The organism is Brevundimonas sp., assembly GCF_036676055.1.
GTDB lineage: Bacteria > Pseudomonadota > Alphaproteobacteria > Caulobacterales > Caulobacteraceae > Brevundimonas.
Genome location: NZ_JAKFDS010000004.1, coordinates 1 through 55,639 on the forward strand (window position 1 = coordinate 1; position 55,639 = coordinate 55,639).

Sequence of the window (55,639 nt, forward strand, 5' to 3'; positions counted from 1 at the left end):
AGAGCGACGTCATGGTGTCTTTTCAAAAAGACCGCAGTTGTCAGTGTCGAGACAGTTCCGAAGAACCGTCGCTAGGACACCGCCGCCTGCGTTTCTCTTTCCAGATCAACGATTTCAAAGACCCAGGAACCGGAGGACCGGCCCCACCGTTTAGCGCCCGGTTACGGCGGAGGCGGCGATGTAGTCGCCTCGGTTTTCCGTGTCAAGCAGTTCTTTCGAAGAAGAACCTCTTTTCAGCGGCCCCGCCCGGAGGCGAGGGAGGCGCTGTTTAGCGCCTCATTTTTCTGCGTCAAGTGGTTCTTTTTAAAGAAGAACCTCTCTCTGCAATCCCGCCCCGGAGGGCGGCGGAGGCGGCTTCCTAAAGAGGCCGCCGATCCGTGTCAACCGGGCTTTTTGAGCCATTTTGCGGAGACTGAAATCCGAGGACTTCGGGCCGCAAAAAACCGTCTGGAAAGCCGAGAGGCTTGCCTCTGTTTCGTCCGACGATTCGATTGGAGCGCGGAACCTAACCGAAACACCTTAAGGAAGCAACCCGCTTTCGCGACTTTCTTCCCGGGGAACCGTGGGAGACTTTCGTCTCCGCGGCCCCGGCGGCCGGCCCGTTTCCGAGCGAGGCGGCGATATACGCAGCGGCCTTTTGGACCGCAACCCGATTCCTTCAGATTCTCGAACTTTCTCGCAGAGTCCCGGTCGGCGGGCGGTGTTTGGTCCTGCCCGGGCCGGCCCTCAGCCCGCCGCGATATAGGTCCGGAGCGATTCCGCTTCCTGGGTCGCTTCAGCGATCTGGCACTTCACGACATCGCCGATCGAGATCACCCCGGCCAGGCGACCCTCCCGCAGCACGGGCAGGTGCCGAATCCGCCGGTCCGTCATCCGCTCCATCAGAATCCCGACGGTCTCTGCGGGACCCGCGAAGACGATGTCGGCCGTCATGAAGTCCGAAACGGGTCTCTCGAGCGCCGCCCCGCCGTCCCGGGCGATCGCCCTGACCACGTCGCGTTCCGACAGAACGCCGACGGCGCGGTCTGCGTCGCAGACGATCAGCGCGCCGACCTTGAGTCGGTCCAGTTCGCCACAAGCCTCGCCCAACCGCACATCCGGGCGGATGCTGTATACGGCGTCGCCCTTGTCCTTGAGAATTTCGGCGACCAGCATCGCGGCTCCTCCCTCTCTATATAGAGCGCGGCCGCGGATGGACCGCTTCAGGACGGAGGGTCGCCCAGATCGGGCGGGGAAGCAAATGACGTCCGGCGTGAGCGGAACAGGCGTACCCAGGGGCCGATCAGCAAGGCGCCCGCAATAAATCCGAACGCGTGAGCTTCCCACGCCACCCGCGCCCCTGCGGAGCCGGGAACCAGTCCGATGAGGCCCACGGCCAGATTGACCGCCATCATGACCGCAGCCATCAACAGGAAGCGGCGGTCGGTCAGCGGGCGCAGGGTCCCATCCCTCCGTCCGAGCAGGCGGAAGGCCGCCCCCATCAGTCCGAACACGGCGCCCGAGGCGCCGACCAGAGCGTCATAGCTGTCGGGATGGACGAGCCCGTACCCAACCGCTCCCGCCAGTCCTGTCACTATATAGAAGGCGAGAAACCCGAGGACGCCCCGCGCACGCGGCATCAGGCGGGCGACCGGCGGGCCGAAGGCGAAGACGCCGGTCGCGTTCATGGCCACGTGCGCCCATCCGGCGTGGACGAACATCGAGGTGAACAGTCCAGGCCACGCCTCCCCGCGCCACAGCGAGGCCGGCTGAAACGCCAGCGACAGCCCCCCGTCCGGCGCCCGCGTCTGCAACCAGAACAGGATCGGCAGAGAGGCGGCCAGAATCACCGCGACCGCAGGGGCCTTGAAGATCGGTTCGGAGGACGGCTGGTCGGTCAGGGCAGGCTCCGGGGAGGGCGGCGACGAATATCCAAGGATGGCAAGTGGTTCTTAATAACCATGATCCAGATTGGCACGTGGGTTGATTAACGTCCCGTAGACTATGTTCGCGTGTGGAGGTTCGCCGTGACTATCCGGCTCAAGACCATTCCCGCCCTTTTGGGCCTCCTGGCCCTGGCCGGGCCAACGGCGGCGGCGGCCCAGTCGGCCGGATCCTCCGGCATGGGGACCTATCAGGCCGGCTATGGCGGCTCGCGCTATACCACCGCCCGCCCCCAGACCGGCTCGACCCGCGACCAGAACGGCAACCGCCTGATCGTCGACGGCATCATCCAGGCCGGCGCAAGCAGCTATTCCAGCGCCTCCGGCGGCGTCTCGTCGAGCTTCTCCGGAGTCGGCGGCGGCGCGAACGGCGGCACGGCCATCGGAGGCTCCACGGCGATCGGCAACAGCCTCAACGTGGTGGTCCAGGGCAACCACAACACGGTCATCGTCAACTCCACCCAGACAAACAACGGCAACGTCACCGCCGGAACCAGCCTGAACGGCGCCCTGAGGCTTCCATGATCCACGGTCAGACCGCCCGGCGCCTCAAGACCGCCGTCGCCGCCAGCGCCATCGCCGCGCTCCTGGGGGGCTGCATCTCCGCGTCGGCGGGCCCCGACGGGACCTACGCCACGCCGATCGGCAACGCGCCGGTGACGGCCAACCCGACCCCCTATTCCGCCGCCCTCTACTGCATGGCCGACTACGCCCGGCGATATGACCTCCCCTCCCCGCGCATGGCGGTGGGCCGGATCGCCGACTACACCGGCACGGTCTCGGCCGACGGCGGCCGGCAGGTGACCGGCGGGGCCTCGCTGATGGCCATGACCGCCCTCGCCAAGTCGGGCGCGCGGATCGTCGAACGCTACGACACCTCCGTTTCCGAAATGGAGCTGCGCTACGCCAACAACCGGCTTATCGGCGACGCCGGTCCCGGCGGCGAGGACGACGTCCAGTACCGCCGCATCCTCGCGGGATCGGTGCCCGGCACGGACTTCTACATCATCGGCGGCATCACCGAGGTGAACTACAACATCCGCTCGGGCGGCTTCGACATGGCCGCCGGCCAGGCCAGCACCCAGACGCCGCTCTCGACCGCCTTCGCCGGCAAGGCCTTCGTGATGAACATCGCCATCGACCTGCGGCTGGTGCAGACCACCACGCTCGAGGTCGTCGACGTGGTCTCCTACCAGAAGCAGATCATCGGCCGGGAAATCTCGGCCGGCGTGTTCGACTTCCTGAACGGCAACGTCTTCGACATCTCGGCCGGCGAAGGCGGGCTGGAGCCTGTCCAGCTGGCGGTGCGGGCCCTGATCGAGCGGGCGACCGTCGAGTTCATGGCCAATCTGTACGGTGCCCCCGGCCCGGAAATCTGCCTGTCGGCGGGACCGGACCCCCTCGGAGGCACGACCGGTCCGACCGGCGGCTACTATCCGGCTTATCCCAATACGGAAACGAACAATGGCGAAACCCGCGCGGATCCGTCTCGCTGGCACGATCGCCGCGACGGCGATTTGCGCCGCAGCCGCTACTGAGGTTGCCGCGCAGACCCCGCCTCCGGCCGGGACGGTCGTCCTGAACGAACAGCTGCAGCTGGGCGACGTCTTCTCGCACCAGACGCTGAACGTCGTCGACGCTCAGGAGCAGGTCACCGTCAGCACCTCGGCCCAGGGCAACAGCGCCTCGGGCGCGATCGAGAACGGCTCCATCACGGTGCAATCTGACCAGGACATGCGGGGCGACGCGGTGGCCAGCACCGACATGACCCTTGGCGGCGACACCTATGGCGTGGTGAACGCCACCACCCAAGCCCAGGGCAACTATCTGGCGGTCAGCGCCTATGATTCGGACCTGACGGTTGATGCGACCCAGTCCAACACCGGCGGTCTGGTCAGCGCCACGTCGCAACTGGGCGACGACGACGCCCGCCTGCTGGGCGGCGCCTATATCAACGCCTCGGCCATCTCGAATACGGTGGCCATGTATGGCGAGGGCTCGACTGTCGGCGGCGCGATCGACCAGTCGTCATCCGCCACGGTGCGGGCCTACAACCGCATCGAAACCCAGTACATTCCCGCCGAGGCGGTCGTGGACAGCCAGGCCATCGTGAATGCCATCCAGCTGACCAGCGGCCAGACCTCCGGCCAGAACCTCGCCATCGTCCAGACGTCGACGGGCGACTTTGTCGAAGCCGAATCGAGCGCCAACGCCGGCAACGCCTGGGACCTGGCGGGTCGCGCCCGCGCCGCCGCCAACCAGGCGGTGCTCTATAATGAGGGAGGATCGGTGGTCGTGGACTCGCGCCAGGACAACACCGCCTTCGTCCGCGCCGCGGCCACTACCACCGCCTACGACTACGGCCGCGCCGAGGCCCATGCGCGCGGCGCCGCCAACGAGCTGTCGGTCGGCAACAATGACATCTACGTCGAGATCGACAACAGCCAGTTCAACTCGGGCGGCGTCGACGTGACCGCCACCTTCTCGGGCACGAACGGCTATGATGTCTACGTCGGAGCCGATGCGGTCGGAAACAGCGTCACCGGCTACGCCTGTTCGGACTGCGAGGGTTATCTCGAGGCGCGTAACAGCCAGACCAACAGCGGCGACGTCTCGGCCGCCGCGAACACGACGGTCGCCGGCTCGACCCGGGCCGTGATCACCGGCGCCAACGCCGTCGGCAACTCCGCCAGCTTCTATGTCTCGCGGCCTTCACATTAATCTTCCGTAACTTGAGCGGCCGTTCCGTGTCGCTGAAAGGTTGTCAGGGGCGTCGGCGGTCCAGGATCGCGCCCCTGAAACTTGTCCGGCGCGGCCCCGAGCGGGAGCTTTCGCGCCCATCGGAAAGAAGCCCGTACATGCGTTCCCCCCGTCGTCTGCTCCTCCTCGCCGCCGCGTCCGTGGCGGTGCTGACCGCAGCCTCGCCGGCCCTCGCCCAGGCGCAGCCGAACGAACCGTGGGCCCAGAGCGCCAGCGACGTGCCCGCCGACGCGGACGTGCGCTTCGGCCAGATGGCCAACGGAATGCGCTACGCCATCATGCGCAACGCCACCCCGCCGGGCCAGGCCTCGCTGCGCCTGCGCATCGACGCCGGCTCCCTGATGGAGAATGAAGACCAGCTCGGCCTGGCCCACTTCATGGAACACATGGCCTTCAACGGGACGACCAACATCCCGGAGAACGACCTTCTGCGCATTCTGGAGCGGCTGGGTCTGGCCTTCGGGGCCGACACCAACGCTTCCACCGGATTCGACCAGACCGTCTATATGCTGGAGCTTCCGCGGACCAACGATGAGACTGTCGAGACCAGCCTGCGGATTATGCGCGAACAGGTCTCGGAGGCGCTGATGGCGCCCGAGGCCGTCGACGCCGAGCGCGGCGTCATCGTCGGCGAGGAACGGCTTCGCAACACGCCCGGGCTCCGCTCCGTAAAGGCCCAGTTGGCCCTGCTCGCCCCCGGCCAACGGATTTCGCAGCGCCTTCCGATCGGCGATCTGGAGATCATCCGCACCGCCCCGCGCGAGCGCTTCGTCGAATTCTATGAGGCGTACTACCGTCCGTCCCGCGCGACGATGGTCGCCGTCGGCGACTTCGACGTTGCGGAGATGGAAGCGAAAATCCGCACCGCCTTCGAGAGCTGGGAGCCCAAGGGCGCGGAAGGGCCGGAGCCCGACCTGGGCACGGTCGCGCCCCGCGATCCCGAGACCCGCATTCTGATCGAGCCCGGCATCCAGTCGTCGATCCAGCTGAACTGGATCAAGGCGCCCGATACCGATCCGGACACCGTAGTCGAGCGGCGGGACAACCTGCTGCGCAATCTCGGGGTCGCCGTGCTGAACCGTCGTCTGGGCGAGATCGCCCGCGCGGATAACCCGCCCTTCATCTCCGCCGGCGGGGGACAGTCGACCCTCGCCGAGAGCCTGGACATCGCCACGGTGACCGCCCAGTTCAATCCCGGGGAATGGAAGCGCGCGCTTGAGACCATCGAGCAGGAGCAGCGTCGCCTGGTGCAGTTCGGCGTATCCGACGCCGAGCTGCAGCGCGAGATCACCGAGACCCGGACGGCGCTGGAGAACGCCGTGGCCAGCGCCGCCACCCGCCGCACGCCTGCCCTGGCCAACGGCCTCGTCGGCGCCGTCAATGACGAGCGCGTCTTCTCGTCGCCCCAGACCAACCTCGATTTGTTCAACGCCTCGGTCGAAGGCCTCACCGCAGCCCGGGTGAACCAGGCCCTGCAGCCAGTGTTCGAAGGCGGCGGCCCTCTGGCCCTCGTCGTCACGCCGGTTGAAATCGAGGGCGGCGAAGCCGCCGTCACGGCGGCGCTCGAAGCCTCGCGTCAGGTTCAGGTGACCGCCCCCGCGGCGCAGGCCGCGCTCGACTGGCCCTATGCCAGCTTCGGCCCGGCCGGCGCTGTCGAGGATCGCCGCGAAATCCCGGAACTGGGCGCGACTGTCATCACCTTCGGCAACGGCGTCCGCCTGACCGTCAAGCCGACCGACTTCCGCGACGAGCAGATCCTCGTCAGCGTCCGTACCGGCATCGGCGAACTTGGCCTGCCCGTTGACCGGTCGGACCCGCAGTCGCTGGCGCCGCTGGTCTTCACCCAAGGCGGTCTCGGCAAGCTGACGGCGGACGAAGTCAGCCGCGTGCTGAACGGCCGCATCTATTCGGCGGACTTTGGGGTCGATAGCGACACCTACAGCCTGTCCGGCGCGACCCGGCCGCAGGACTTCGGGCTCGAGATGCAGGTTCTGACCGCCTACCTGACCGATCCTGGTCTGCGGCCCGCGCCGTTCCAACAGATCAAGGCCTTCTTCCCGCAGATCATCGCCCAGCAGATGGCCACGCCGGGCGGCGCCTTCCAGCTGCAGGCGTCTGGTCTGCTGGCCCGCGGCGACAAGCGCCAGTCCTTCCCCGGCGCCGAGGATGTCGCGGCCTGGACCATCGAGGACATGCGCGCCGGCGTGACCCGGGGCCTCGCCTCGGGTCCGATCGATGTCATTGTCGTCGGTGACGTCACCGTAGAAGACGCCATCGCCGCCGTCGCCCCGACCTTCGGCGCGCTGCCCCCCCGGGGGCCGGACGCCCCGCCGGCGCCCGGCGCAACCGAATTGCGATTCCCCGCCGGCGTGGCGGAGCCCGTTCGCCTGACCCACACCGGCCCAGCCGAACAGGCCCTTGCCTATATCGCCTGGCCGACCACCGACGCCGTCGACGACCGGACCGAAGCGCGTCAGGTCTCGATCCTGTCCGAGGTGCTCAAGCTCCGCGTGCTTGAGGAAATCCGCGAGAAACAGGCCCTAGCCTACTCGCCCGGCGTCGGCGCCAGCGCCTCGGACGTGTTCGAGGGCTACGGCTCAATCTCGATCACGGCCCAGACCGCTGCGGACACGCTGCCGGCTTTCTACGCGGCGGTCGATTCGATCGTGACCGGTCTGAGGGACGCGCCGGTCGAGGAGGATGAGCTGAACCGCGCCCGCCTTCCGGTGATCGAATCGCTTCGCCGCAACCAGGCGGGCAACGAATACTGGCTGGGCCAACTCGCCGACGTCGCGACGAGGCCGGAAGACGTCGAACAAACGTTGACCCACATCTCCGACCTTGAGGCGATCACTCCGGCCGACATCCAGCGTCTGGCGCGCCAGTACCTGCGTGCAGATACAGCCTGGCGCGCAACGGTCATGTCCTCGCAGTCGACCGACGCCGCCGCAGCGGCCCAATAAGAGGACGAAAAAAGGCCCCGGTCCTTGCGGATCGGGGCCAGTCGCTTCTCAGGATCGTCGACAGAGCCGACGAAGACACCCTACCGATGGCGGGATGACGCCGGGCTGAATGCCGGTGTCGGGTTCCGCGTCAGAATACCCGTCCGCCGACGCCGCCATCCAGGGTCATGGACGCGCCCGACACGGCGACGCCGGCCTCTTCGACCACTTCCTCGCGGTACTCGGTGTAGATCTCCTCCCGGACCATGGTCAGGATCTTCACGCCGGCGCCGTAGCGGCGCAGCAGCGAACGCTCGTTGCATTCGCGCTCGGCCCTCTGGGCGCGGCATTCAACCTGGCCTCCACGGCCGTGCCACAGGGCCTCGCCCTTGCGACAGTCCATGGTCTCGCCATGCCCGAATTCCGCATCGCCGGTGTACTCGGCCCAGGAATACTGAAGCCGGGTTCCGGCAAGGCACCGGTACAGTTCGCCCTCATAGTCGCCATGGACGTCCCGGTCCGGCCTTACCTGCGAGGCCGGGTGCGGTACGTTACGATCATCAATGCAGAAGGCGCGGATAACCACCCGCTTCTCCCAGCGTCGACGCGCCTCATAGGGCACCCGGATGATCTGGCGGACACGGGCGCCCTCGACCGTCAGGCCGTTGATCGTGGTGGGATAGGGTTGGTCGACCGTCACATAGGCGGAGCCGCCGCCGGAAACCCAAACGCTGCCTCCGGCACGGGCGTTAAGGCCGGCCCGGCTGCGGGCGCCGGCCTCGGCGCTGGCGTTGACGTTCACATTGACATTGAAGTCGCCGCCGCCGCCGCAGCACGGCGGCGCCGGCGGTTGCTCGCAGCACGGCGGCGGAGGCGGGGGCGGCGGAGGCGGGGGCGGAGGCTCGCAGCAGGGCGGCGGCGGCGGCGGGCACACCGGCCCGCATTGCGCCGCGGCGGTTCCGGCGATCGCCGTCACGACGACGAAGGTCGCCACGCCCGGCGTCCAGTTCATGATCCGCACCCGCATGGGCCGACCTCCAGGTCAATTCGCTCGCGCCCGCGCAATTCGCAGGCCGCTCCAGCCCGCATCTCACCGCAAAAGCCTTTCGTTTCCGTTGCTTTTCGCCCGGCCCGCTCCTTGCGGGCAGAGCGGCCAGAGGCCCAGGCGATGTTTCACCCTGATACGCAATTCCTGATCGACCACTGGACGTCCCTGGCGGGGCGCCCCGAGTCGCGTGGAGGAATCCCAAATCGCGCGGATGTGGAACCTGACGCCCTGGGCCTGCGCCTGCCGCGCGCTTTCGTCGCCCGTCGGACGGGTGAAGACGCCATCATCCGGTTGGCAGGAAGCTGGATCGAAGGTTTTCACGGCGAGGCCCTGAAGGGTCACTCCCTGCTGTCGCTCTGGCGCGCCGCGTCCCGGCCTCTGGTGTCCACTGCCCTGACCCAGACGGTCCGCGAGGGGCGGCCGGTCGTGGTCGTGGCCCTCGCCGGCGCCATCGCCACCCAGATCGAGGTCACCCTGCTGCCGCTGCGCGGCCCCTCCGGCGAACCGGACAGGCTGCTGGGGCTCTATGCCCCCGCCGCGACCCTGACCCTGGCGACGGATGAGCCACGACTTCTGACCGCCCGGGTGTCGATCGGCGTGGGCGAGGCCGCGCGGGCGCCGCTTAGCCTCGCCGCGCTGCATGGCCGTCGGATCGCCTGACCAGCCCTGTTACATGATGTCAGCCCCGACAGAGGGCTGATCCCTTCCCTCCCCTCACCGGCCATGCATAGCCTCATCCTCAGCCTTTGGCCGGGGGGGACGCCAATGCACATGACCATCACTGAGGTCTTCCTGATCGCCATGCTGATCATATTCAGCGTGCCGTATCTCGTCTGGCGGGTGTTCAGAACCGACTATTGGGCTCCGCTGGTCGTGGTGCAGATCATCGGCGGCATCCTGCTGGGGCCCGGCGTTCTCGGTGCGGCCTTCCCCGACTATTACGGCTTCGTCTTCACCAAGGAGGTCGTCACGGCTCTGAACGGGATCGCGTGGTGGGCGGTGATGATCTTCGTCTGGATCGCCGGAATCGAGCTGGACCTCAAACAGGCGTGGAAGCACAGGGGCGAGACCGGCGTCACCGCGGGTCTGGCGCTGGCCGTACCCCTCGGTTTCGGCGCCATGGCCGCCATGACCATGCTGGCCACGAGCCCGGGCTGGGCCGGGCCGGCGGGTCAGACCTGGCAGGTAGTGCTGGGCATCGGCATGGCCTGCGCCGTCACCGCGCTGCCGATCCTCGTCCTCCTGATGGAAAAGCTCGACATCCTGCGGCAGCCGCTGGGCCAGCGGATCCTCCGCTACGCCAGCCTGGACGACGTCGCCATCTGGGGCGTGCTGGCGCTCATCCTCCTCGACTGGGAGCGCATCGGCCGGCAGGGAGCCTTCCTCGTCGGCTTCGCCGCCGCGACCATCGCCATCCGCATGATCATGCGGCGGATCCCACGGCCGGACCGGTGGTACGTATCGCTGATCTGGCTGGCCGCCTGCGGCTTCGCCGCCGACTGGGCGGGCCTGCATTACATGGTCGGCGCCTTCCTGTCCGGCGCCGTGCTGGATTCGGACTGGTTCGACCAGAAGCAGATGGACCAGTTCCGCCACAACATCCTGCTGGCCGTAATGCCGGTGTTCTTCCTGTCCACCGGCTTGCGCACCCAGTGGGACGTGGGCGGCCTGATGGTCTTCGGCGCGGCCGCGCTGCTGCTGGTCGCCTCGGTGGCCGGCAAGCTGCTGGGCATCCGGATCGCCGGCAGGATTCTCAAATGGGAGAAGGGCGAGGCCTCGATCATCGGCTGGTTGTTGCAGACCAAAGCCCTGATCATGATCATCTTCGTCAACATCCTGCTCGACAAGCAGATCATCACCAATGAGACCTTCACCGCCCTGCTGCTGATGGCGCTGGCCTCGACGATGCTGACCATTCCGGTGGTTGCGCCCAAGCTCCGGCGCCTGTCCGGGCTGCTGACGAAAACCAGTTAGCCAGCCGGCGTCAGATCGCTGACATAGCGCTTCCAGTTCTGCACATAGTGGGCGGCCGAGGCCCTGAGCGCCTCGATCTGTCCCGACTCCAGCGTCCGCACCACCTTGCCCGGCTGACCCATGACCAGCGAACCGTCGGGGATGACCTTACCCTCGGTGATCAGGGTGTTCGCGCCGATCAGGCAGTTCTTGCCGATCCTGGCGCGACCCAGCACCACTGATCCGATGCCGATCAGGGTGTTGTCGCCGATCTCGCAGCTGTGGAGCATGACCATATGCCCCACGGTCACGCCGTCGCCGATGGTCAGCGGTTCGCCGGGATCCGAATGCAGTACGCTTCCGTCCTGGATATTGGTGTCTCGCCCGATCGTGATCGGATCGTTGTCGCCCCGAACCGTCGCGCCGAACCAGACGCTGGCGCCCGGCTTGAGAATCACGTCTCCTATGACGGTCGCAGTCGGCGCGATCCAGTATTCGCCCTGAGGCGGTAGCTGCGGTTGCTTGTCACCGAGACCGTAAACATTCATCACAACACCGTCATTTCTAAAGAAAACAAGGGCTTTAAGCTCTCGTAAACCACGCTAGCATCAGAGTGTAGATGCGATTCGGGGTCGCCATTTCGGTCCCGAGTCCGAAGCCGGATCAAGCCCGGTCCGGCCAGACCCAGGAGAGCGCGCGTGACGCGTTCTGGTCGGCGGGTATTCCCGCTGGAAGTTGGACCTTCCTCCGACCCGGGCGGGTGCGTTGCATCCTCTGTCTCCCTCCTCCCCACCTTCGTTCGAGGCGATGCTTTTACGGCGTCGCCTTTTTTCATGCCCTGGAGGCGTCCATGACCAAGCGTGCGGCAATCAAGCGTCAGACCCGTGAAATGTCCCGTGAACACGGCGTTCTGGATTCGCGACAATTCATCGAGGACGCCAAGGTGCGGCGCCTTCCGACCCACGCCGGCTGGTCGCCCTATCCCTCCAATGACGATCGGGACCAGGCCTATCTGAAAACACTCAAGCCGAAGTCCGACGGCCAGGCCGAGCTGATGACCGCCATCGACCATCACAACATGGTCCTGGCCCTCGGGCCCGCAGGCACGGGCAAGACCTATCTGGCCGTCGCCAAGGCCGTCGAGGCGCTCGAGGCGGGCAAGGTCGGGCGAATCGTCCTGTCCCGCCCGGCGGTTGAGGCCGGCGAATCGATCGGGTTCCTGCCGGGCGACATGGAAGACAAGCTCGCGCCCTATCTGCGCCCCCTCTACGACGCGCTGTCGGACCGGTTGTCGATGAAGCGGGTCAAGGCGCTGATGGCCGAGGGCCTGATCGAAATCGCGCCGATCGGCTATATGCGCGGCCGCACTCTGAACAACGCCTTCATCGTCGTCGACGAGGCCCAGAACTGCACCTACGTCCAGCTGAAGATGCTGCTGACGCGGCTGGGCTGGCACTCGACCATGGTGGTGACCGGCGATCCGCAACAGTCGGACCTGCTGCCCGGCATCTCCGGCCTCTCGGACATCGCAGAACGGCTCGGGCCGGTGCCGGACATCGCGGTGGTGCGCCTGGCCGAACAGGACATCGTTCGCCACCCGCTGGTGGCCAGCATGATCGGCGTGCTCTGACGGATCAGGAGATCAGGCCGTCGCGGGATTCGGCGCGGCGGCCTCTTCCTTCGCCAGGGCGATCCCCTCCGGAGACCCGCTCGCCGGCGGCCGGGGCCGGGCCCCGATCCGGTCGATGAAGGCGAATACAAAGGGATTGAGCGAGATCGACAGCAGGGCCGCGGCGAGTATCAGGTCGCGCGTTTCCGAACTGATGCCGCCGAGACTGACCCCCAGAGCCGCGAGAATGAAGGAGAACTCCCCGATTTGGGCGAGGGCGGCGGCGACGGTGAGGCTGGTCGCGCGGTCCAGCTTGAAGATGGCCGTGATGGCCAGGGCGGCAAGGGACTTGCCCACGATGACGATCCCGAGCACGCCAAGCACCGCCAGCGGCTCGCGCACGAGGATGGTGGGGTCGAACAGCATGCCCACCGAGACGAAGAACAGCACCGCGAAGGCGTCGCGCAGGGGCAAGGACCGCTCGGCCGCATTGTGCCCCAGCGGCGAACTGTTCAGCACAAGCCCGGCGAGGAACGCCCCCAGCGCAAACGAGTGGAACAACTGATAGGCGGCCCAGGCGATGCCGAGGGCGATGGCCAGTACGCCCAGGGTGAACAGTTCGCGCGACCGCGTGTGGGCGATCCGGATCAACAGCCACGGCAGGACCCGGGTCCCAACGACCAGCATGAAGGTCACAAAGCCGGCCACCTTCAGCAAGGTCCATCCGATCGACTGCGCCAGCGCAAGGGCGCTCACGGTCTCGCCCGTACCCGCGACCAGCAAAGGCAGGATGACGAGAGCGAGGACGATCACGAGATCCTCGACGATCAGCCAGCCCATGGCGATACGGCCGACCTCGGCCTTGACCTGTTTTCGCTCCTCGAGTGCGCGCAACAGCACAACCGTGGAGGCCACCGACAGGGCGAACCCCATCAGCACGGCTTCCAGATCGCCCATGCCCATCAACCGGCCCATGCCCCAGCCGAGGCCCGTGGCCGCGCCGATCTGAACGAGAGCGCCCGGGATAGCGATCTTGCGGACCTTCATGAGGTCGACCAACGAGAAATGCAGCCCGACGCCGAACATCAGCAGGATGACGCCGACTTCCGCCAGTTGCGGCGCCAATTCCGTGTCCGCGACAAACCCCGCCGTGTACGGCCCGACGACGACGCCCGCGACCAGATAGCCGACGAGCGGTGAAAGCTTCAGCCGGTTGGCCAGCATCCCGAACACGAAGGCCAGCACAAAGCCGCCGACCAGGGTGAGAATCAGGCTGTCGGCATGCGGCATCGGCGCTCCTTGCAGCGGCGGGGGGTCTCGGCGGGGAGACCGGACATTTGAGGGCTGCCGCGCTCCGGCGCAAGCATCGTCGCCTGATGCAACCGCGCGACACGATTGCCCCTTCGCGCCCGCCGCCTAGGCTGCTAACCGGACGGTCTCACCTTTCAGCGACCCGAATGAAAATCCCACGCATCGCCCTGGCCGCCTACGGCTTCGCCATCCTGATCGTCGTCGTCGACCAACTGACCAAGGCCTGGGTGCTCTCCGGCCTCGACCTGCGCGAGATGGGCCGCGTGGCGGTCTGGCCGCCCCTCTTCAACTTCACCTGGGTCGAGAACCGGGGCGTCAGCTTCGGCCTGTTCGGCGACGGTTCGGCGCGGTGGATGCTCAGCGCCTTCTCCATCGTCGTGGCGGGGATTCTGGGCTGGTGGGCGCTAAAGGCCGACCGCCGCCTGCTGGTGACCGCCATTGGCCTGATCATGGGCGGCGCGGTCGGCAATGTGATCGACCGCATCCGCTTCGGTTTCGTGGTCGACTTCCTCGACTTCTCGGGGACCGGCTTCTTTCCGTGGGTCTTCAACGTCGCCGACAGCGCCATCACCATCGGCGTCGTCCTGCTCATCCTTGACAGCGTCCTTTCCGAAAGGGCCGCCAAGGTTGGCGTGGCCGCTGAAAAGTCGTAATCAGCCGCTTCCTCTAGGGTTTACGCGCGCGCCTTCTGGCGCGCCCAGCCGAGATTGACCATGCGCCTTACCCGCACCGCCGTCCTGACCCTCGCCGCATCGGCCCTCGTGCTGGGCGGGTGCAACTCGGTGCGCAACAGCATCGGCCTGACCAAGGTCACTCCGGATGAATTCCTGACGGTCTCCACCGCCCCCCTGACCGTGCCGCCGGAATACGGCCTGCGCCCGCCGGCGCCGGGTCAACCGCGTCCGCAGGAACTGGCGCCGGAGTCGGCCGCCCGTCAAATCCTCCTCGGTCAGCGGCAGGCCGTGACCCGTTCGCCCGGCGAGCAGATCCTGGTCGCCCAGGCCGGCGGCGACCGCGCCGATCCCCTCGCCCGCTATGTGGTCGACGACGAGTTCGGCGATCTGGCTCACAAGGAAGAAGGCTGGGCCAACCGCATTCTGTTCTGGCGCCGCGACGACGCCGCCTCCCAGGCGCCGACCACCAGCCAGACCGCCAACGGCGCGGTGACCATCGACGCCGCCAGCGAGTACGCCCGGCTTCAGGCCCTGACCGGCGGCCGGGCCGGCATCGTCATCGCGCCGCGCCGCGACACCGGCTTCAAGCTGCCTGGTCTGTAGGATCTCAGGCCTTTGCGGCCCCGGCCCTGAGGCCCCGCTCCGCAAGGGCCACGACGGCGACTCCGCCGATGGTGAGGGTCGCCCCGGCGAGGATCTGGGCCGTGAGCACATCGCCCATGAACAGCCAGCCGATCAGGATTGAGACTACCGGCGTGGCCAGCAGATAGGGCGTGACTCGCCCGGCTTCGCGCTTCTGGACCAGCCAGAAGACCAGTGTGGTGGCCAGCACCGACGACACCAGACCCGCCCAGATGACGCAGGCCCAGACGAGGGCGTCGGCGTCGCGGATCGCCTGCATCTGCCCCTCTTCGAAGACAGCCGAACCGAAGGCCAGACCAGGCAGGGCCACGAGCGCCAGCAGGCCCTGCATCTTCAGCGGAGGAATCGAGGTCGTCCGTCGGGCAATCACCGTCGTCATCGCCCAAGCGGCGCTGGCCGCGATCCCGACGAGGATGGCCTTCCAGTCCGCGATGGCGTGAGGATCCAGCGTCATCCAGGCCACGCCGAGGAAGGCGACACCCATGCCGATCAGAGCGAAGCGCGATAGCCGCTCCCCGAGGAGCAGAAAGGCGAACAGGGCGGTGAACGGCACCCACAATTGCGCTGCAACCGAGACCGGGCTCACGTCCTGCGCCAGCCAGAAGGCCAGGTAGATCAGGCCATAGTGGATCGGTCCGCCGAGCCCGACGATGATCAGCAGGCTCTTCCAGTTCGGAAACGGCGGCCGCACAAACGGAATCAGGCAGGCGGCGGCGATGCCAAAGCGGAGCGCGCCGGTCAGCAGCGGCGGCAGGGTCTCGGTCGCCTGTTTGGCCGCCGCATTATTGACCCCCCAGATCACGACCACCGCAATAATGGCGGCGATCTCGACGAGGGAGAGCGGACTGTGCGGCTTGTCGGGCGTGATCACCCGGATCGATTAGCCCGCGGCGCGGCTTGAGGCGATGACGCGAGGCCACACTTTGCATTTCCGAATGTGGCTCAACCAACAAATCGACTGGCGCGTCCGGGCGGGGCGCGGAGGCCTGACCATCCACGCCCTTCCATCGGGACGCCCTGCCTCCTTGTCGTCAGAACGGGATGTCGTCGTTCAGGTCGTAGCTTTCCTTCGGGCCGCTCGGCTTGTTGGCGCCGCCGGTCGAGAAGCCGGACGAATAGTCGTCGTCGCCGCCCCGCGAGGCGCCGCCGCCGTCGCCACGACCGCCCAGCATGGTCAGTTCGCCCCGGAACTTCTGCAGCACGATCTCGGTGGTGTATTTCTCGACGCCGTTCTGCTCGTATTTACGGGTCTGCAGTGAGCCCTCGACGTACACGGTCGAGCCCTTCTTCAGATAGTTCTCGGCCACCTTGACGATGTTCTCGTTGAAGATGACCACGCGGTGCCACTCGGTCTTCTCCTTGCGCTCGCCAGTGGCCTTGTCGCGCCACTGCTCGGACGTCGCGAGCGACAGGTTCGCGACGCGTTCGCCCGAGTTGAGCGTGCGGATCTCCGGGTCCTTCCCCAGGTTGCCGACCAGAATGACCTTGTTGACGCTGCCCGCCATCATCGAATTCCTTTTCTGGGCCTGACGTGCATCGCCCTAGGCCGGTTGATTTTCCTGTCCGCAACCTAGCCGATTGCGGACGAATGTTCCAGTTTTGTTCGCTATTGGCCCGTGGCCGGCGCGGGCGCCGGTTCGACCGGGGCCGCCACGCCGATCGGCCGACCGGACTCATCCCTGACGATCGCCCCGGGCACCGCCAGCCGTCCGTCGCCGGTCCGGGCCATCAGGATGAAGCGCGACCCGTCCAGGGACTTGCCGATCCACACCCCTTCCTGGTCGAGGAAGATGAATTGGCCCTGGTAGGCGCCCGTGATCTCTTGCCGGCTGCCGCCTTGGCGCAGGAAGTGCAACCGCATCTCCTCCAGCCGCGCCGCGCAGTGTTCGATCTGCGGTTGGTCCTCGGCCAGCTTGTTGAACGCCGGGGCCTCACCTTCGGCGCCGCGCTCCACGGCGAAGCAGACGCCGGGTTCGAACGGAGCCTCTACCGCCCCGCTGCAGGCCGCGAGGGCCAGCACGCCAGCGCCGATTGATAGAACAAGGGGTGCGCGGGTCATCAACGGAGGTCCGGAAATTGGCAGCTGCGGTCCTGTTCGACCAAGGTGCGGAAACGGCTGTTGTCGGACGATTGCTCGACGCGGCGGGGCACCAGCCGCAGGGTCGTGTTGCCCCAACGACCGTACTGGGCGTCCCCGGGGCGAACGCAGGTGCCCGAATACAGGGCCTGGACGCAGGCGTTCAGGCTCATGTTCGAGGAAAGAGCGCGCCAGTCGGAACCGGTATGACGCAGGCATTGGGCGCCTGCTGCGGACTCGACCGCCGGCTGCTCCGCCTGGCTGGGCTCCGGGAGTCCCGGATCCGTCTGGGGCTCGGCCACGGCCATCTCGACAGGTGGTTCAATCACCGGTGCGGCCGGAAGGGCGACCAGCGCCCCCGTCTCATCGACGCCCACGTCCAGCGCATCCGTGGCCAGGCCATTGCGTCGCGCACAGTCCGCGAGGGTGGCCATGCCGGCGAACTGGCCGTCGACATAGCAGCGCAACTCGCGGGTCGTGTTCAACTCCGGGGCGTCGGAGACGTCGACCGTCAGCCCGCCCTGGGCCGCCGGCGGCGGTGCAGGGTCGCGCTCGCGCCCGGCGGAAAACAGCAACGCGATCACCACGGCGGCGACAACCGCCACGCCGGCGCCTATGGCGATAAGGATGCGATTGTCCTGGGGCATGAAGGGCTCGCGCGGCTGGGGAGTCCAATAACCCCGCCGGGCCATGCCGCGTCAACGGCCTTCGTCCGTGATCAGGGCTAGCCGCCCAACCGCGCGAGGGCGGCCTGGTAGTTGGCCAGCTGGTTGGTCAGATAGGCCGGGACCGGGCCGTTCGCCGCCGTTGACGCTGCGGTGGCGGGGTCCAGCGAGCGGTAGGCGTCGCGAACCGCCTTCATCGCCGCCTGGAGCCGCTCACCAGCCGTCTTGACTGCGGCGGGATCGCCGAGGTGGAGGTTCCCGGGCAGGTCGAGCCCGAAGGTCTTGCGGACGTCATCACCGCTTGTGGCGCCGATATAGCCCGACGACAGCCCCAGCCCCGCGAGCGCATCCCGCCCGGTCTCGCCCGCGGTGAGAACAGCCCCCGACTTTCCGTCGCGGGCCGAAATGGACAGGCGCTGAAAGCCGCCGGTGGTGGTGGTGATCTCGCCGTCCTTGCCCGTTATGGAGCCGCCTTCCGAGGCCACCGTGACCTTGAGTTTGCTGTTGGAGGCGATCTCGATCTTGCGGGCCAGGGAGGCCAAGGTGTCCTTGGCGGCGATCGTAACCGCCACCGGGCGCCCGCCATCGGCGGGGCTGACGTAGAACCGGTCGCCGACCCGGAGCGAGGTGGCGTCCACGAGGCGTTTCGAATCGCTCTGGTCGATCTCGCCCTGGGGGAAGCCGAGCCGGTCCAGAACGCTGGCGCCGCCGGTCGCCACGGCGAGGGTCAGAGGACGCGCCTGATCGCCTTCGCCGGACCAGCTCCGCTCGTATTCGACTGCTCCGCTCGCCGGATCGAGACGGACCAGATAGCCGGTCGCGGGATCGGTCTCGTCCGCGGCGGGATCGCGGTCGGCGACCCCGGTGATCCAGACCTTGCCGTTGTGGATCTTGACGTCGGCGGCGCTGTCATCGCCCGCTCCTCCGTACCAGGTCATCCGGTCACCGCCCGCCGGGGTCAGATCGGCCGACAGGGTGGCGACGAAGACGTCCTTGCCACCGGAGTGGGTGGTGGTGGTGGTGGTTCCGGCGGACAAACCGCTATCGCGGCTCGTGCCGGTCAGGATCACCTGCCCCCCCGAAACCGATACCCCGGCGATATCGCCGCTGATCGTCCCGAGGTCCCGGGTCGAGGCGAGAGTCGGAACACCCGCGGCGTCGAGGGTGAAGCGGCGCACGACGGCGCGGCCATTCTCGACCCCGGCCGTGTAGAGGTTGGAACCGTCGATCGTCATGGCGTCGACGGCGTCGTCCCCGCTGGTTCCGAACTGGCTGGCGGCCGTCGCTTTCGAGACGATGCCCGCCGTGGGATAGGGTTCGCCGGCCTTGAAGGCCTGGACGTAGCCGTCCCAGCCGCCCACCGCGGCGGCGCCGGTTACGGCCGATTTGGCGCGACCGCCGATATAGACGGTCCCGTCAGCGCCGAAGCTGACCGACGTCGCCTCGTCGGCGGCGCGGGCGCCCCGCCGCTGGGTCCAGATCTCCTGCCCGTCCTTGTCGAACACAGTGACGAAGCTGTCAGCGACGCCGGCCACATCGCCCGTCTTCCCCGCATCCGTGGCCTTGGTGCTGAGCGCGCCCGTGACGGATCCAGCCACCGCCACCTGGCCATTGGCGTCGATGGCGATGGCGTAGCCGCTGGCGGTCGAGGCGGCGCCGAGGGTGCGTGTGGCGACCAGCCGGCCGGCCGGATCGTATTTCATCAGAGCGACGTCCTGGACGCCCTTGATCGGCTGGGTGTCCGGGCCCGCCGTCACATCGGCGACGATCCACAGCGAGCCGTCGGGACCGACGGCGCTGGCGCGGACGGTCTCGACGCCGTCAGGCAAGTCGTCCTGCGACAGCCGGCCCGGGACCCAGTGGGTCTCGCCGACGCCAGGGGCGGTTGGCGCCGCCGCCGCGCCGCCATCGCTCTGGAATTTCAGCAGCTGCGCGTCGCCGGCGACCCCCGAAGACTGCACGACATAGACTGCGTCGGAGGTTTCCGCCGCCGTGAAGCCGACCGTCTCGGTCGATGAGCCGCGGATCACGAGGGCCCATCGGTCGGCGCCCGCCGGCAGGGTCACGGGCTTGCCGTTAACCTGCATGGTTCGGGGCTCGGCCTTGATCTGCTCGCGGCCAAAGCGGGTTGCGAAGCCGGCCGCCTCAAGCTTGCCGTTGATGTGGTTGACGACGTTGTCGAGGGTCCGGGGCGTAGCCCCCATGTCAGCCAGATCGATCGGCACCGCTGTCGTCTGGTAGCTGGAGACTCCCACGGGCACCTTGATGGTGATGCTGAAACGGGTGTCGCCCTGAAATGCGGCGACCGGAGTATCGGCGGACCCCTCGTGGATCGGCCCGATGATCGAACGGGCGCTGTCTCTTGGCACAGCGGCGGTGGTCTTGCTGGTGGTCTTCGACGTTCCCTGCACCATTCGCACCGCGTCGAATTCCGACGAGGACATCCAGGAGCCGATTTCCGCCAGGCCGGAACTGAAGCGCCTGCCCAGCTGGGCAAGCTCCAGGCTGCTGACGCCCTTGGTCGCCGACCGATTGGCGAGAGCGCTCAGAGTATTCAGCCCCTGATACAGAGCGAACAGCTTTCGGTAGTCGGCCGACGCGGATTTCACATCCAGCTGGGCCCCGTCCTCATTGATGAGTCTCCGCCCGGCGAGAGCCGAGCGGACCAGAGCGTCCTGCTTCGGCGCTTCAGCGTCCGGCGACCACGGGGGCGTTGGCTGCCTGCGGCTCGCCCGATTCAGGGAGGCGGCCGTCGTGTCCAGCGCGAGCGGGGCCGTGCCGCCGAAAAGTCCCAGAAGATGGCTGTTGTTGATCACGGCGCGCTCCCGGCCGCCAGTCTGACGCGGTGGGCGTAATGAGGTCTTAAGATCCGCCCGCGAAGCGACTCCGAACGCGACTCAGGGAACAATGGCACGCGACGACCGTTAGCCGGTCGCCGTTGAAGCAGGAGACGTGCGTCATGTCTGCCTTCCTGGAAACCCTGAGATCGTTGCTCGCGCTGTATGGCTTCGGACCCCGCGCCCAGCGGCGGCGACCCGCGCCGGTCTATATCGGCCGCCCGGGGGCCGGGCGGGCCTAGCCGCCCCTGAACAGCGACAGAATGATCTGCGGCGCCTGGTTCGCGATCGACAGCGATTGCGCTCCGAGTTGCTGCTGCACCTGCAAGGACTGAAGCCGTGCGCTTTCCTTGGCGAGGTCAGCGTCCACAAGATTGCCGATTCCCGACTCCAGAGTGTCGACCAGCCTGGTCACAAAACCGGTGTGGGCCGCGATCTGCTTGGCTTGGGCGCCGAGCCCGCCGAGTGCGGCGTTCAACTGGGTGATCGAATCGTCCAGCCGGGTCAGGGCCTGGGTGGCGCCGGTCAGGCTCAGCAGACTGTCCGATGTCGAAAGCTCGATGATGGTCCCGCCGAGGCTCAGGTCGATGGCGGTCAGGGTGACGAAGGATGTGGCGTCGGCGTTGGCGAGGAAGGTGATGCCGCTCGTCAGGGAACCGTTGAGGATATTGCCGCCGTCGAAGGCCGCATTGTCCACGGCCGAGGCTATCGCCTTCAGCAACGCCTGGAAGTCGGCGTTCAGCAGCTCACGCGACTGCGTCTTCAGCGACGAATCCTTCGCCGCGACGACCTTTTCCTTGAGCTGGTTGAGGAGATCGGAGACCGATTCGCCGGCCGAAAGGGCCACATCGGCGATGGACGTCGCCCGGTCGAGGCTCTGTTTGACTGCGCTGAGCGCCCCCACATCCGCCCGCTGCTGCTGGGCGATGGCCCAGACGGCCGCATTATCCTTGGCGCCCTGGACCTTCAGTCCGGTCGAGATGCGGCTCTGCACATCGCCCAGGCGCTCGTTGGTGCGCGTCAGGTTCTGCAGCGCGATCGCGGCGGAAGTGTTGGTGTGGACGCTGTTCGTCATCCGACTCGGCCTTTCAGGTTTGGCCAAGGCTAGGAGAGGAACCGTGCACACATGGTTAACGGCCGCTAACCACGCGCTTTAACCGCGCGGATCGCTCCTGCGCGGCGGGTCTTGCGGATACGCTGGGCGTCAGGCCTTGGTGTCGATCACCGAGCCGGCGCTATACCGGGCCGCCTGCATCAGGTTGACGACCTGCTCTCGAGGCAGCTGTTTGATGACTTCGCCGGTAACCCGGTCGAGCGTCTTGTAGATGAAGGACCCGGACTGCGGCCCTTCCTCGATCACCAGCCTGTAGCGCGCGGCGCGTTCGGCCTCCTGCGCGAACCTGGAATCGTGGAAGTCGCCGCTCGCGGTTGACGCGGCGGCGGGCTGAACGGCGACGGCGCCGATCGGGTCTATGCTGGCCTTGCTCTGCATCTCTCCCTACGCCGACGTTCAGTCGACGTCTCCGTTGGGCGGCCCGGATCGGTCGGGCGGGGCCGAAGCCCCGCCCTCCCGGTCGATCCTTAGCGGAACAGTCCGAGCAGCATCGAGGTCGAGGAGTTGGCGATCGACAGAGCCTGCACGCCAAGCTGTTGCTTGGTCTGCAGCGCTTGCAGTCGGGCGCTTTCCTTGGCCAGATCGGCGTCCACCAGGTTGCCGATGCCGGATTCCAGGGCGTCCTGGAGTTTGCCGACGAAGGTCAGTTGGGTGCCGAAGGCCTTGGAGCCGGTGCCGAGCTTGGCGAGCTTGGACGAGACGTCCGCGATCGCGCTGTCTACGGCGGTGAGCGCCGTTCCAGCGAGCGTCGCGGTGGACAACGTGCTGGCGGTGATCGCCAGAGCGGCCAGAGTCATCGTCTGGGACGCCACGTCGATGGTGGAGGAACCCGCCGCATTGGCCAAGGCCTTGAAGCCGTTGGTCGCGGTGCCGTCCAGCAGGTTCACGCCGTTGAACTTGGCGTTCGCCACCACGGTTCCGATCTGGTCGCGGATCGAGTCGAAGTCCGAAGCCAGAGCCGCACGCGCGTCAGTGGACAGAGAGGTGTCCTTGGCGGCGAGGGCCTTCTCTTTCAGCTGGATGAGCAGGTCGGAGACCGACTCGCCGGCGGAAAGCGCGACGTCCACGGCCGACTGGCCCCGGTTCAGGCTGTCCTTGACGGCGTTCAGCGCACCCATCTCGGCGCGTTGCCCCTGGGCGATGGCCCAGATGGCGCCGTTGTCCTTGGCGGACGCGACGGCCTTGCCGGTGCTGATGCGGTTTTGAACCGTGGACAGGTCCTTGTTGGTGACCTGCAGGTTCTGGAGGGCGATCATTGCGCCCACGTTCGTGTTTACGCTGTTCAGCGCCATGACACGTAGTCCTTCTTCAAGGTGTCCGACGCCATTTTGGCTGCCGGGAGCATTCTGCTCGGCGGTGTAGCAGCAAGGACGGGACCATCGGCAGATCCGGCGTGCCATGGTCCCTTCCGTTGAATTCCCTGCGTTAGTTCCTGTTAAGCACGTCACCGGGGCGGCAGTATTTGCCGGGCGCCCGGCAGGATTTGCCGTCTCACCCGGCAGTTCTTGCTGCGGAGCCCCGTGGCGGATTCAAGACTACCCTCCCGGATCGCGTCCCGGCCCCAGCGCTCAGGGCCGGAGGCGGGGGCGGGGCCCCTGCCCCTCGCGCCAGCGATCCTGCATGGCCCGCTCGGCGAGCAGCGTCCCGACCGCCAATTCGCGGGCGGTCTCGCACGCCACAAGGGCCGCGCCGCGGGCGACATAGGCGACCTCGAGATCGCCCAGGGTCGGCGCCTCAGGCAGGCGCTCGAGGACGCACGGTCGGATCGCCGCCTCCGGCAGCGCCAGTCGCGGCGGGATCACAGACGGAGGGGGCGAGGCGGCACAACTCGCCATCATGGCGAAGGAGGCGGTCGGCGCGAGCCGGATCCAGAGGTGTCGAGGCATCATGGGCGCTCCGGGCCTGGGCCGTGGACTGCGCGGTCGCCTGGACGACCGCCACGGACTGTCTGTGATAATGTTCAAGGCGGCGGGCCTGGCCCGCGCTTCCTTCGGTTTCGAGCCGGCGGGCGTCAGCGTCCGCCTGCGCCGTCGACGCCCGCGTCTCCGCCGCCCTGAGACGCCGCCCGGAAAGGTCGAAAGGGTCCCAACGCAGGCCGAGCCCCCTTCCGAGGATCGCCGTCACGAGGACCGCCGCCAGCACCAGCGCCATCCAGCCGAGGGGGGGCGGCAGGCGAAGCAGGGCCTTCACGGGAACACCTTTCTGTCGAGCTCGAAATGCGGGCCATCCCGCAGGGTCGGCCAGTCGCCGCCCCACACGATGGCCGTCCCCTGGCGAACTGCGGCCGCCTTGAAGGCCGCCGCGATGCGAGGATAGAGCGGCCAGTCCCAACGCACCTGGCCGTCGACCAGCGCCGCTACATCGATGGCGTGTCCGGTCAGGTGCCGCGAGCGCCTCGTGCGGCTGGCGCCGGCGCGCACCAGGGCGGCCTGCCGCTGTGGCATGCGAAGCCCCTCGGTGATCATGAAGTCGACCGGGCTCAGCGCGATGGCCTCGTGCGCCAGGGCCGCCAGCCGCGGGTGCACGCCGGCGAGGCGCCTCAGCGACCGTTCCGAGAGACGGAAGGCCATCAGCCGCCCTCCCCGTCCAGCGGCGGCCGCAGCGAGCGCAGGCTGGCGATCAACTGCTGGGCCGTCGGGGCCACCAGGTACAGGATCATGGTCAGGGCCAGCAGCGACATCAGCCCCTTGGCCAGCGGCAGCGCCGCATCCGGCGGGGTCAGGTGGAGCAGCCGATCCAGCAGCAGCCAGGCCGCGCCGGTGCTGGCGAAGACATACAGCCGACGCCAGAGCCAGCGGCCTTCCGCCAGCGGCGACGGCGCAACCGGGGATTCGGTGTCCTTGATCATCGGTCGTCCTCCTGATCGTCGGGAGGACGGCCGCCGGCGCGGCGATCCGCGCCCGCCTCGAGGTAGAGGTCGTCAGCGGACAGCCGGAACGGGACGTCCCAGGTCTCGAGTTCAAGCAGCGCGGGCGCAGCTTCGTCGCGGAGTCGGGTCATCGCGGTCATCCTTGGGCGATCAGCCAGACGCGGCCGTTCGCGCCGGCCCCGCCCGCCCCGCCGGCCGTCTCCCCGGCCCCGCCTCCGCCGCCGCCGCCGCCCGCGGCCCCTCCATCGCCGCCGTCGTGGCCCCCGCCGGACGCCGACGCGCCCCCGCCGCCGCCGCCTCCTCCGGACCAATGGAGCGTCGGATGTGGCGCATTCACCCCGGAATCCCCGGCGGTGCCTGATCCACCCGGGCCGCCCACCGCTTTGAGCGTCAGCGCGCCGCCGTCTCCGCCGGCTCCGCCGGCGCGCGCCATCCCGGAGCCGTCGAGCCCGCCGCCGCCACCGCCCCCGCCCGGCGCTTCCGGGTGGTCGAGGGTCCCGCCCTCGCCCCCGGCGGCGGTGACGCTGGACCCGCCTCCGCCGTTGGAGTGTTGCGTCCCCGCGCCCGCCACGCCCGCCACGCCGCTGACGGCGTCACCCGGACTACCCCCGCCGCCGCCCCTGGCGACAAGGAGGGCGGTCGTGCCCAGATGGACCGTCGAATCCCCGCCCGGGGCTCCCGTCCCGGCGACGCCGCCCGTCCCGCCGGCGCCGATGCTTACAGCGAGCCCGACGGCCAGGTCGTCAGCCGGCCAGATCGCCCGACTGACGCCGCCCGCGCCGCCGCCGCCGCCTCCGAAGCGGGACCCGGAAGCACCGAAAGCTCCTGCTCCGCCACCTCCGCCGCCGCCGACGACCACGGCTTCGATGGTCCTTGCCCACGCCGGAACGGCGTAGCTTCCGCTCTCCGTCATGGCCGTCACCGTCCGTCGGCCGGCGCCCCGATCGAAACTGATCCGTCCCGACGCGCGATCGACGGACCAGACATCGCGCCAAGCCGAGCCGTCGGCGCTGACCTTCAGCCTCAGATCATCGTCGCCGATCAGCCCGAGCTCGGCCCGACCGCCCCAGCCGCTCTGGAACAGCAGCGACAGGACGTCGGCCGGCCCCTCCTTGTTGAAGGTCAGGCGCAGGTCGCCGTCGCCGCCCTCGCCCGCCCCGAGCGCTGTCCACAGCGCCTTGTTGAGCCGCGCCGCGAACGGATTGGTCGCATCCGCCGTCGTGCCGACGCCGAGTCGGGTCAGGTTCTGGATCGCCTCCAGACGTTCCCCGAGCGGGACCCAGACGCCGCCGTGGCGCACCACAAGCTCGCCGGAGTCGAGCACAAGGGCGACAAGGCCATCCCCGGTCTGGATCTCGCTCCAGCCGCTGCCTTCGGCGCGGAGCAGCGCCCCCTCGGATCGACCGGACCAGGCGGGGCCGACCGCGCCGGCGGGCAGAATAAACAGCACCCCGTCTGTCGGCGTGACCGGCTGGGTCGCCTCCGTGCGGCTGACGACGGCGGTCTGGACCAAAGCGTCCAGCCGGGTCAGGGCCTCGTTCAAGGTCACATGCTTCTGCATCTGGCCGGCTGCCAGATAGGGAAGGCCGAGGCGGGCGCTGTGGTCGTCGCTCATCACAAATCTCCGGAAAACTGTCGGAGATCAGTGTGCGGCTGTCCGGCCCTACGGCGCGCTCAGGACGCTGACCGGAGCACGATGTCGTTGTGGATCATGATGTTAGTCGGAAAAATTAGGATGGCGGCACATTAACTGCCAGCAGTCGGAAACACCGTTAGTCGTGCAGATAGACGACGCGACGCAGCCCGCCCTTGCTTCGCATTTCGGCGACATGACGCTCGTGATCGCCCGAGGCGCGCGCTTCCCGCTCGCTGGCTTCGACCCAGTGAGTGGTCTCGATGTCCTTCTGCAGCGCCTTGGCCGCCATCAGGTGGCCCGGGAACAGCACATCGACGACGCTGGGCACGAAATCGAGGAACGGAACCTCACCGACAAGGGTGGTGACGCTGTCGAGACCCAGATAGGCCGCCATTCGCGCCAGCGTGCCGGGCGACGCCTTCACCCTTGTAGCCTGCACGAGCAGCCAGGCCGCCGCGCCTACCGAGTAGGCCGTGCCGACGACCGGAATCCAGGTCAGCAGCCCGTCCAGTCCGATGCCGAAGGGACCTATCCCGATAGTCCGGTCGGAGAGCTTTTTCACGCCCTCGACATTGGTCCAGATTTTCTCGATATCGCCGATGGTCCGTCTGGCCATGCCCACCCTCCAAAGCGAGACAGTAACGCGCCATGACGCCCCCCGTTCACCCGATAAGGCAAGGCCAGCGCTTACGGCCGGCGCAGTGGGCGCCGAGCGGCCCGCTGGACGCCCTGATCCGACTGGCCCTGACCGCGCCGTTGGGCCTGGCGCTCGTCGCCCTGAGCGGAATCGGGCACCGGTGGTTCGACATCCTGGCCCAGTTCACCGTCCCCGCACTGGCGGCGACGGCGGCCGCAACAGCCGTGCTGGCTCTGACGCGGTTGAGGATGGCGGCGCTGCACGGACTGGCGGCCTGCGCCGCCCTGCTGATCGCCGTGGCCCCCCAATGGTTTCCGGACGGACCTCCACCCGAACCGGGCGCGCCGACCGTGCGGCTCTACTCCGCCAATCTCTACTATCTGAACAACGACGTCGCCGCGATCCGGGCCTCAATAGAAGCGGCCGACGCGGACGTGGTGGTGCTGATCGAGCTCGGGCATGCCGCCACCGCCCGGATCGACGAGGTGCTGGAAGGCTACCCCCATCGCGCCACCTCGATGCGAATGGACCAGACGCGCGGCCCGTCACGGTCGGTGATCGGCTCGCGTTTTCCCCTGACGGCCCTGGACGACCCGCCGGACGGCCTGCACGCCGTCGCGGCCGTGGCCAGGACTCCGTTGGGCCGGCTGAATATCGTCGGCGTCCACCTGACCCGGCCGTGGCCCTTCCAGGAACAGTGGGGGCAGATCAGCCAGACCATGGCTCTGCAGGAGGTGGTCGAAAACCTGGACGGTCCGGTCGTCGTGTCGGGGGACTTCAACAGCGTGTCGAGCGCCCGGATCGGAAAACAGATTCGGCGGGAGCTCGGCCTGCACCCGGCGCCCGGCTTCCCCGGGACATGGCCCGCAAAGGCGCCCGCGCCTGTCAGCCTGACCATCGATCAGGTCTACGCCTCCCCCGGACTCGCATTCGAGAGCCGACGGCTGGGCCAGCCGACCGGCTCGGACCATCGCCCGGTGGTCACGGAGTTCACCCGCGCCGCGCGCTGACGAGGGCGGCCAGCCGCTCGGCGTGACCGGCGACGGGGAAGTCTTCGGCGATCCAGCCGGCCTCGAAGGCCTTCAGCAGGCGGCCGGTCTCCGGGCCGGGCGCGACCCCGAGGCGCGCCAGATCGCGGCCCCCGACCGGCAGCGAGGGACGGGTCCATCCATCAGCCAGCTTCAGCAGGTGGCGGGCCTCATCCGCTTGGTCAGGCGCCTCGGCCCAGCGCCAGCGGATCGCGTCAGAAACGGCTTGGGCGTTGTGACGATAGAGCGCCGCGCGGGCCTCTCTGTCACCCATCCCCAAGCCGACGCCCGGGAGGGCCTGGACCGCGAAGGCGAGCCGGTCGCGGACGGCGTTGGAGAGACGCAGCCGCGCCGCCGCCTGCCGGATTACCGCCTCGTCGGGCGGAAGCAGCACCATCAGCCGCGCCACAGGATCAGCCCCCTGCTCAACAGCGGCGTCGAACAGTGAGCTCAGCCGCCCCTCCGGAAGCACCCGGGACAGGACGCCGGCCGCGTCCATGGCGGCCACGGCGGCGCGGGGGTCCGGGGCGGACAGCAACTTCATCAGCTCGCTGGAGACCCGTTCGGCCGACAGGCGCGTCATGCCGTCGGCAAGGGCCCTGCAGGCAGCGAGCGCCGCCGCGTCGGGCGCGCCGCGTCCGTACCAGGCGTGGAATCGGAAAAAGCGCAGGATGCGCAGGAAATCCTCGCGAATGCGGGTCTCAGGGTCGCCGACGAAGACGATCCGACCCGCCAGCGCGTCGGCGATCCCTTCGCCGGTGGGATCGAAGACCTGACCGTCCGCGTCGGCGTAGAGGGCGTTGAGGCGGAAGTCGCGGCGCGCGGCGTCCTCGGCCCAGTCGTCGGTGAAGGCCACCGTGGCGTTTCGGCCGTCGGTCGAGACGTCGCGCCGCAGGGTGGTGATCTCGAACGGCCTGCGCTCGGCGACGGCGGTGACGGTGCCGTGGGCGATGCCGGTCGGAACCGACTTCAGGCCGGCGGCGCGGATGGCCCCGTCTGTCTGTTCCGGCGTCAGGGTGGTGGCGATGTCGATGTCGGCGACCGGCTGGCCGATCAGGGCGTTGCGGACGCAGCCGCCGACGAAGCGGGCGCAGCCGGGGCCGCCGAAGGCCTCCAGGGCGGCCATCACCGCGCGGGTCGAGGATGCGGTCAACCAAGGCTGCTCGGGGATGCGGACCGTCATGCGGCGTCCTCATCGACGGCGGCGGCCGCCTCCGCCTCGTCGCCATACAGCCGCACGCGCAGGGCCCGGACGATGGCGGCGGTGGCGCCCCAGATGTAGCGTTCGCGGTACGGCATGGCCCAGAACCAGCGTCGCGGACCGGCGTCGGGATCATGGAAGTCCCGGCGATGGTTGGCCGGGTCCATCAGGAAGTCCCACGGAGCCTCGAACACCTCGGCGACCTCGTCGGGAGATGGGGACACCACCGGCGGCTCCGCCAGCCAGCCCACCACCGGCGTGACCATGAAGCCTGTGACCGTCTCATAGCCGTCGCCGACACCCAGCACCTCAACGGCGCCGGGATCCAGCGACACTTCCTCCCAAGCCTCGCGCACGGCGGCCTGGGCGGCGGTTTCGCCGGGGTCGAGCCGCCCGCCGGGGAAGGCGATCTGGCCTGTATGGCTGGCGAGGCTGTCAGAGCGGCGGGTCAGCAGCACGGTCGCCCCCCCGGGCCGGGCGATGACCGGCACCAGCACAGCCGCGGGGCGCAGCGTCCGTCCCGGGCGCGGCGCGTCGGGATTGAGGTCGTAGTCCGACCGCCGGGGCGGGCTCCCCGGCGTCCACTCGGACACGGGCGCCAGCCTTTCGAGCAGCCGCTCTCGCAGGGAGACCAGACTCATTAGACGCCGGCTCCTGCCGGGCCGAGGGCGAATGCCGCATCACCGGAGCGGACCACCAGCCGGCTGTCCCGGACCTCCGCCTGCTCGACCAGCTCATAGAACACCGGCCGGACGATACGGGCCCACAGATCGGCGCGGACATGCAGGGCGGGCGCAGGTTCGCCGCTGACGGGATCTGTCTCGACCCGGATCGGGTGCCCGGAACCGGCTTCGACCACGTCGCCGACGTCGGTCGTGAACGACAGCACGCCATCCGCCTCCATCACGGCCACGGCCCGGAACGGCAGATCCTCCACCTTGATCGAGAGCTTCTCGACCGGGGTCACCAGACAATAGCCGTCAGGGTCCTTGCGCAGCACCGTCGAGAACAGCCGCACCAGCTCCGGCCGGCCGATCGGCGAGTTCTCGTGCAGCCAGGTTCCGTCGCGTCGGATGACGATGTCGATGTCGCCGCAGTGGGCCGGGTTCCACAGGTGGACCGGCGGCAGGCCGCGCCCGCCCTCGCCGGATTCCGGGCCTCGGGTCGCCGCCTCGGCGATCGAGGCCAGTCCGGTCTTGCTGTCGGCGGGGACGGACATGGATGCAGACTTAAGGCGCCCTGCGGCGCTGGCAATCCTCTATCCAGCCGGACTGCGCTCAGATGGCGGGCAGAACCATGCCGGCCGGCGGCGCTTCGCCCCGCCACAGGACCCGCCGCGCATCGACCGGACCGGGCAGGCGCACGTCGGGCGCGGCCACGAAGCCGAAGCGGCCGAAATACGGGGCGTCGCCGACCAGCAGCACGCCCTGTCCCTTCTCCACCGCCCAGGTCAGGCAGGCCTGCACCAGCTCGGCCCCCAGACCGGTCCGGCGATAATCGGCGGCGACGGCGATCGGGCCGAGGAACAGGGCGGGCGCTCCCCCGATGGTGATGGACCACAGGCGGACGCAGCCGAGCACATCTCCCCCATCCCGCGCCACGAAGCCGGCCGCCACCGCCGCGCCTTCGCGCAGGCGTTCGGCCGTCTTCGCGAAGCGGCCCGGCCCGAAGGCGGCCAGCACCAGAGCCTCGACCGCATCGGCGTCGGCGGCGGTCTCCGCATCGATGTGCGGAGGAGGAGAAAGGACGGGCGTGGCGGTCATGGGCGCGCGCACCTAAGGACCGCGCGCGAGGGAATCAACCGGATTTCGAGAAATCGGGCGCGCGCTTCTGGCTGAAGGCCATGAAGGCCTCCATCGCCTCGGGGCTCTTCATCTGGCTGCCGAAGGCCTCGCCCTCCCGCTGCATCAGCCCCCACAGCGCCTCGGCGTCCCGCATCAGCCGCTTGGTCTTGCGGATCGAATTAGGCGCGCGGGCCGCCAGCTTCGCCGCCAGCTCCGCCGCGGTCGCCTCGACCTGCTCGGCGGGAACCGCCCGGTTGGCCAGACCCCAGGCGACGGCGGTGCGCCCGTCGATCGGCTCGCCGAGGGCGAACATCTCGAAGGCCCGCTGGTGTCCCAACACTGCCGGCAACAGCATCGACGACGCCGCCTCGGGCGCGAGGGCGAGGTTGATGAATGGCACGGACAACAGGGCGTCCTCGGCCACCACCACCATGTCGCAGTGAAGCAGCAGGGTCAGACCGATGCCGACCGCCCGGCCCCGCACCGCCGCCACCGCCGGCTTGTCCAGCTCGGCCAGCGCCTTGAGGAAGCGGAACACCGACATGTCGAACGGCTGTTCCGTCTGGGAGCCGATAGCGATGAAGTCCGCGATGTCGTTGCCGGCTGAAAAGCTGTCGCCCTCGCTGCGGAACAGAAGCACGCGCACGGCGTCGTCAGTGCGAGCCTGTTCGGTCGCGTCCGACAGGGCGGCGTACATGGCCTGGGTGATGGCGTTCTTCTTCTCCGGCCGCGCCAGCGTCACGGTCAGCACGCCGTCGGCCAGCCCTGTCTTGATATGTTCGGTCACGCCTCTGAGTCCTGTCTGATAAGGGTCCACCAGTCCACGCCGTCCGCATCGCGCCTGCGCGAGACCCGGCCCCGGTGGAGCAGATAATTTAGGTGAGCCAGGCTTTCGCCCGTCGCCATGCCGCGGACGCCGTCGCCGACCGGTCGCGCGAACAGGGCGGGAAAGACGTCCACAGCCCGGCAGGGCTCGCGCAGGGTCCGCTCCAGACGCTTCAACGCCGTCCGGTGCCCCCGGATCAGGCCTTCCAATCGCGCCTGAACGCCGCGGAACGGCTCGCCGTGTGAGGGCAGGATCAGGACATTGTCCGGAAACACGACCTTCATCCGATCCAGCGAGTCCAGCCAGTCGCCCAGCGGATCGGCGTCCGGCTCGGTCGGCCACACCGACACATTCGATGATATTTTCGGCAGGATCTGGTCGCCGCCCAGCACGACCCCGTCGCTCTCGCGCCACAGGCAGGCGTGCTCCGGGCTGTGGCCTTCGCCTATGACCACGCGCCAGCCCTGGCCGCCGATCGACAACCGGTCGCCCTCGCGCATCCGCACGAAGCCGGGCGGCATCGGCGCAACCATCCGCCCGAACTGGCCATAGCTGGTCCGGTAGCCCTCGACCTGGGCTTCATCCCATCCGGCTGCCCGGTAGAAGACCGCTCCCGCTTCCGGGGCGGGCTGTCCGGTGTCAGCCAGCAGCATGCGGGCGGTGACGTACTCGAGCCGCGTCATCACCAGCGGCGCCGCGACACGCGCACACAGCCAGCCGGCCAGTCCGATGTGATCGGGATGCATATGGGTGCAGATCACCCGGCTGATAGGGCGGCCGCCCAGCGGCCCGTCCAGCAGTTGCGCCCATTCCTTGCGGGTGGCGGACATATCGAGGCCGGTGTCCACGAGGACCCAGCCGTCGCCGTCCCGGACGGCGTAGACGTTGATGTGATCCAGGGCCATGGGCATGGCCAGCCGCATCCACAGTACGCCGGCCGCCACTTCCACGGCCTGGCCGGGTCCCGGCGGAGCGCCGAACGGATACGACAGGCCGCGCTCCTCGCGCCCGGTCAGAGTTCCGTCCCTCAGGATGACGCCGCCCGCCAAGTCCGTCTCCAATCAAAACTTAGGGCAAGATAGGCTCAAGCCGGGAGGTGCGTCCAGATCGGCAATCGCCTTGACCCCGCCACAACCGGCCGCCAAGGGTTTCGCCGACCATTTTCCCTTCCGGAGTTTGACCGTGTTCCATAAGAAGTTGTTCGCGCTGGCCGGCGGCGCGATGGCGCTGGTCCTGATTACAGCACAGCCCGCGATGGCCCAGTACGGTCCGCCCGAAGGTCGGACGGCTTCGGAAGAAGCCGGTGGCGCCGTCAGCGGCGAGCGGATTCTGCCGGGTCGCATCGGGGGAGACAGGAACGATCGCCAGCGTCAGCGGGAGCGCGCCAACCGGAACCAGGAGCGTGCGCCCGCCGCACCCACGCCGGAAGAGAACAAGGCCGCAGCCCAGGCCGTGCTGACCGCCGCCGGCGTGGGTTGCCAGGTGACGGAAGCGACCCTGCTGGGCGTCACACTCGAGCAGCATTCGACCTTCGAGGCGATCTGCGCCGAAGGCCCCGGCTATCTCGCCGTCAGTTCGACGCCGCCCCAGACCTTCAACTGTCTGGAGCTGGCCGGACAGGCTGAGACCAGCCGTTTGCGTGACCCGGCCGCCGACGTCGGCCAGCAGTGCACCCTGCCCGTGAATCTGAACCCGGTTCCGGTTCTTTCGGCCTACGCCCGCGCCGCCAGCATCGACTGCACGGTCGACCAGGGCGCCGCCATCGGCAAGAGCACCGCCGGCAACATCATCTATGAAATTGGCTGCGCCGACCGCGACGGCTACTGGCTCGAGAACGCCGAAGGCGCCTGGAAGGCCACGCCCTGCTGGGACCTCGCCCTGGAGCAGGAGACCTGCCGCTATTCCACCGCCGCCGAGACCCTCGGCGCCTGGAAGACCGTGCTGGCCGGAACCGACGCCGCCGCCTGCGACGTGCAGGAGGCCCGTCGTGTCGGACGCGACGCGCAAGGCCTGACGGTCTACGAAGTGAAGTGCGGCGCCGGCGGCGGCTATTTCGCCCGCGTCGGGACAACCTTTACGGCCCAGCGGGTTCACACCTGCATCGAGGCGGCGACCATCGCCGGCGGCTGCACCCTGACTGCCGCTGCTCCGGCGACCAGCGAACAGTAAGATCATCCCCATTGATCGACGACCGCGCCCCGGAGTTCGCTCCGGGGCGTTTTCGTTTGGGCGATCAGCGCTTCACAGAAGGCCCCGACGCGCCGTAATCATGGCCGATGCGCATCGCCACCTGGAATGTGAACTCGGTCAACGCCCGCCTGCCGACCGTGTTGGCTTGGCTGGAGGCGGCGAAACCGGACGTCGCCTGCCTGCAGGAAATCAAATGCGTCGACGAGAAATTCCCTCGCGAGCCGCTTGAGTCCCTCGGCTACAACGTCGAGGTCCACGGCCAGAAGAGCTACAATGGCGTCGCCCTGCTGTCGAAGCATCCGCTGTCCGACGTGCGACGCGGCCTGCCCGGGGCGGATAGCTCGGGCTATGAGGCCGAGGCCGAACAGTCCCGCTACATCGAGGCGGTGATCGAGGCGCCCCGCCCGGTCAGGGTCGGCTGCATCTATCTGCCCAACGGCAATCCGCTCGGGACGGAGAAGTTCGCCTACAAGCTGGCTTGGTTCGAGCGCCTGTACGCTCATGCGCGCGACCTGCTGGCGCTGGAAGAGCCGTTCACCCTGTGTGGCGACTTCAACGTCATCCCCACGCCCGACGATGCCCGGAACCCGTCAGCCTGGGTTGGCGACGCCCTGTTCCAGCCAGAGAGTCAGGCCGCCTTCCGCGCCCTGCGCCACCTGGGGCTGTTGGACGCCGGAGAACTGGGCGGTCAGCCGCCGGGGACCTACACCTTCTGGGACTATCAGGCGGGCGCCTGGCAACGGGACCACGGCATCCGCATCGACTTCCACCTGTTGTCGCCGCAGGCCGCCGACCGATTTCAGTCTATCGAAACCCACCGCGACGCCCGCGATATGGACAAGCCCTCGGATCACGTCCCGGTCGTGGTCGAGCTGGAGGACTAGCCGTGGCCGAGGCGCTCCGGGTCATTCTGCTCGTGGCGCTGGCGGCGGCGGCTCTGACTACCGGCGCCCTGATCCTCGCCTGGTGGATGGAGCCCGTACGGCGGATGCGCCGGGCCCTGCTCAAGTCGCTGGGCGCCTCACCGGAGGCGGAGGCCCTGTCGCCCGCGGAGGGACGCGCCGCCGGTCTGGACTTCGACGGCGCCCAGATCGCCGTGCTCTGGAACCGGGGCGCAACCGGGCTGGTGTACGCCTTCGAGGAGATCGACGGCGGAGAGATCATCGTCGACGGCCATGTGGTCGCCCGGGTCCGCCGCGGGGAGGCCCGCAAGTCGCTCGACATCCTCGCCCCGGACGCAGAACAGGTGGTGCTGCGGCTGATGTTCGCCGACGCCCGCCACCCGGAGTTCGAACTGGCCCTCTGGGACGCCACCCTCCCGGTTCAAACCAGCTCGCCGGGCGAAGCTCTGCGGCTCGGACGCCGCTGGTTGTCGCACCTCGAGGCACTGCTGAAAGGCTGATCGCCCTTCCTCCCCGGCGACCGGGGGGCTAGAAGCCCCCGATCCCTTCCGCCTGAGTATCCGGAGCGCCCCCTGTGGCCCGCCTGTTTGACGCCTATATCATCGCCGACTGGACCGCCGCCGAAGGCAAGAAGCTGGGCGACCAGTCGGTCTGGATCGGCGTGGCCAAGCGCGACGTCCGCTTCCGCCTGTATACCGAGACGCACAATGTCGCGACGCGGGCCGAGGGTGAAGCGTTGCTCGCCACCCTGCTGGCGGATCACCGAAAGCGCGGCGACCGGGTCCTCGTCGGCTTCGACTTCAACTTCGGCTATCCGGCGGGCACGGCCGAGCGGCTGAAGCTGACGGGGACACCGTGGCAGGCGATGTGGAAATTCATCGCCTCGAACGTCGTCGACAAGCCGGACAATACCAACAACCGTTATCAGGTGGCCGCCAAGATCAACCGGCTGATGACCGACAACCCGTGGCCGATGTGGGGCGCGCCGGCCAAGCAGGCCCAGCGCTGGCTGACCACGACCAAACCTCCTGCCGGCGCAGGCGCCGACATACCCGAGTTCCGCGCTACCGAGGACGCCGTCCGCAAGGGCCGGCTCCAGCCCAAGAGCGTCTGGCAGATGCATGGAGCCGGCGCGGTCGGCGGTCAGACCCTGGTCGGGGTTCCGGTGGTTCGTCGCCTGCTTGAAAAGCTGGGCCCCTCCGGCGCTGTCTGGCCGTTCGGAACCGGCTGGCGGGTGCTGGACGCTGCGGACGTGGAGCCGCTGTCAGCCCTGGTGGTCGAAGTCTGGCCGTCGATGTTCGACGCCCGGCCGAACCCCGGCGAGTTCAAGGATCAGGCCCAGGTCCGCGCCACCGCCGAGGCGCTGGCGAAGATGGACGAGGCCGACGACCTCTCGAAGGCCTTCGCCCCGCCCAAGGGTGCGGACGAGGCGCTGATCGCGCGCGTCGAGCAGGAAGAGGGCTGGATCCTGGGAGCCTAGCCTATGAGGGCCCGTGCCGCGGCGCGGGCTTCGTCGGTGATGACAGCGCCGGACAGCATACGGGCGATCTCCTCGCGGCGGGCCTGATCATCCAGCGCGTCGACCGTCGTGGTGGTCACCCCGCCGCCGTCCGCCTTGCGCACCTTCCAGTGGACATCGCCCCGAGCCGCGACTTGCGGACTGTGGGTCACCACCAACACCTGGGCGCCCTGGGACAGACGCTGGAGTCTCGCGCCGACCGCCGAGGCCACGGCCCCGCCGACGCCTTGGTCGACCTCGTCGAAGATCATAACCGGCTGGCGCTGATCCTCGCGCCCGGCCAGCGCCGCCTTCATGGCCAGAGCGAAGCGGGCCAACTCCCCGCCGGACGCAATGGCGTCCAGCGGCCCGAATTCCGTGCCGGCGTTGGTGGCGATCTCGAACCGCACCGTCTCGACGCCCAGCGGTCCGCGGCGACCGTCGGCGACCGGCTCAAACGCCACGCGGAAGCGCGCCCGATCCAGCTTCAGCGGCCCAAGCTCGTCCATCACCGCGGCGGTCAGGCGCTCTGCAGCCGCCTCGCGCGCAGAGGTGAGCAGCAGGGCGGCGATGTCATAACCTTCGCGGGCAGCCGAGGCAGCCCGCTCGGCGGCCGTGATGCCCTCGGCGCTGTCCTCGATCAGCCTTAGCTGCTCTCGGAAGCGGACCCGCAGGATCGGCAAGAGTTCGACAGAGGCGTTCAGCTTGCGAGCGGCCGCACGCAGGGCGAAAAGCCGCTCCTCGGCCTTGTCGAGGCGACCGGGCTCGAAGTCGAAGGCGTCCGCGGCCGCGTCGACGCAGGCGATGGCCTCCTCGGCCTCGACCAGGGTGCGGTCGATGGCTTCGGCCGCGGTCGTGAGCTTCTGCAGCAAGGGATGCTCGGGGTCGGTCCCCGCCTGCCCGGCCCGCTGGCGCGCGTGTTCGACCGCGCGCAGTGCGGCCGAGAGGTTGCGCGACAACTTGTCTCCGCCCAGCGAGGCTCGGGCGTCCGCGAGGTCGGCGATGGCCTTTTCTGCTGCCCCGAGGAGCGCCCGCTCGCCGGCCAGCTCCGTTTCCTCGTCGGCGCGAGGATCCAGTGCATCGAGGTCGGCGAGGTTCTGTTCCAGCTCTTCCCGATGAGCCGCCGCCTCTGCGGCGGCTGCCCTGAGATCGGACACGGCGCGTTCGGCGGCCTTGAGCCGGTCGGCGGCGGCGGCGACCCCGGCCAGCTGCGGCTGCAGCCCGCCATAGTTGTCCAGCAGGGCGCGGTGGGTCTTCCAGTCCAGGAGGCCGACGGTCTCATGCTGGCCGTGCACCTCGACCAAAGCCTGACCGATCTCCCGCAGCGCCGTAACGCCCGCGGGCTGATCGTTGACGAAGGCCCGGCTGCGGCCGTCCGCGGCCAGGGTGCGGCGCAGGATCAGCTCCTCGCCCGGGACGACCTCGAATCCGCGCGCCGCGATCATCTCGATCAGGTCCGGGTCGTCGGGGGCCGTGAAGACGGCGGTGGCCGACGCCTGTTTCGCGCCGCTTCGCACCAGGCCGGCATCGGCGCGCGCGCCAAGGGCCAGGCCCAAGGCGTCGAGAATGATCGACTTGCCCGCCCCGGTCTCGCCGGTCAGCACCGTCAGGCCGGCGTCGACGTCGAGGTCGAGCACGTCCACCAGCACGATGTCGCGGATGGAGAGGGCGGTCAGCATGAGGGCGCGGTGGTCCGGATCTGATTCGCCATGGGGCTCAGTCTAGCGATGATCGCCCGTCATGACCGCCCCATACGTCAGAAGCGGACGTCAGCCCGGGATGATGCGGCGCAGCCAGCTTTCGCGCCGACCCTCGGGGGCGACGTCGGGCTGTTGGCCTTCCTCGGTCAGCAGGGCGTAGGCCTCGGCATACCAGGGGCTGCCGGGATAGTTGTGGCCCAGCACCGCGCCATTGCGGGTCGCCTCTTCCTTCAGACCGAGCTGCAGATTGACCTCGACCAGCCGGTACAGGGCCTCGGGCGCGTGCGAGGTGCGCTGATAGGCTTCGTTGTCGATGACGGTCTTGTAGCGGTTGATCGCCGCCAGCGGCTGGCCGGCGCGCTGGTAGTAGCGCCCGATGGCCATCTCCTTGCCGGCCAGTTGGTCGTTGACCATGTCGATCTTGACCGTGGCGTCGATCGCATAGGAAGTCCCGGGATAGCGGCGAGCCACGTCACGCAGCCCGTCCAACGCGGCCTGGGCGTAGCCCTGGTCGCGGCCCACGTCAGTGATCTGCTCGAAATTGCACAACGCCTTCATGTAGAAGGCGTAGGGCGCGCTGGGATTGCCGGGGAACAGCTGGATGAAGCGGTCCGAGGCGGCGATCGCCTCGGCGTAATCATTGCTCTGATAGTGGGCGTAGATCTGCATCAGGATCGCGCGCCGCGACCACTCCGAATACGGATGCTGGCGCTCGACCTCCTGGAAGTAGTCGATCGCGTCGCCCCAGCGCCGGCTCTCGAGGCGCTGGTAGCCGGTGTTGTAGAGCGCCTCGACCGGACGTTCCTCATAGGCGAGCTTCGGCCGGGCGCCGCGAGTGCCGCAGGCGGAAATCGTCAGGGCCGAGACGGCCACGGCCGACAGGATCAGACCGGCGCGAAACTTGGAAGCAGGCAAGGACGACCTCAACATGACAGGCCGGCGGGCATCCACCCGTCGGCGCCCCCGGAAACGTGACGCGATCTCTACACCAGCGAACAACCCCGCGCCAATGCGGGAAGAAGTCCGCCAAAAAGACTCTCGGCGCTTGTGGCTGAGCCGTCCCCTGATATGAAGCGCGCCAGCGCGACGGCGGCATTCTGAGCCGGGCGATGACGGCGAAAGGATGACCGGACATGAAGCTGCTCTCTGGCAACTCCAACCGGACCCTGTCCCAGGCGATCGCGGCCCACCTCGACATGCCCCTGACCAAGGCCCAGGTGAAGCGATTCGCCGACAACGAAGTCTTCGCGGTCATCGAGGAGAACGTCCGCGGCGAAGATGTCTTCATCCTGCAATCGACCAGCTACCCCGCCAACGACAATCTGATGGAGTTGCTGATCATGACCGATGCGCTGGTCCGCGCGTCGGCCAAGCGGATCACGGCCGTCATGCCCTATTTCGGCTACGCCCGGCAGGATCGGAAGACCGGAGGCCGCACGCCGATCTCGGCCAAGCTGGTGGCCAATCTCATCACCCGCGCCGGGGCCGACCGCGTCCTTACGATGGATCTGCACGCCGGACAGATCCAGGGCTTCTTCGACATCCCGACCGACAACCTGGTGGCGACGCCGGTGCTGGCCCAGGACATCAAGGACCACTATCCGCGAGGTGACGACCTGATGATCGTCTCGCCCGACGTCGGCGGCGTGGTGCGGGCGCGCTCGCTGGCCAGTCGGCTCAGCGCGGATCTCGCCATCGTCGACAAGCGCCGGGCCAAGCCCGGCGAAAGCGAGGTCATGAACATCATCGGCGACGTCGAGGGACGGCGCTGCATCCTGTTCGACGACATCGTCGATTCCGGCGGCACGCTGGTGAACGCCGCCCAAGCCCTGATCGACAAGGGCGCGACAGAGGTTTCGGCCTACATCAGCCATGGCGTCCTGTCCGGCCCTGCCGTGCAGCGCGTGTCCGACGGGCCGCTGAAGGAGCTGGTCATCACCGACTCCATCGAACAGCCTCACGAGGTCCTGACCTGCCCGAAAATCCGCACCGTTTCGGTCGCCCCCCTGATCGGCGAGGCCATCCGGCGGATCGCCAATGAGGAATCCGTCTCCAAGCTGTTCGACTAGAATCTCGGAACCCGATCGGGCCCCGCCCCATTTGCGCCCTCAGATTGGGCGTTGCTGGACGCCGGTAACCCGAGGAGTCCTGATGCGCCCGATTACCCCGCGCCGCGGTCTTTCCATCGCCGTCCTCGCCGCCGCCGCCGTTCTGGCGGGCTGCGCCTCCGAAAACGCCGCCGCCGAAGCGGAGGCCGCCCGCGTGGCGGCCGAGATCGCCGCCCGGACCCCGCCCCCCATCGCCCTCAACCAAAGCGTCGCCGACGCCGCGGCCGTCTATGTCGCCTTCACCCGCGACATGGCGGCGGTGGAAGGCGGCTTCACCGATCCTGATCAGATCCAGGCGATCCTGCGCCGCGGCTCAGCCTACGACCCGGGGCAAATTTCCCGCGGGCTGGTGGCCTATGGCTCGATCATCGCCCTGCAGTCGCCCGAGTTCGTCGCCGGGGTGCGCGGCCTCGCCGGCGACGCCGCCACGCGCGAGCGGCTGGTGGGCGACATCGTCGCCGATCCGGCTTTCGCCTCGACGCTCCCGGGCGCCCAGGCCGCCGCCGGCCTGGTCATGGCGACGCTGGCCGCGGATATCAACGCACTCAGCCGCGCCGCGAACGCAGTTGAGAACGACGCCTACGCGATCCAGGCCCGGTACGATCCCCGTCGGTCCTGGGGGGTCGCCGAGGTCAGCGATCGGGAGGGCCGGCTGGAAGCGGCCAAGGCGCGCTCGGCCCAGACCATGCTGCCTTCCGCCGAAGAGGCCTCAAGGCTGTTCGCCGCCGCCCACAGCGGCGGGGGCGCGCTTCCGGTCAGCGGCGAAGCTCGCAAGCCGCCCTATCCGCCCGCCGTCCAGAACGCTCTTGCCCTCGCGGCGCTGGCCGCTCTCGGCTACGCGGGCGAGAACGCCCGGGCCAATACCGACGCTCTGCAGTTCGACCGGGTCAGCCACGGCTGCCTCACCATGTCCAAGCTGAACCTGTTCCAGTGCCTCGCCGCCTCGCGTCCGAACTATGAGGACATGTTCTGCCTCGGCCGCCACGTCGTCCGCGATCTCGCCACCTGCTCCCGCGGGGTCGCCATGCCGGCGCCGATCGTCACGGTCTCCGATGTCACTCCGGCCGATCCGGCGCCGCCCCCGGCCGTCACGCCGATCATCATAACGCCCGAAGCGCCGCCGGTCGTGACGCGGCCGCCCACGCCCACCCCTCCGCGGCCGGCGCCCTCGATAACGGAAAGATTGAACACCGGGCCGGACCGCGCCCCCGCTCAATAGTCGCCCCCACGCCGCCGCGCCCGATCGGTCCGGCGCGCATTAACGCTCGTGGAACCGTTTGGGTCGCGTTATAAGCTGGTCTGAGGTTCCGGCGCCTGCGGAAGGCGCCGGGCGTCACGTGGGGATTTCGTATGCTTGAGGCTCGTTTTCGACGCGGATTGTCGCTGGCCGCTATCGCCGCGATGTCCGTTCTCGCCGCTTGCGCCACGCCCGAGCCCGAGCCTGAGCCCGCGCCGCCCCCGCCGCCGCCGCCGGCCGTCAGCCTGAACGAAGGCGTGGCGCAGGCCGCGGCCATCTACGTGGCGTTCATGCGCGACGCCGGCTCGATTGAAGCGGGCTTCGAGAGCGCGGAATCGATCCAGGCGGCGATCCGCAAGGGGGCCTCCTACGAACCCGCCCAGCTGTCGCGCGGCATGATCGCCTACGGCTCGATCCTCGCGCTTCAGTCGCCCGAATTCGTGCAGGGCGTCCGCACCTATGCTGTGGATCCGGCCATCCGGCAGGAAATGGTCGCCCGCATCATCGCGGATCCGGCGTATGCCGCCACTCTGCCCGGCGCCGACGCCGCGGCGGGCCTGATCGTCGAGGCCATCGGACGCGATTCTGCCGTCATGCTGGCGATCGCGGACGCCGTCGAGGAAGACGCCTACACGATCCAGGGCCGCTCCGACCCGCGGCGCCGCTGGGCCGTCGTGAACATCACTGACCGCGACACCCGCCTGCAGGGCGCCAAGGCGCTTTCCGCCGTCCAGATGCTGCCGTCGGCCGAGGAGTCGGCGCGGCTATTCGCGGCGGCGAATACAGGCTCCGGTCTGGAGGTGACGCCGGCCCGCTCGGGTCCGCCCTATACGCCTGCGGTCGTGCGTTCGCTGGCCTTGGCCGCGCTGGCGGCGCTGGGGGCCGGCGGCGAGGACGCCCGCGCCAACACCGAGGCCCTGACCGTCGAGCAGAACAGCGAATTCTGCCTGAACATGTCCAAGTTGATGCTGTTCCAGTGCCTCGCCGCATCTCGCCCCAGCTATGAGGACATCTTCTGCGTCGGCCGCCACGTGGCGCGCGACCTCGCAACCTGTACGGCCCAGAACATCAAGGCCGCGCCGCTCCCGGCCCCCTCGACCGAGGTGGCCGGCTCGGAGCCGGTTCAGACGCCGGTGGCGGCCGGAGCCGTGGCGGCCTCAGTGTCCGCAACCACGGCGCTGAACAGCGACGGCTGACCCGCGGCGCAATCCGCGCGCCAGACGGTTGCGTCGCCGGGCGTGTGCGTGTAATAGCCCGCGCTCTTGAATTCGAGGGTTTGAACCCCGCCGCGCGGGCGATTACGCAGCGCGGCGTTTCTGTTTGTTGAGGCGAGCCAGATGGCCGAGATCATTCTGAACGTTGATGTCCGTGACGGCGTCGGCACCGGCGGCGCCCGCGCCGCGCGTCGTGCGGGCATGGTCCCGGGCGTGCTGTACGGCGGCGACAAGGCCCCCGTGGCCATCTCGGTGAACGAGCGTGACTTCCGCAAGTCGCTCTACACCGGCAAGCTGCTGGGCCACCTGGTCACGCTGAAGTACGGCGACGAGACCCAACCGGTCATCGCCCGCGACGTGCAGTTCGACCCCGTGTCGGACCGTCCGCTGCACTTCGACCTGATGCGGGTCGACGAAAAGCAGACCATCAAGATCGACATTCCGGTTCACTTCATCAACCAGGACCAGTGCGAAGCCTTCCGTCAGGGCGGTTCGCTGGAGGTCGTGCGTCACTCGGTCGAGGTGAAGGTCCGCGCGGATCACATCCCGGAAGACCTGATCGTCGATCTGGCCGGCCACAAGCTGGGCGACACCATCCGCTGGACCGACCTGAAGGGCACGAAGGACGTCGAGCCGACCATCACCGACCGTGACTTCGTGATCGCCTCGATCAAGACGTCTTCGGCCGCCATCTCGGCCGCCGCCGACGAGGCCCACGACGCCGAAGTCGCCGCCGAAGCCGCCGAGGTCGAAGCGACCGAACAGGGCGCCGCCGAAGAGGCCGCGGCCGCGGAAGACACCGCCGAGGGCTGATCCCCTCGCGACAAGCTGCTACTGGAACGGCCCCATCCGGCGACGGACGGGGCCGTTTCCTTTTCCGGAACCCGCCATGATCATCATCGCCGGCCTGGGCAATCCGGGTCCGAAATACCAGGGCAACCGCCACAACATCGGCTTCATGGCCGCAGACGAAATCGCGCGGCGCTGGTCGTTCGGTCCCGAGCGCGCCAAATTTCAGTCGGTGATCCGCGAGGGCGAGATTCCCACCGCCGCCGGGCCCGTGCGCGTCCTGCTGATGAAGCCCCAGACGTTCATGAATGAGAGCGGCCGGGCGGTCGGAGAGGCGGCGCGCTTTTACAAGGTCGCCCCGTCGGAGGTCATCGTTTTCCATGACGAGATCGACCTGGCTCCGGGTCGGTTCCGTATGAAGACGGGCGGCGGCGCGGCCGGCCAGAACGGCGTGCGTTCGCTGATCAGCCAACTGGGCCCCGACTTCCGCCGCGCGCGCATGGGCGTCGGCCACCCGGGCGAGCCGCAACTGGTGCACGGCCATGTCCTCAGCGATTTCCACAAGGCCGACCGTGCCTGGCTTGATCCGATGCTGGATGCGGTGGCGGCCGCCCTGCCCTTCGCCCTAGCGGGCGATGACGACCGTTATCAGGCCGAGGTCATGCGTCTGGCCCCGGCTCCCAAATACAGTCCCCGGCAAGCGGCGCGCGGCGAAAGCTGAACCGTGACAGCAGGCCGCCTTGCCGGGCAGCGTGGCGGGCGATAGACCGCCGCGATCTCTCAGAAAGCTCCCCGCATGTCCCGCGCTCTCCTCCCCTTCCTCCTGCTCGCTTCCGCCGGACTTGCGGCCTGTACGCCCGGGGAAAAGGCGGCGCCGGGCGCCGCCGCCGTTCAGGTCTCCGCGGCCCTGTGCCGTCCGACCCCTGTCGGGCGCCAGACGACCGGCTGCTACCTGACTCTCACCGCCGCTGCGGATGACCGGCTCGTCGCCGTCTCCAGCCCGGTCGCCGGCCGCGCCCAGATCCACGAGAGCCGGATGGAGAGCAATATGATGATGATGCGCGAGCTCAAGGACGGGCTCACCCTCCCCGCCGGCCAAGCCGTCGAACTTAAGCCCGGCGGCAACCACATCATGCTGCTGGCGGTCGAGGAGCCGCTGAGGGCCGGGGACACGGTCGCCCTTACCCTGACCTTCGCCTCAGCTCCGCCGCTCGAGATCACGGCCGAAGTCGGCCAGCCCACGCTCACCGACTCCGGCCACGCCGAGCACTGACGCGCCGCCTGCCTGACAAATCGGCCGCGACCCGTTAAAGGCTCGCGCTCACCTAGGAAAATCCCGCCCCCATGGCCCTGAAAGTCGCGATCGTCGGCCTGCCCAACGTCGGCAAGTCCACCCTGTTCAACGCCCTCACGAAGACGGCGGCGGCCCAGGCGGCCAACTATCCCTTCTGCACCATCGAGCCGAACACCGGCGATGTCGCGGTGCCCGAACCGCGGCTGGAGCAACTGGCCGCCATCGCCGGCTCGAAGGAGATCATTCCCTCGCGCATCACCTTCGTCGACATCGCCGGCCTGGTGCGCGGTGCGTCCAAGGGCGAGGGGCTCGGAAACCAGTTCCTGGCCAATATCCGCGACTGCGACGCCGTGGCCTTCGTCGCCCGCTGTTTCGTCGACGACGACATCACCCACGTCGAGAACCGCATCGATCCGGTCTCTGACCTCGAGATCATCGAGACCGAGCTGATGCTTGCCGACCTCGAAAGCCTCGAGAAGCGGGTCGTCAACGTCGAGAAGAAGGCCAAGGGCGGCGACAAGGAGGCACAGCAGACCCTGCGCCTGATCAATATGGCCCTGACGCCGCTGCGCGCCGGTAAGCCGGCTCGCGTGGTCCAGGTCGACAAGGAGGACGAGAAGGCGTGGCACATGCTGCAGCTGCTGACCTCCCTGCCGGCGCTCTATGTCGCCAACGTCGACGAAGGGTCGGCCGACAAGGGCAACGAGCTGTCGGACCTGGTGGCGAAGCGCGCGGCCGCCGACAACGCCAAGGCGGTGGTCATCTCGGCCAAGATCGACTCCGAACTGGCCGTGCTCGATCCGGCGGAACAGGCGGAGTTCCTTGAAAGCATGGGGCTGGAGGAGCCGGGCCTGAACCGCCTGATCCGCGAAGCCTACGCGCTGCTGGGCCTGCAGACCTATTTCACGGTTGGCCCCAAGGAAGCACGCGCCTGGACGATTCCGATCGGGGCCACGGCGCCGCAGGCGGCGGGCGTGATCCATACCGATTTCGAGAAGGGCTTCATCCGCGCTGAAACCATCGCCTTCCCCGACTTCGTCGCCCTGAAGGGCGAGCAGGGAGCGAAGGAAGCCGGCAAGATGCGGGCCGAGGGCAAGGGCTATGTCGTCAAGGACGGCGACGTGATGCACTTCCTGTTCAACGGCTGAGCCTAGCCGGCCGGCGTATCCTCAAGCGTCGTGCATTTCGTCAGGGCGACGACCGCGTTGTCGCGGTTCAGCCACGTGAGCCGCAGGGTCTGGCCGGAGACCGCCATCCTCACGCGCTCATTCGTGACCGCCCCTTCCGCGGTGCAGGTCAGGGCGGCCTCGTAGCCATCCGCGACTTGGTCGACCGCGGCGATGGCGCAGCTGTTCTCATAACCCTCGAAACGGGTCGTGGTGATCTCGATAGGCCGCTCAGGCCCGGTGACATTCGGGCACCAGGAGACGTCGGCGGCCCAGCGACCGACAAAACTGCGGGGCCCCGACCCCGGCAGGACCGAGCCCGTGCCGGGAGGCGGCGGGCCCGGGGGCGCTTCGGCCTCGGGCGTGTCGATCGGCTCGGCCGGTTCGGTGGGCGGGTTCGGCTCGCCCGGACCGCAGGCGGCGAGAGCGAGGGCGGCGAAAAGACTGAGGGTTGCACGGGTCATGGCGTCTCAACGCAAACGCGCCCAACCGGCTCCGAATCACTCGCCCCGATCACGAATTCGCGGTCACGCTTGCATCCTCTGCCAGTATTTGCGACCGGTTCCGCAGTGTCGAGAACAAGGGGGTGTCCCGAATGACTCAGAACACCAATCCGTGGGCAGCGCAGATCGATCCCCTGGCCCAGGACATCGCCGCGGTCCTCAAGCGAATGGGCGGATCCGCCCATCAGAAGGACGTGGTCCAGTGCGTCGCGGCGATGAAGCGACAGCGCGGCGAGACCGTCGCCCAGGATCTGGCCAACCGCATCGTTGAGGTGTTCGAGCGTTATCGCGACCTGTTTTTCAAGCCGTTCGGCGAAGGCTCGATGCGCTGGGCGTTGCAGCCCGGCGTGGCCTGACCCACCCGCCATCAACGGAAAGGCCCGCGGCGATCGCCGCGGGCCTTCGTCGTTTCTGGTCCTAGAAGCGGCGAACGAAGCTGAGACCATAGGTGTCGATCTCGCCGCCGGCGTCGTCAGTGAAGTCCCGGCGGGTCCAGTCGGCGCGGACGCCGTTCTGGCCGTCGAAGAAGTAGTTGGCGCCAGCTCCGTAGTTGATGCTCTCACCATCTTCGGTGGCGGTGACCCCGGCCACATCGGCCTTGAGCGAGGTCGTGCCGTAGCCGACGCGGCCGAACAGTTCGAGGTTCGGGTTCACGGGCACAGAGCCGACCGCATAGACGGCGGCGTCGTACTCGTGCTCGATCGTGCCGTCGACGCCGGCGATGGTCACATCCTCGTCCTTGACGCCGAACGAGCCTTCCGCCTCGACGCCGATGTAGCGCGAGACCTTGGCGCCGACGCGTCCGGTGATGGCCCCGAGGCTCTCGTCGCCGCTGTCGAGATGGGTGTAGCCGACCGAGCCGGTCCATTGCGGATCCGAGAAGCTCTGGGCCATGGCCGGTCCAGCCAGGAGAGTAAGAGCGGCAGTCGCGAGAAGAACGTTACGCATTGTTTCTGTATCCTCTAGATGTGGTCACTTCTGCGGTGACCAGCCCCATCCAGCAGGGTACAAATGGGTCGACGTTTGGGGCGTTCCAGAGGCCGGAAACAACTTGAAGCCAACTGTGCATCGCATGGCACAGACGGCGATATCCCAACCGTGACCTTCTCGTGACTTTATATCGACGTTCGGTTTCTAGCGGTCCTTTTCCCGTTCTGTCCCGGCGCGGGCGTTCAGCGCAGCCTGGGCGGCGGCGAGGCGGGCGATCGGCACCCGGTAGGGCGAGCAGCTGACGTAGCTGAGGCCGACCCGCTCGCAGAAGTCGATCGACGACGGGTCGCCGCCGTGCTCGCCGCAGATGCCCATCTTGATGTCCGGGCGGACCGCCCCGCCCCGCTCGGCGGCGATGCGGATCAGGTCGCCGACGCCGTCCTGGTCAAGGCGGACGAAAGGATCGGTCTCGAAGATGCCCTCGTCCATATAGGCTTGCAGGAAACGGCCGGAGTCATCGCGGCTGATGCCGAAGGTGGTCTGGGTCAGGTCATTGGTGCCGAAAGAGAAGAACTCGGCGTACTCAGCCAGGTCGCCGGCGCGCAGGGCCGCGCGCGGCAGTTCGATCATGGTGCCGACCAGATAGGCGATAGACTGGCCGGTCTCGGCAAAGACCTCGCGGGCGACCCGGTCGGTCAGTTCGCGCAGGTATTTCATCTCAAGGCCGAGGGCGACCAGCGGGTGCATGATCTCGGGCAGCGGAGCCGCGCCTGACGTGGCCTGAACCTCCAGCGCCGCCTCGAGGATGGCGCGGACCTGCATCTCGTAGATCTCGGGATAGGCGACGCCGAGGCGGCAGCCGCGGTGGCCCAGCATGGGGTTGGTCTCGTGCAGCTCCTTGGCCCGGCGCTTCAGCTTGGCGGCGTCGAGGCCCTGGGTTTCGGCCAGGGCCTCAATCTCGGCGTCGGTGTGGGGGATGAACTCGTGCAGCGGCGGATCGAGCAGGCGCACGGTCACCGGCAGACCGGCCATGATCTGGAACAGTTCGACGAAGTCCGACTTCTGGAACGGCGCGATCTTCGCCAGGGCGGCGCGACGACCGCCCTCGTCGTCGGCGAGGATCATCTCGCGCACGGCGGCGATGCGGGCGTCATCGAAGAACATATGCTCGGTGCGGCACAGGCCGATGCCTTCGGCCCCGAAGCCGCGCGCGGTTTTGGCGTCGAGCGGCGTCTCGGCGTTGGCGCGGACCCGCAGGCGGCGGACCTTGTCGGCCCAGGCCATCAGGGTCTGGAAGTCGCCGGTCAGCTCGGGCTCGATCATCCCGACCGCACCGTCCAGCACCTCGCCCTTCGAGCCGTCGATGGTGATGATCTCGCCGGCCTTGAAGACGCGACCGCGGGCGGTGAAGGTCCCGGCCTTCTCGTCGATGTGGATCTCGCCGGCGCCCGAGACGCAGGGACGGCCCATGCCGCGGGCGACCACCGCCGCGTGGCTGGTCATGCCGCCACGGGCGGTGACGATGCCGCGCGCGGCGTGCATGCCGTGGATGTCCTCGGGGCTGGTCTCCTCGCGCACCAGGATGACGGCGTCGCCGAGCTGGGACAGGCGTTCGGCCTCGTCAGCGTCGAACACCACCTTGCCAGTGGCCGCGCCCGGAGAGGCGGGAAGACCGGCGGCGACGACCTTGCGCTCGGCCTTCGGGTCGAGCGTCGGGTGCAGCAGTTGATCCAGCGCCGCCGGTTCGACCCGGCCGATGGCCTCCTCCTGCGAGATCACACCCTCGGCGGCGAGGTCGACGGCGACCTTCAGCGCCGCCTTGGCTGTGCGCTTGCCGTTGCGGGTCTGCAGCATCCACAGCCGGCCCTGCTCGACCGTGAACTCGATGTCCTGCATGTCGCGGTAGTGGGTTTCGAGTTTGCCGACGGTCTCGACGAACCGGGCGAAGACCTCGGGCATGGCCTCCTCCATCGAGGGGGCCGTCTCGCCCATCTCCTCGCGGCCCGCCTTCGTCAGCGACTGCGGCGTCCGAATGCCGGCGACGACGTCCTCGCCCTGGGCGTTGATCAGGAACTCGCCGTAGAGCTTCGCCTCGCCGGTCGAGGGGTTGCGGGTGAAGGCTACGCCGGTCGCCGAGGTGTCGCCCATGTTGCCGAACACCATCGACTGCACATTGACGGCCGTGCCCCAGCTCTCGGGGATGTCGTGCATGCGGCGATAGAATTTGGCCCGGTCGTTCATCCAGCTGGCGAAGACGGCCGAGACGGCGCCCCACAGCTGGTCGTTGGGATCCTGCGGGAAGGGTTGACCCAGACGGTCCTCGACCACCTGCTTGTATTCGGCGACCACCTTTTCCCAGTCGGAGGCGGACAGGTCGGTATCGATGGTGACGCCCAGCCGGTCCTTGTGGTCGTCCAGCACCTCTTCAAAGTCGTCGTGGCTGAGGCCCAGCACGACATTCGAGTACATGGTGATGAAGCGGCGGTAGCTGTCGAAGGCGAAACGGCGGTCGCCGCTGAGCGCCGCCAATCCCTCGACCGTCTCGTCGTTGAGGCCGAGATTGAGGACCGTATCCATCATGCCCGGCATCGAGGCGCGGGCGCCCGACCGGACCGAGACCAGCAGCGGGTTCTTCGGATCGCCGAAGGTCTTGCCGACGACCTGCTCCACCTTCCGCAGGCCGGCCTCAACCTGCTGAGCGAGGTCTGCCGGATAGCTCTGGCCGTTGGAATAGTAGTGGACGCAGGCCTCGGTGGTGATCGTGAAGCCCGGCGGAACGGGCAGGCCCAGCGACGACATCTCGGCCAGGTTCGCGCCCTTGCCGCCGAGAAGGTTCTTCATCGACGCATCGCCGTCAGCGGACCCGCCGCCGAAGCCGTACACCCACTGAGTCATTTATCAGCCTCTGAGCCGTGATCGAACGCGGGGACTCGTATCCCTCGCGGTGCATGGCCCCGCTTACCGCGCGAGGGGCGGCAAGGCGAGGCTGAGGGTGTAACAAAACGTGAGCAGCTGTGACGATTCCGGCTGCGGCCGGGGCGCCCTGTCCGCCCAAAAATAGCAAAGCCCTGTCATCCCGACACTCCCGCACATCCCTCTCTTCTCCCTCGCCCGGGCGCGGCCCGCCATCCGCGGGACCAAATGCACGGCCAGCGCGGACTTCGTCCCTGCCCGGCCATGAAAGCACGCGCCTGCGTCAGAAGCGGACGCAGCGGCTTCCGGGCCCGCGCCGACGAACGACGCCCGGGCTCCGGGATGGCAGGGAATGACCGGGTTCGGCCGGGATGACAGGGTATGGGTTGGCAGGGGGACCCGGCCGCACGGGCCTTAGATCGGGCGAACCGTCGGGTGGACGACGAGCGCCGGATCGCCACGTTCGCCCGGTTCCCCGGCCGGTGACGCCTGCGGCGCGAGATCAGCGTCGGGCGACAGGAAGGAACGACGCGCGGCCGTGGGAGCGCGGCTGCGCAGCAGGCGGACGAACTCCGCGAAATCGCCGATCTGCTCGTTGTAAAAAGCGGCCTTCTCGACCGGGCCCATGTGGCCGGCGTCCTCGACCCGAACCAGCCGGGCCTGCGGCAGGGCGGCGGCGATGGCCTCGCCGGCATGGTCTTTGGTGATCAGGTCACGACCGCCCACGAAGACCAGGGCCGGAACGTTAATCCCGGGAAGACGGTCGGTGACAGACCAGTGCAGCATGGCGAGGTTGCCTCGGGCCTGCACCGCCGGCGAGTTCTTGGTGATCAGTCGGACGGTGCGGTCCAGTCGCTCCCGGGTGGGACGCGCGCCAAACGCGATGAAGCGGGCGGCCAGGTGGGTCGAGCCGCTGAGCCAGGCTTGCCAGTTCATCACCCACAGGGCGGGCGACAGGAGCATGTCCAGCTTCAGGGCGAGTTCGATCACCGGCTGCAGCGGCCTGACCAAGCGCGAGAAGGCCATCGTCTCCAGCGGATTCGTATGGGTGGTGTTCTCCAGCACGACGGCGGCCACTCGCCGGTTGAGCAGTTCGGGATGGCGCAGGCAGAAGGTCAGCAGCGTCATGCCGCCGATGCTGTGGCCGACAAGGATGATCGGCCGGTCCTCGGGCAGGCTGTCGATCACCGCGTACAGATCCTCGGCGAACCCTTCGATCGAATAGCCAGCGGGCGGACGCCCGGACCGGCCCAGCCCCGGAAGATCCCAGAAGACGAGGCCGAAGCGGTCGGCCAGATCCGCCCGCGCCTCCGCCCATATGCGCGACGAGAGCGCCCACCCGTGGGTGAAGAGCAGGATCGGCCCCTCGGCCGCGCCCTCGATCTCGACGTGCAGAACCGCCCCGTCGGCGCCCGCGACCTCGACCCCGACGGCCCGGCGGGCGGGGGACGCTGCCCCCGCCTGCCCAAGCAGCATCAGGACCGGAAAGCGGCCCAGCAGGCTGAAGGCCAGCAAACCCACGCCCAACCAAAGGGCGGCGGTCGATGGTTCCGCGAGATCGAGCGTCGTGGCCACATGCTGCGCGTCGTACCAACCCCACAGCAGCCAGACGGCCACGGCGAATACGCCCAGCGAGGCGAAGGCCAGAAGGCGCTGGAGAAAGGCGAACAGGATCATCGGGAAACTTTTCCTTGGTCCGCTCCAACACCAACCGCGTCCCGATCGTTCCGCGAATTCGCCGGGGCTAACCCGCTCTTAACCGCGATGATTCACCACTCGGTCTCCAAGCTGTGCGGGATCGAGTGATATGTCCGGGTTGAAGACCGATGTCGTTCTGAGGGGCGATTGCATCGAGGTGCTGAAGGGCCTGCCCGACGCCAGCGTCGACATGGTCTTCGCCGACCCGCCCTACAATCTGCAGCTGGGCGGCGACCTGTTGCGGCCCGACAACAGCCTGGTCGACGCGGTCGACGACGATTGGGACAAGTTCGACAGCTTCGCCACCTACGACGCCTTCACCCGCGCCTGGCTGACCGAGTGCCGGCGGGTGCTGAAGCCGGAGGGCTCGATCTGGGTCATCGGCAGCTATCACAACGTCTTCCGCCTCGGCTCGGCGATTCAGGACCTCGGCTTCTGGGTGCTGAACGACATCATCTGGCGCAAGTCGAACCCGATGCCGAACTTCAAGGGCACGCGCTTCACCAATGCGCACGAGACCCTGATCTGGGCGGCGCGCAGCCGCGAGCAGAAGCGCTACACCTTCAACTACGACGCGCTGAAGGCCTTCAACGAAGACACCCAGATGCGCTCGGACTGGACCTTCGCCCTGTGCACCGGCGAAGAGCGGATCAAGGACGCCGACGGCAAGAAGGCGCACCCGACCCAGAAGCCCGAGGCCCTGCTGCACCGGGTGCTGCTGGCGGCGACCCGGCCGGGCGACGTGGTGCTGGACCCCTTCTTCGGCACCGGCACCACCGGGGCGGCGGCGAAGCGGCTGGGCCGGCATTTCATCGGCATCGAGCGCGACGAGGGCTACGCCAAGGTGGCCGAGAAGCGGATCAAGGCGGTCATCCCTGCCGCGCCGGAAGACCTGGCGGTGACGGGGTCCAAGCGGGCCGAGCCCAAGGTGCCGTTCGGCGCCCTGGTCGAAGCGGGCCTGCTGCGGCCGGGCGACCGGCTCTATTGCCCGAAGGGGGAGCGCGAAGCACGGGTCCGGGCTGACGGTTCGCTGGTGTCGGGTTCGCTGAGCGGCTCGATCCACAAGCTGGGCGCTCTGTTCGAGAACGCCCCTGCCTGCAACGGCTGGACCTACTGGCGCTTCAAGTCGGATCAAGGACTTAGGTCGATCGATACCCTGAGGGCCGAAGTCCGCGCCGGGATGCAGTGACCGCCAGCGGACCATTGTAACGCGGTAACCCTCGCAGTTTGCAGGGTAAAAACGCCGTTCCGGGAACTTCGCACCTGCGAGATGGTTGAGGTTTGACGCCCCTCCCCGGGACGTCGGGAGCCATCGCCATGAAAATCGCGCAAGTCACGCCGCTGTATGAAGCCGTGCCGCCGAAGCTGTATGGCGGCACCGAGCGGGTGGTGGCGCACCTGACCGATGCGCTGGTCGATCTGGGTCACGAGGTGACCCTGTTCGCCGCCGCCGACGCGGAGACGCGGGCGCGGCTGATTCCGGTTCGGGATCAGGCGATCCGGCTGGATCCGAGCCCGCTGAAGTCCGATCTGGCGGCGCATATGACCATGCTGTCCGAGGTGTTGAAACGCGTCGACGAGTTCGACGTGATCCACTTCCACACGGACATGATCCACTTTCCCTTTTTCACCCGGTACGCCAACAGGACCATCACCACCTTGCACGGGCGTCTGGACCTGAAGGACCTGGCTGGCGTCTATGAACGCTGGACCGAATTCGGACTCGTCTCGATCTCCGACGATCAACGGCGGCCGCTGCCGCTGGCCAACTGGAAGGCGACGGTGCATCACGGCATGCCCGGCGAGCTGTACCGGTTCTCGCCGAAGCCGGACGGCTATCTGGCCTTCCTCGGTCGCATCTCGCCCGAGAAAAGGCCTGACCGGGCCATCGAGATCGCTGTGAAGCTGAACAAGCCGCTGAAGATGGCGGCCAAGGTCGACGCACAGGACAAGGTCTACTGGGAGACGGTGATCCGGCCGATGGTCGAGACCAATCCGCTGGTAGAGTTCATCGGCGAGATCGGCGACCACCAGAAGTCGGCCTTCCTCGGCGGGGCGGAGGCGCTGCTGTTCCCGATCGACTGGCCCGAGCCGTTTGGCCTGGTGATGATCGAGGCCATGGCGTGCGGCACGCCGGTGGTGGCCTTCCGCTGCGGCTCCACGCCGGAGATCATCGAGGACGGCGCCACGGGCTATCTGGTCGACACGGTCGAGCAGGCGATCGCGGCGGCCGGGCGGGCGCACCTGCTGGATCGCGAGGCGATCCGGGCGCGCTTCGAGCTGCGCTTTTCAGCCACGGCCATGGCCCGGCGCTATCTTGACGTCTATGGTGACCTCCTGGCCCGTCGCCCGTTCGCCGAAGAGCCGCTGGGGGAGGTGGTGACCCCGCTGCGCCCGCTGGAAGAGCGGGTCTTCGCCAACCAGGTCTGACGTCGGGACTGAACCTTAGGGCTGCCTCGTCCATTAGCGTACCAATGCGGTCATCAAGGGTCCGCATTCCGCCGCGACCCTATCAGGCTCACCAGCAACCCGTCAGAGGCTCCGCATGGACGACGCCTATAGTGTTCAGGTCAACGCCGCCGAGTCGCAGGATGCGGACGGTCTGGAGCAGTTGATGGCGCTGAAGGACGCGGACACCTTCGTCGTCGCCGATGTCTGGGGTGACATGAAGGGCGGCGCCGACGGCCTGTTCGACAAGGACACCCGGCTGTTGTCGCGATTCGTGCTGACGGCGGGTCTGGCCCGGCCGTCGCGGCTGAGTTCGGGCGTCAGCCAGGACAACGTCTTCTTCACCGCCCATTCGACCAATCGGCCGCTGCCGCCGATGGGGGGCCGCTCGGCCCCGGCGGGCGTGATCCATATCGAGCGGCGGCGGTTCGTCCGCGACCGGCGGATGTTCGAACGGGTCCGGATGGTCAATCATGGCGTCGAGGATGTGCTGCTGCCGCTGGCGTTCGATTTCGCCGCCGACTTCGCCGACATCTTCCAGGTGCGCGGGTCGCCGCGGGCGAAGCGGGGAACGCAGGAGACCCCGACCGCGGACGGGCGACGGGTGCTGTTCCGCTACCTCGGCGTCGACGGAGTGCAGCGCAGCAGCTGTCTGGCCTTTTCGGAGCCGCCGGCCCGGCTGACCGCCTCGCGCGCCGAGTTCATGTTCAGTCTGCCCAAGGGGCGGCGGATGGACCTCTATGTCGAATGCGGCATCGGAGCCTGCGAGGCCCCCGACGAGACCCGCTTCCGCGTCCACGCCCTGCAGGCGCGGGTGGCGATGCGCACGCGCCGGCGGCGGGGAGCCTCGATCCGCGGGCCGCAGAGTCCCCGCTTCAACGACTGGCTGGATCAGTCGCGGGCCGATGTGGCCCTGTTGACCACCGACCTGCCGACCGGGCCCTACCCCTATGCCGGGGTGCCGTGGTTCTCGACGCCGTTCGGGCGCGACGGGATCCTCACGGCCTGGCAGATGCTGTGGCTGGACCCCAGCCTGGCCAAGGGAGTGCTGACCTATCTGGCCATGCGGCAGGCGACCGAGTTCTCGGCCTTCCAGGACTCGGCTCCGGGCAAGATCATGCACGAGACGCGCGCCGGCGAGATGTCGGCCCTGGGAGAGGTGCCGTTCGGCCTCTACTACGGCGGGGTCGACACCACCTGCCTGTTCGTGGCCTTGGCCGGGGCCTATCTGAAGCGCACCGCCGACCTGGAGACGATCCGCTCCCTGTGGCCCAATCTGCTGGCCGCCGTCGGCTGGATGAAGGACCACGGCGACATCAGCGGCGACGGCCTGATCAGCTATCAGCGCGCCGCCGACTCCGGGTTGTCGAACCAGGGCTGGAAGGACTCGGAGGACTCGATCTTCCATCGCGACGGGCGCTTTCCGAAGGGCCCGATCGCGCTGCTGGAGGTGCAGGGCTACGCCTTTGCGGCCTGGGAGGCGATGGCGGACATGGCGCGGCTGGTCGGCGATG

The 55,639-nt window shown here is 68.3% G+C and carries 56 protein-coding genes (1 of these 56 cut by a window edge); 25 read left to right on the top strand and 31 right to left on the bottom strand.

The annotated features are described in order from the left end of the window. Positions 1–726: 726 nt before the first annotated feature. Positions 727–1,155, bottom strand: coding sequence for a CBS domain-containing protein (locus tag V6M45_RS00550; protein ID WP_332653254.1), 429 nt, complete (start codon positions 1,153–1,155; stop codon positions 727–729). A 47-nt stretch (positions 1,156–1,202) separates the two neighbouring features. Continuing rightward, the gene (locus tag V6M45_RS00555) at positions 1,203–1,829 is read right to left on the bottom strand and encodes a rhomboid family intramembrane serine protease (RefSeq protein ID WP_332653255.1); all 627 of its coding nucleotides are present in this window, start codon (positions 1,827–1,829) and stop codon (positions 1,203–1,205) included. A gap of 177 nt (positions 1,830–2,006) precedes the next feature. On the opposite strand from V6M45_RS00555, the gene hfaA reads away from it, so the two are divergent. The 4 genes from hfaA (at position 2,007) to V6M45_RS00575 (ending at position 7,645) form a co-directional block, all read left to right on the top strand. Beyond that, positions 2,007–2,447, top strand: coding sequence for a holdfast anchoring protein HfaA (gene hfaA, locus V6M45_RS00560; RefSeq protein WP_442880509.1), 441 nt, complete (start codon positions 2,007–2,009; stop codon positions 2,445–2,447). Further along, positions 2,444–3,460, top strand: coding sequence for a holdfast anchoring protein HfaB (gene hfaB / locus V6M45_RS00565; protein WP_332653257.1), 1,017 nt, complete (start codon positions 2,444–2,446; stop codon positions 3,458–3,460). The genes hfaA and hfaB overlap by 4 nt, the downstream gene beginning before the upstream one ends. Continuing rightward, on the top strand, positions 3,387–4,643 hold the full coding sequence (hfaD, locus tag V6M45_RS00570; protein WP_332653259.1) for a holdfast anchor protein HfaD: 1,257 nt from the start codon (positions 3,387–3,389) through the stop codon (positions 4,641–4,643). Before hfaB ends, hfaD begins: the two co-directional genes overlap by 74 nt. Before the next feature lie 137 nt (positions 4,644–4,780). Then, a complete protein-coding gene (locus V6M45_RS00575; RefSeq protein WP_332653260.1) occupies positions 4,781–7,645 on the top strand; it encodes a M16 family metallopeptidase in 2,865 nt (954 codons plus the stop codon). Between the two features lie 130 nt (positions 7,646–7,775). Here V6M45_RS00575 and V6M45_RS00580 read toward each other — a convergent pair whose 3' ends face one another. Beyond that, positions 7,776–8,651, bottom strand: coding sequence for a hypothetical protein (locus V6M45_RS00580; RefSeq protein WP_332653261.1), 876 nt, complete (start codon positions 8,649–8,651; stop codon positions 7,776–7,778). Between the two features lie 141 nt (positions 8,652–8,792). On the opposite strand from V6M45_RS00580, the gene V6M45_RS00585 reads away from it, so the two are divergent. Both V6M45_RS00585 and V6M45_RS00590 read left to right on the top strand, forming a co-directional pair. Beyond that, the gene (locus V6M45_RS00585) at positions 8,793–9,332 is read left to right on the top strand and encodes a PAS domain-containing protein (protein ID WP_332653263.1); all 540 of its coding nucleotides are present in this window, start codon (positions 8,793–8,795) and stop codon (positions 9,330–9,332) included. A 111-nt stretch (positions 9,333–9,443) separates the two neighbouring features. Then, the gene (locus V6M45_RS00590; RefSeq protein WP_332653264.1) at positions 9,444–10,646 is read left to right on the top strand and encodes a cation:proton antiporter; all 1,203 of its coding nucleotides are present in this window, start codon (positions 9,444–9,446) and stop codon (positions 10,644–10,646) included. Here the strand turns inward: V6M45_RS00590 and V6M45_RS00595 are convergent. Then, positions 10,643–11,173 carry a gamma carbonic anhydrase family protein gene (locus V6M45_RS00595; RefSeq protein ID WP_332653265.1) on the bottom strand — a complete coding sequence of 177 codons (531 nt, stop codon included), beginning with the start codon at positions 11,171–11,173 and terminating at the stop codon, positions 10,643–10,645. The genes V6M45_RS00590 and V6M45_RS00595 overlap by 4 nt on opposite strands. Before the next feature lie 290 nt (positions 11,174–11,463). On the opposite strand from V6M45_RS00595, the gene V6M45_RS00600 reads away from it, so the two are divergent. After that, the gene (locus V6M45_RS00600) at positions 11,464–12,255 is read left to right on the top strand and encodes a PhoH family protein (RefSeq protein WP_332653345.1); all 792 of its coding nucleotides are present in this window, start codon (positions 11,464–11,466) and stop codon (positions 12,253–12,255) included. 12 nt (positions 12,256–12,267) lie between these two features. Here V6M45_RS00600 and V6M45_RS00605 read toward each other — a convergent pair whose 3' ends face one another. Next, a complete protein-coding gene (locus V6M45_RS00605; RefSeq protein ID WP_332653266.1) occupies positions 12,268–13,524 on the bottom strand; it encodes a cation:proton antiporter domain-containing protein in 1,257 nt (418 codons plus the stop codon). Between the two features lie 167 nt (positions 13,525–13,691). Here V6M45_RS00605 and lspA point away from each other — a divergent pair, with 167 nt between their 5' ends. Together lspA and V6M45_RS00615 are read left to right on the top strand one after the other, a co-directional pair. After that, complete coding sequence (lspA, locus tag V6M45_RS00610) at positions 13,692–14,198, top strand: signal peptidase II (RefSeq protein ID WP_332653267.1); 507 nt, start codon at positions 13,692–13,694, stop codon at positions 14,196–14,198. Positions 14,199–14,258: 60 nt separating this feature from the next. Next, the gene (locus tag V6M45_RS00615; RefSeq protein WP_332653268.1) at positions 14,259–14,822 is read left to right on the top strand and encodes a DUF3035 domain-containing protein; all 564 of its coding nucleotides are present in this window, start codon (positions 14,259–14,261) and stop codon (positions 14,820–14,822) included. 4 nt (positions 14,823–14,826) lie between these two features. Here the strand turns inward: V6M45_RS00615 and V6M45_RS00620 are convergent, their stop codons facing one another. The 14 genes from V6M45_RS00620 to V6M45_RS00685 all read right to left on the bottom strand — a co-directional run bounded on the left by V6M45_RS00620 (position 14,827) and on the right by V6M45_RS00685 (position 26,675). Continuing rightward, positions 14,827–15,732 (bottom strand): DMT family transporter, encoded by a 906-nt coding sequence (locus tag V6M45_RS00620; protein WP_442880511.1) that lies wholly within the window; start codon positions 15,730–15,732, stop codon positions 14,827–14,829. Between the two features lie 160 nt (positions 15,733–15,892). Next, positions 15,893–16,366, bottom strand: a complete 474-nt coding sequence (gene ssb, locus V6M45_RS00625) for a single-stranded DNA-binding protein (RefSeq protein WP_259554499.1) — start codon at positions 16,364–16,366, stop codon at positions 15,893–15,895. 101 nt (positions 16,367–16,467) lie between these two features. Further along, on the bottom strand, positions 16,468–16,920 hold the full coding sequence (locus V6M45_RS00630; protein WP_332653270.1) for a hypothetical protein: 453 nt from the start codon (positions 16,918–16,920) through the stop codon (positions 16,468–16,470). After that, entirely contained in the window at positions 16,920–17,585 is a 666-nt protein-coding gene (locus V6M45_RS00635; RefSeq protein WP_332653271.1) for a hypothetical protein, read from the bottom strand. Before V6M45_RS00635 ends, V6M45_RS00630 begins: the two co-directional genes overlap by 1 nt. A 77-nt stretch (positions 17,586–17,662) precedes the next feature. Beyond that, on the bottom strand, positions 17,663–20,419 hold the full coding sequence (locus V6M45_RS00640) for a transcriptional regulator (protein WP_332653272.1): 2,757 nt from the start codon (positions 20,417–20,419) through the stop codon (positions 17,663–17,665). Between the two features lie 259 nt (positions 20,420–20,678). After that, on the bottom strand, positions 20,679–21,515 hold the full coding sequence (locus V6M45_RS00645) for a flagellin (RefSeq protein WP_332653273.1): 837 nt from the start codon (positions 21,513–21,515) through the stop codon (positions 20,679–20,681). A 129-nt stretch (positions 21,516–21,644) separates the two neighbouring features. Beyond that, positions 21,645–21,932, bottom strand: a complete 288-nt coding sequence (locus V6M45_RS00650; RefSeq protein WP_332653274.1) for a flagellar protein FlaG — start codon at positions 21,930–21,932, stop codon at positions 21,645–21,647. 89 nt (positions 21,933–22,021) lie between these two features. Continuing rightward, complete coding sequence (locus tag V6M45_RS00655; protein ID WP_332653275.1) at positions 22,022–22,846, bottom strand: flagellin; 825 nt, start codon at positions 22,844–22,846, stop codon at positions 22,022–22,024. A gap of 276 nt (positions 22,847–23,122) precedes the next feature. Beyond that, complete coding sequence (locus V6M45_RS00660) at positions 23,123–23,443, bottom strand: hypothetical protein (protein WP_332653276.1); 321 nt, start codon at positions 23,441–23,443, stop codon at positions 23,123–23,125. 297 nt (positions 23,444–23,740) lie between these two features. After that, positions 23,741–24,124 (bottom strand): M15 family metallopeptidase, encoded by a 384-nt coding sequence (locus V6M45_RS00665; RefSeq protein WP_332653277.1) that lies wholly within the window; start codon positions 24,122–24,124, stop codon positions 23,741–23,743. Then, positions 24,124–24,402, bottom strand: coding sequence for a hypothetical protein (locus V6M45_RS00670; RefSeq protein ID WP_332653279.1), 279 nt, complete (start codon positions 24,400–24,402; stop codon positions 24,124–24,126). The genes V6M45_RS00665 and V6M45_RS00670 overlap by 1 nt, the downstream gene beginning before the upstream one ends. After that, on the bottom strand, positions 24,399–24,554 hold the full coding sequence (locus tag V6M45_RS00675) for a hypothetical protein (protein ID WP_332653280.1): 156 nt from the start codon (positions 24,552–24,554) through the stop codon (positions 24,399–24,401). The genes V6M45_RS00670 and V6M45_RS00675 overlap by 4 nt, the downstream gene beginning before the upstream one ends. Before the next feature lie 5 nt (positions 24,555–24,559). After that, the gene (locus V6M45_RS00680) at positions 24,560–26,038 is read right to left on the bottom strand and encodes a DUF2793 domain-containing protein (RefSeq protein WP_332653282.1); all 1,479 of its coding nucleotides are present in this window, start codon (positions 26,036–26,038) and stop codon (positions 24,560–24,562) included. 157 nt (positions 26,039–26,195) lie between these two features. After that, positions 26,196–26,675 (bottom strand): DUF4112 domain-containing protein, encoded by a 480-nt coding sequence (locus tag V6M45_RS00685; RefSeq protein WP_332653283.1) that lies wholly within the window; start codon positions 26,673–26,675, stop codon positions 26,196–26,198. 32 nt (positions 26,676–26,707) lie between these two features. On the opposite strand from V6M45_RS00685, the gene V6M45_RS00690 reads away from it, so the two are divergent. Next, the gene (locus V6M45_RS00690) at positions 26,708–27,706 is read left to right on the top strand and encodes an endonuclease/exonuclease/phosphatase family protein (RefSeq protein ID WP_332653285.1); all 999 of its coding nucleotides are present in this window, start codon (positions 26,708–26,710) and stop codon (positions 27,704–27,706) included. On the opposite strand, the gene V6M45_RS00695 is transcribed toward V6M45_RS00690, so the two are convergent. From V6M45_RS00695 to V6M45_RS00720, 6 genes are read right to left on the bottom strand one after another with little or no spacing between them, the layout of a single operon-like run. After that, on the bottom strand, positions 27,687–28,907 hold the full coding sequence (locus tag V6M45_RS00695) for a CCA tRNA nucleotidyltransferase (protein WP_332653286.1): 1,221 nt from the start codon (positions 28,905–28,907) through the stop codon (positions 27,687–27,689). The genes V6M45_RS00690 and V6M45_RS00695 overlap by 20 nt on opposite strands. Next, positions 28,904–29,566: a CoA pyrophosphatase gene (locus tag V6M45_RS00700; protein ID WP_332653287.1), complete on the bottom strand. Its 663-nt coding sequence runs from the start codon at positions 29,564–29,566 to the stop codon at positions 28,904–28,906. Before V6M45_RS00700 ends, V6M45_RS00695 begins: the two co-directional genes overlap by 4 nt. After that, positions 29,566–30,144, bottom strand: coding sequence for a DUF1285 domain-containing protein (locus V6M45_RS00705; protein WP_332653288.1), 579 nt, complete (start codon positions 30,142–30,144; stop codon positions 29,566–29,568). The genes V6M45_RS00700 and V6M45_RS00705 overlap by 1 nt, the downstream gene beginning before the upstream one ends. A gap of 58 nt (positions 30,145–30,202) precedes the next feature. Further along, the gene (locus V6M45_RS00710; protein WP_332653290.1) at positions 30,203–30,688 is read right to left on the bottom strand and encodes a GNAT family N-acetyltransferase; all 486 of its coding nucleotides are present in this window, start codon (positions 30,686–30,688) and stop codon (positions 30,203–30,205) included. 34 nt (positions 30,689–30,722) lie between these two features. After that, complete coding sequence (locus V6M45_RS00715; RefSeq protein ID WP_332653291.1) at positions 30,723–31,496, bottom strand: enoyl-CoA hydratase; 774 nt, start codon at positions 31,494–31,496, stop codon at positions 30,723–30,725. Beyond that, complete coding sequence (locus V6M45_RS00720) at positions 31,493–32,584, bottom strand: MBL fold metallo-hydrolase (protein WP_332653292.1); 1,092 nt, start codon at positions 32,582–32,584, stop codon at positions 31,493–31,495. The genes V6M45_RS00715 and V6M45_RS00720 overlap by 4 nt, the downstream gene beginning before the upstream one ends. Before the next feature lie 133 nt (positions 32,585–32,717). Between V6M45_RS00720 and V6M45_RS00725 the strand changes: the two genes are divergently transcribed. The 4 genes from V6M45_RS00725 to V6M45_RS00740 all read left to right on the top strand — a co-directional run bounded on the left by V6M45_RS00725 (position 32,718) and on the right by V6M45_RS00740 (position 36,107). Continuing rightward, a complete protein-coding gene (locus V6M45_RS00725; RefSeq protein WP_332653293.1) occupies positions 32,718–33,704 on the top strand; it encodes a hypothetical protein in 987 nt (328 codons plus the stop codon). A 107-nt stretch (positions 33,705–33,811) separates the two neighbouring features. Beyond that, positions 33,812–34,609, top strand: a complete 798-nt coding sequence (locus V6M45_RS00730; RefSeq protein ID WP_332653294.1) for an exodeoxyribonuclease III — start codon at positions 33,812–33,814, stop codon at positions 34,607–34,609. 2 nt (positions 34,610–34,611) lie between these two features. Next, a complete protein-coding gene (locus V6M45_RS00735; protein WP_332653296.1) occupies positions 34,612–35,127 on the top strand; it encodes a hypothetical protein in 516 nt (171 codons plus the stop codon). A 74-nt stretch (positions 35,128–35,201) separates the two neighbouring features. Then, complete coding sequence (locus V6M45_RS00740) at positions 35,202–36,107, top strand: cobalamin biosynthesis protein CbiG (protein ID WP_332653297.1); 906 nt, start codon at positions 35,202–35,204, stop codon at positions 36,105–36,107. Here the strand turns inward: V6M45_RS00740 and recN are convergent. Both recN and V6M45_RS00750 read right to left on the bottom strand, forming a co-directional pair. Continuing rightward, the gene (recN, locus tag V6M45_RS00745; RefSeq protein WP_332653299.1) at positions 36,104–37,804 is read right to left on the bottom strand and encodes a DNA repair protein RecN; all 1,701 of its coding nucleotides are present in this window, start codon (positions 37,802–37,804) and stop codon (positions 36,104–36,106) included. The genes V6M45_RS00740 and recN overlap by 4 nt on opposite strands. 90 nt (positions 37,805–37,894) lie before the next feature. After that, positions 37,895–38,752 carry an outer membrane protein assembly factor BamD gene (locus V6M45_RS00750; protein WP_442880512.1) on the bottom strand — a complete coding sequence of 286 codons (858 nt, stop codon included), beginning with the start codon at positions 38,750–38,752 and terminating at the stop codon, positions 37,895–37,897. 206 nt (positions 38,753–38,958) lie between these two features. Here V6M45_RS00750 and V6M45_RS00755 point away from each other — a divergent pair, with 206 nt between their 5' ends. The 7 genes from V6M45_RS00755 to ychF all read left to right on the top strand — a co-directional run bounded on the left by V6M45_RS00755 (position 38,959) and on the right by ychF (position 45,615). Beyond that, positions 38,959–39,894, top strand: coding sequence for a ribose-phosphate pyrophosphokinase (locus tag V6M45_RS00755; RefSeq protein WP_332653301.1), 936 nt, complete (start codon positions 38,959–38,961; stop codon positions 39,892–39,894). Positions 39,895–39,976: 82 nt separating this feature from the next. Continuing rightward, positions 39,977–41,152, top strand: coding sequence for a hypothetical protein (locus tag V6M45_RS00760; RefSeq protein WP_332653303.1), 1,176 nt, complete (start codon positions 39,977–39,979; stop codon positions 41,150–41,152). A gap of 182 nt (positions 41,153–41,334) precedes the next feature. Next, positions 41,335–42,366 (top strand): hypothetical protein, encoded by a 1,032-nt coding sequence (locus tag V6M45_RS00765; RefSeq protein WP_332653304.1) that lies wholly within the window; start codon positions 41,335–41,337, stop codon positions 42,364–42,366. 141 nt (positions 42,367–42,507) lie between these two features. Further along, positions 42,508–43,197: a 50S ribosomal protein L25/general stress protein Ctc gene (locus tag V6M45_RS00770; RefSeq protein WP_332653305.1), complete on the top strand. Its 690-nt coding sequence runs from the start codon at positions 42,508–42,510 to the stop codon at positions 43,195–43,197. Between the two features lie 76 nt (positions 43,198–43,273). Beyond that, entirely contained in the window at positions 43,274–43,894 is a 621-nt protein-coding gene (pth, locus tag V6M45_RS00775) for an aminoacyl-tRNA hydrolase (RefSeq protein ID WP_332653306.1), read from the top strand. A 75-nt stretch (positions 43,895–43,969) separates the two neighbouring features. After that, entirely contained in the window at positions 43,970–44,446 is a 477-nt protein-coding gene (locus V6M45_RS00780) for a copper chaperone PCu(A)C (RefSeq protein ID WP_332653307.1), read from the top strand. Positions 44,447–44,517: 71 nt separating this feature from the next. Then, on the top strand, positions 44,518–45,615 hold the full coding sequence (ychF, locus tag V6M45_RS00785; RefSeq protein WP_332653308.1) for a redox-regulated ATPase YchF: 1,098 nt from the start codon (positions 44,518–44,520) through the stop codon (positions 45,613–45,615). 2 nt (positions 45,616–45,617) lie between these two features. Here the strand turns inward: ychF and V6M45_RS00790 are convergent, their stop codons facing one another. Next, the gene (locus V6M45_RS00790) at positions 45,618–46,097 is read right to left on the bottom strand and encodes a hypothetical protein (protein ID WP_332653309.1); all 480 of its coding nucleotides are present in this window, start codon (positions 46,095–46,097) and stop codon (positions 45,618–45,620) included. Positions 46,098–46,228: 131 nt separating this feature from the next. Between V6M45_RS00790 and V6M45_RS00795 the strand changes: the two genes are divergently transcribed. After that, complete coding sequence (locus tag V6M45_RS00795; protein WP_332653310.1) at positions 46,229–46,492, top strand: hypothetical protein; 264 nt, start codon at positions 46,229–46,231, stop codon at positions 46,490–46,492. 61 nt (positions 46,493–46,553) lie between these two features. Here V6M45_RS00795 and V6M45_RS00800 read toward each other — a convergent pair whose 3' ends face one another. The 3 genes from V6M45_RS00800 to V6M45_RS00810 form a co-directional block, all read right to left on the bottom strand. Next, positions 46,554–47,030 (bottom strand): porin family protein, encoded by a 477-nt coding sequence (locus V6M45_RS00800; RefSeq protein WP_332653312.1) that lies wholly within the window; start codon positions 47,028–47,030, stop codon positions 46,554–46,556. A 240-nt stretch (positions 47,031–47,270) separates the two neighbouring features. Beyond that, complete coding sequence (gene ppdK / locus V6M45_RS00805) at positions 47,271–49,961, bottom strand: pyruvate, phosphate dikinase (protein ID WP_332653313.1); 2,691 nt, start codon at positions 49,959–49,961, stop codon at positions 47,271–47,273. Between the two features lie 432 nt (positions 49,962–50,393). Then, positions 50,394–51,656 (bottom strand): alpha/beta fold hydrolase, encoded by a 1,263-nt coding sequence (locus tag V6M45_RS00810; protein WP_332653316.1) that lies wholly within the window; start codon positions 51,654–51,656, stop codon positions 50,394–50,396. 130 nt (positions 51,657–51,786) lie between these two features. On the opposite strand from V6M45_RS00810, the gene V6M45_RS00815 reads away from it, so the two are divergent. From V6M45_RS00815 to V6M45_RS00825, 3 genes are all read left to right on the top strand, one after another. Continuing rightward, positions 51,787–52,866: a site-specific DNA-methyltransferase gene (locus V6M45_RS00815; protein WP_332653317.1), complete on the top strand. Its 1,080-nt coding sequence runs from the start codon at positions 51,787–51,789 to the stop codon at positions 52,864–52,866. 128 nt (positions 52,867–52,994) lie between these two features. After that, positions 52,995–54,107 carry a glycosyltransferase family 4 protein gene (locus tag V6M45_RS00820; protein ID WP_332653319.1) on the top strand — a complete coding sequence of 371 codons (1,113 nt, stop codon included), beginning with the start codon at positions 52,995–52,997 and terminating at the stop codon, positions 54,105–54,107. Positions 54,108–54,222: 115 nt separating this feature from the next. Next, positions 54,223–55,639, top strand: partial view of an amylo-alpha-1,6-glucosidase gene (locus tag V6M45_RS00825; protein ID WP_332653321.1) — the 5' portion only. 731 nt of this gene lie beyond the right edge of the window; the window shows 1,417 of its 2,148 coding nt (coding positions 1–1,417); the start codon lies at positions 54,223–54,225; its stop codon lies off the right edge, out of view.

Bases quoted from the DNA above. Each gene is read 5' to 3' on its own strand.
- V6M45_RS00550 (WP_332653254.1), bottom strand. From the start codon at position 1,155: ATGCTGGTCGCCGAAATTCTCAAGGACAAGGGCGACGCCGTATACAGC.
- hfaB (WP_332653257.1), top strand. From the start codon at position 2,444: ATGATCCACGGTCAGACCGCCCGGCGCCTCAAGACCGCCGTCGCCGCC.
- hfaD (WP_332653259.1), top strand. From the start codon at position 3,387: ATGGCGAAACCCGCGCGGATCCGTCTCGCTGGCACGATCGCCGCGACG.
- V6M45_RS00575 (WP_332653260.1), top strand. From the start codon at position 4,781: ATGCGTTCCCCCCGTCGTCTGCTCCTCCTCGCCGCCGCGTCCGTGGCG.
- V6M45_RS00580 (WP_332653261.1), bottom strand. From the start codon at position 8,651: ATGCGGGTGCGGATCATGAACTGGACGCCGGGCGTGGCGACCTTCGTC.
- V6M45_RS00585 (WP_332653263.1), top strand. From the start codon at position 8,793: ATGTTTCACCCTGATACGCAATTCCTGATCGACCACTGGACGTCCCTG.
- V6M45_RS00590 (WP_332653264.1), top strand. From the start codon at position 9,444: ATGACCATCACTGAGGTCTTCCTGATCGCCATGCTGATCATATTCAGC.
- V6M45_RS00595 (WP_332653265.1), bottom strand. From the start codon at position 11,173: ATGAATGTTTACGGTCTCGGTGACAAGCAACCGCAGCTACCGCCTCAG.
- V6M45_RS00605 (WP_332653266.1), bottom strand. From the start codon at position 13,524: ATGCCGCATGCCGACAGCCTGATTCTCACCCTGGTCGGCGGCTTTGTG.
- lspA (WP_332653267.1), top strand. From the start codon at position 13,692: ATGAAAATCCCACGCATCGCCCTGGCCGCCTACGGCTTCGCCATCCTG.
- V6M45_RS00615 (WP_332653268.1), top strand. From the start codon at position 14,259: ATGCGCCTTACCCGCACCGCCGTCCTGACCCTCGCCGCATCGGCCCTC.
- ssb (WP_259554499.1), bottom strand. From the start codon at position 16,366: ATGGCGGGCAGCGTCAACAAGGTCATTCTGGTCGGCAACCTGGGGAAG.
- V6M45_RS00630 (WP_332653270.1), bottom strand. From the start codon at position 16,920: ATGACCCGCGCACCCCTTGTTCTATCAATCGGCGCTGGCGTGCTGGCC.
- V6M45_RS00635 (WP_332653271.1), bottom strand. From the start codon at position 17,585: ATGCCCCAGGACAATCGCATCCTTATCGCCATAGGCGCCGGCGTGGCG.
- V6M45_RS00645 (WP_332653273.1), bottom strand. From the start codon at position 21,515: ATGACGAACAGCGTCCACACCAACACTTCCGCCGCGATCGCGCTGCAG.
- V6M45_RS00650 (WP_332653274.1), bottom strand. From the start codon at position 21,932: ATGCAGAGCAAGGCCAGCATAGACCCGATCGGCGCCGTCGCCGTTCAG.
- V6M45_RS00655 (WP_332653275.1), bottom strand. From the start codon at position 22,846: ATGGCGCTGAACAGCGTAAACACGAACGTGGGCGCAATGATCGCCCTC.
- V6M45_RS00660 (WP_332653276.1), bottom strand. From the start codon at position 23,443: ATGATGCCTCGACACCTCTGGATCCGGCTCGCGCCGACCGCCTCCTTC.
- V6M45_RS00665 (WP_332653277.1), bottom strand. From the start codon at position 24,124: ATGGCCTTCCGTCTCTCGGAACGGTCGCTGAGGCGCCTCGCCGGCGTG.
- V6M45_RS00670 (WP_332653279.1), bottom strand. From the start codon at position 24,402: ATGATCAAGGACACCGAATCCCCGGTTGCGCCGTCGCCGCTGGCGGAA.
- V6M45_RS00675 (WP_332653280.1), bottom strand. From the start codon at position 24,554: ATGACCCGACTCCGCGACGAAGCTGCGCCCGCGCTGCTTGAACTCGAG.
- V6M45_RS00680 (WP_332653282.1), bottom strand. From the start codon at position 26,038: ATGAGCGACGACCACAGCGCCCGCCTCGGCCTTCCCTATCTGGCAGCC.
- V6M45_RS00685 (WP_332653283.1), bottom strand. From the start codon at position 26,675: ATGGCCAGACGGACCATCGGCGATATCGAGAAAATCTGGACCAATGTC.
- V6M45_RS00690 (WP_332653285.1), top strand. From the start codon at position 26,708: ATGACGCCCCCCGTTCACCCGATAAGGCAAGGCCAGCGCTTACGGCCG.
- V6M45_RS00695 (WP_332653286.1), bottom strand. From the start codon at position 28,907: ATGACGGTCCGCATCCCCGAGCAGCCTTGGTTGACCGCATCCTCGACC.
- V6M45_RS00700 (WP_332653287.1), bottom strand. From the start codon at position 29,566: ATGAGTCTGGTCTCCCTGCGAGAGCGGCTGCTCGAAAGGCTGGCGCCC.
- V6M45_RS00705 (WP_332653288.1), bottom strand. From the start codon at position 30,144: ATGTCCGTCCCCGCCGACAGCAAGACCGGACTGGCCTCGATCGCCGAG.
- V6M45_RS00710 (WP_332653290.1), bottom strand. From the start codon at position 30,688: ATGACCGCCACGCCCGTCCTTTCTCCTCCTCCGCACATCGATGCGGAG.
- V6M45_RS00730 (WP_332653294.1), top strand. From the start codon at position 33,812: ATGCGCATCGCCACCTGGAATGTGAACTCGGTCAACGCCCGCCTGCCG.
- recN (WP_332653299.1), bottom strand. From the start codon at position 37,804: ATGCTGACCGCCCTCTCCATCCGCGACATCGTGCTGGTGGACGTGCTC.
- V6M45_RS00755 (WP_332653301.1), top strand. From the start codon at position 38,959: ATGAAGCTGCTCTCTGGCAACTCCAACCGGACCCTGTCCCAGGCGATC.
- V6M45_RS00760 (WP_332653303.1), top strand. From the start codon at position 39,977: ATGCGCCCGATTACCCCGCGCCGCGGTCTTTCCATCGCCGTCCTCGCC.
- V6M45_RS00765 (WP_332653304.1), top strand. From the start codon at position 41,335: ATGTCCGTTCTCGCCGCTTGCGCCACGCCCGAGCCCGAGCCTGAGCCC.
- V6M45_RS00770 (WP_332653305.1), top strand. From the start codon at position 42,508: ATGGCCGAGATCATTCTGAACGTTGATGTCCGTGACGGCGTCGGCACC.
- pth (WP_332653306.1), top strand. From the start codon at position 43,274: ATGATCATCATCGCCGGCCTGGGCAATCCGGGTCCGAAATACCAGGGC.
- V6M45_RS00780 (WP_332653307.1), top strand. From the start codon at position 43,970: ATGTCCCGCGCTCTCCTCCCCTTCCTCCTGCTCGCTTCCGCCGGACTT.
- ychF (WP_332653308.1), top strand. From the start codon at position 44,518: ATGGCCCTGAAAGTCGCGATCGTCGGCCTGCCCAACGTCGGCAAGTCC.
- V6M45_RS00790 (WP_332653309.1), bottom strand. From the start codon at position 46,097: ATGACCCGTGCAACCCTCAGTCTTTTCGCCGCCCTCGCTCTCGCCGCC.
- V6M45_RS00795 (WP_332653310.1), top strand. From the start codon at position 46,229: ATGACTCAGAACACCAATCCGTGGGCAGCGCAGATCGATCCCCTGGCC.
- V6M45_RS00800 (WP_332653312.1), bottom strand. From the start codon at position 47,030: ATGGCCCAGAGCTTCTCGGATCCGCAATGGACCGGCTCGGTCGGCTAC.
- ppdK (WP_332653313.1), bottom strand. From the start codon at position 49,961: ATGACTCAGTGGGTGTACGGCTTCGGCGGCGGGTCCGCTGACGGCGAT.
- V6M45_RS00810 (WP_332653316.1), bottom strand. From the start codon at position 51,656: ATGATCCTGTTCGCCTTTCTCCAGCGCCTTCTGGCCTTCGCCTCGCTG.
- V6M45_RS00815 (WP_332653317.1), top strand. From the start codon at position 51,787: ATGTCCGGGTTGAAGACCGATGTCGTTCTGAGGGGCGATTGCATCGAG.
- V6M45_RS00820 (WP_332653319.1), top strand. From the start codon at position 52,995: ATGAAAATCGCGCAAGTCACGCCGCTGTATGAAGCCGTGCCGCCGAAG.